Source organism: Photobacterium aquae (assembly GCF_001029445.1).
GTDB classification, from domain to species: Bacteria; Pseudomonadota; Gammaproteobacteria; order Enterobacterales; family Vibrionaceae; genus Photobacterium; species Photobacterium aquae.
Window position 1 is genome coordinate 1 of record NZ_LDOT01000021.1, and the last position, 57,671, is coordinate 57,671.

At 49.4% G+C, this 57,671-nt stretch carries 46 protein-coding genes (1 of these 46 running past the window's edge); 29 read left to right on the forward strand and 17 right to left on the reverse strand.

Annotated elements, in window-relative coordinates; all coding sequences use genetic code 11:
* Positions 1–255: 255 nt before the first annotated feature.
* Positions 256–996, reverse strand: a complete 741-nt coding sequence (locus tag ABT56_RS14110) for a TetR/AcrR family transcriptional regulator (protein ID WP_047879536.1) — start codon at positions 994–996, stop codon at positions 256–258.
* Positions 997–1,172: 176 nt separating this feature from the next.
* Between ABT56_RS14110 and ABT56_RS14115 the strand changes: the two genes are divergently transcribed.
* The 6 genes from ABT56_RS14115 to ABT56_RS14140 all read left to right on the forward strand — a co-directional run bounded on the left by ABT56_RS14115 (position 1,173) and on the right by ABT56_RS14140 (position 8,691).
* Complete coding sequence (locus ABT56_RS14115; RefSeq protein ID WP_047879605.1) at positions 1,173–2,240, forward strand: efflux RND transporter periplasmic adaptor subunit; 1,068 nt, start codon at positions 1,173–1,175, stop codon at positions 2,238–2,240.
* 2 nt (positions 2,241–2,242) lie between these two features.
* Positions 2,243–3,322, forward strand: a complete 1,080-nt coding sequence (locus tag ABT56_RS14120; RefSeq protein WP_047879537.1) for an efflux RND transporter periplasmic adaptor subunit — start codon at positions 2,243–2,245, stop codon at positions 3,320–3,322.
* 10 nt (positions 3,323–3,332) lie between these two features.
* Positions 3,333–3,596, forward strand: a complete 264-nt coding sequence (locus ABT56_RS14125) for a hypothetical protein (RefSeq protein ID WP_047879538.1) — start codon at positions 3,333–3,335, stop codon at positions 3,594–3,596.
* A complete protein-coding gene (locus ABT56_RS14130; RefSeq protein WP_047879539.1) occupies positions 3,593–6,658 on the forward strand; it encodes an efflux RND transporter permease subunit in 3,066 nt (1,021 codons plus the stop codon). The genes ABT56_RS14125 and ABT56_RS14130 overlap by 4 nt, the downstream gene beginning before the upstream one ends.
* 182 nt (positions 6,659–6,840) lie before the next feature.
* On the forward strand, positions 6,841–7,614 hold the full coding sequence (locus ABT56_RS14135) for a YwqG family protein (RefSeq protein WP_047879540.1): 774 nt from the start codon (positions 6,841–6,843) through the stop codon (positions 7,612–7,614).
* A gap of 288 nt (positions 7,615–7,902) precedes the next feature.
* Positions 7,903–8,691 carry a Mobile element protein gene (locus tag ABT56_RS14140; RefSeq protein ID WP_240478318.1) on the forward strand — a complete coding sequence of 263 codons (789 nt, stop codon included), beginning with the start codon at positions 7,903–7,905 and terminating at the stop codon, positions 8,689–8,691.
* Between the two features lie 313 nt (positions 8,692–9,004).
* Here ABT56_RS14140 and ABT56_RS14145 read toward each other — a convergent pair whose 3' ends face one another.
* Complete coding sequence (locus ABT56_RS14145) at positions 9,005–9,550, reverse strand: TetR/AcrR family transcriptional regulator (protein ID WP_047879542.1); 546 nt, start codon at positions 9,548–9,550, stop codon at positions 9,005–9,007.
* Between the two features lie 213 nt (positions 9,551–9,763).
* On the opposite strand from ABT56_RS14145, the gene ABT56_RS14150 reads away from it, so the two are divergent.
* Together ABT56_RS14150 and ABT56_RS14155 are read left to right on the forward strand one after the other, a co-directional pair.
* Complete coding sequence (locus ABT56_RS14150) at positions 9,764–10,381, forward strand: hypothetical protein (protein WP_047879543.1); 618 nt, start codon at positions 9,764–9,766, stop codon at positions 10,379–10,381.
* 53 nt (positions 10,382–10,434) lie between these two features.
* Positions 10,435–11,133 (forward strand): DUF4336 domain-containing protein, encoded by a 699-nt coding sequence (locus tag ABT56_RS14155; RefSeq protein WP_047879606.1) that lies wholly within the window; start codon positions 10,435–10,437, stop codon positions 11,131–11,133.
* Positions 11,134–11,230: 97 nt separating this feature from the next.
* Here the strand turns inward: ABT56_RS14155 and ABT56_RS14160 are convergent, their stop codons facing one another.
* The 3 genes from ABT56_RS14160 to ABT56_RS14170 are packed head-to-tail and all read right to left on the reverse strand — an operon-like array spanning position 11,231 to position 13,196.
* Positions 11,231–11,953 carry a ChrR family anti-sigma-E factor gene (locus tag ABT56_RS14160; protein WP_053062499.1) on the reverse strand — a complete coding sequence of 241 codons (723 nt, stop codon included), beginning with the start codon at positions 11,951–11,953 and terminating at the stop codon, positions 11,231–11,233.
* Positions 11,946–12,551: a sigma-70 family RNA polymerase sigma factor gene (locus ABT56_RS14165; RefSeq protein WP_240478319.1), complete on the reverse strand. Its 606-nt coding sequence runs from the start codon at positions 12,549–12,551 to the stop codon at positions 11,946–11,948. The genes ABT56_RS14160 and ABT56_RS14165 overlap by 8 nt, the downstream gene beginning before the upstream one ends.
* 42 nt (positions 12,552–12,593) lie before the next feature.
* Positions 12,594–13,196 (reverse strand): hypothetical protein, encoded by a 603-nt coding sequence (locus ABT56_RS14170; RefSeq protein WP_047879545.1) that lies wholly within the window; start codon positions 13,194–13,196, stop codon positions 12,594–12,596.
* Positions 13,197–13,377: 181 nt separating this feature from the next.
* Between ABT56_RS14170 and ABT56_RS14175 the strand changes: the two genes are divergently transcribed.
* On the forward strand, positions 13,378–14,700 hold the full coding sequence (locus ABT56_RS14175) for a DUF4397 domain-containing protein (protein WP_047879546.1): 1,323 nt from the start codon (positions 13,378–13,380) through the stop codon (positions 14,698–14,700).
* A 70-nt stretch (positions 14,701–14,770) separates the two neighbouring features.
* Here ABT56_RS14175 and ABT56_RS14180 read toward each other — a convergent pair whose 3' ends face one another.
* On the reverse strand, positions 14,771–15,385 hold the full coding sequence (locus ABT56_RS14180; protein WP_047879547.1) for a TetR/AcrR family transcriptional regulator: 615 nt from the start codon (positions 15,383–15,385) through the stop codon (positions 14,771–14,773).
* Between the two features lie 118 nt (positions 15,386–15,503).
* On the opposite strand from ABT56_RS14180, the gene ABT56_RS14185 reads away from it, so the two are divergent.
* On the forward strand, positions 15,504–16,685 hold the full coding sequence (locus ABT56_RS14185) for an MBL fold metallo-hydrolase (protein WP_047879608.1): 1,182 nt from the start codon (positions 15,504–15,506) through the stop codon (positions 16,683–16,685).
* A 100-nt stretch (positions 16,686–16,785) separates the two neighbouring features.
* Here the strand turns inward: ABT56_RS14185 and ABT56_RS14190 are convergent, their stop codons facing one another.
* Together ABT56_RS14190 and ABT56_RS14195 are read right to left on the reverse strand one after the other, a co-directional pair.
* Positions 16,786–17,169: a DUF2541 family protein gene (locus ABT56_RS14190; protein WP_047879548.1), complete on the reverse strand. Its 384-nt coding sequence runs from the start codon at positions 17,167–17,169 to the stop codon at positions 16,786–16,788.
* Between the two features lie 203 nt (positions 17,170–17,372).
* Positions 17,373–18,737, reverse strand: a complete 1,365-nt coding sequence (locus ABT56_RS14195; RefSeq protein ID WP_047879549.1) for a hemolysin family protein — start codon at positions 18,735–18,737, stop codon at positions 17,373–17,375.
* Positions 18,738–19,036: 299 nt separating this feature from the next.
* Between ABT56_RS14195 and ABT56_RS14200 the strand changes: the two genes are divergently transcribed.
* Positions 19,037–21,757: a hypothetical protein gene (locus tag ABT56_RS14200; protein WP_047879550.1), complete on the forward strand. Its 2,721-nt coding sequence runs from the start codon at positions 19,037–19,039 to the stop codon at positions 21,755–21,757.
* A 106-nt stretch (positions 21,758–21,863) separates the two neighbouring features.
* The gene (locus ABT56_RS23290) at positions 21,864–22,346 is read left to right on the forward strand and encodes a GNAT family N-acetyltransferase (RefSeq protein ID WP_053062500.1); all 483 of its coding nucleotides are present in this window, start codon (positions 21,864–21,866) and stop codon (positions 22,344–22,346) included.
* A gap of 39 nt (positions 22,347–22,385) precedes the next feature.
* On the opposite strand, the gene ABT56_RS14210 is transcribed toward ABT56_RS23290, so the two are convergent.
* Positions 22,386–22,925: an NADPH-dependent FMN reductase gene (locus ABT56_RS14210; RefSeq protein ID WP_047879551.1), complete on the reverse strand. Its 540-nt coding sequence runs from the start codon at positions 22,923–22,925 to the stop codon at positions 22,386–22,388.
* A 136-nt stretch (positions 22,926–23,061) separates the two neighbouring features.
* On the opposite strand from ABT56_RS14210, the gene ABT56_RS14215 reads away from it, so the two are divergent.
* The gene (locus ABT56_RS14215) at positions 23,062–23,952 is read left to right on the forward strand and encodes a LysR family transcriptional regulator (RefSeq protein WP_047879552.1); all 891 of its coding nucleotides are present in this window, start codon (positions 23,062–23,064) and stop codon (positions 23,950–23,952) included.
* Between the two features lie 15 nt (positions 23,953–23,967).
* On the opposite strand, the gene ABT56_RS14220 is transcribed toward ABT56_RS14215, so the two are convergent.
* Positions 23,968–24,345, reverse strand: a complete 378-nt coding sequence (locus ABT56_RS14220; protein ID WP_047879553.1) for a hypothetical protein — start codon at positions 24,343–24,345, stop codon at positions 23,968–23,970.
* 268 nt (positions 24,346–24,613) lie between these two features.
* On the opposite strand from ABT56_RS14220, the gene ABT56_RS14225 reads away from it, so the two are divergent.
* A complete protein-coding gene (locus ABT56_RS14225) occupies positions 24,614–25,996 on the forward strand; it encodes an endonuclease/exonuclease/phosphatase family protein (protein ID WP_047879554.1) in 1,383 nt (460 codons plus the stop codon).
* Positions 25,997–26,079: 83 nt separating this feature from the next.
* Here the strand turns inward: ABT56_RS14225 and ABT56_RS23965 are convergent, their stop codons facing one another.
* Positions 26,080–26,454, reverse strand: a complete 375-nt coding sequence (locus ABT56_RS23965; protein WP_157037856.1) for a hypothetical protein — start codon at positions 26,452–26,454, stop codon at positions 26,080–26,082.
* A gap of 348 nt (positions 26,455–26,802) precedes the next feature.
* Here ABT56_RS23965 and ABT56_RS23970 point away from each other — a divergent pair, with 348 nt between their 5' ends.
* Together ABT56_RS23970 and ABT56_RS23295 are read left to right on the forward strand one after the other, a co-directional pair.
* Positions 26,803–27,069: a hypothetical protein gene (locus ABT56_RS23970; RefSeq protein WP_157037857.1), complete on the forward strand. Its 267-nt coding sequence runs from the start codon at positions 26,803–26,805 to the stop codon at positions 27,067–27,069.
* Positions 27,070–27,431: 362 nt separating this feature from the next.
* Positions 27,432–27,761 (forward strand): NirD/YgiW/YdeI family stress tolerance protein, encoded by a 330-nt coding sequence (locus tag ABT56_RS23295; protein ID WP_169753925.1) that lies wholly within the window; start codon positions 27,432–27,434, stop codon positions 27,759–27,761.
* 80 nt (positions 27,762–27,841) lie between these two features.
* On the opposite strand, the gene ABT56_RS14245 is transcribed toward ABT56_RS23295, so the two are convergent.
* Positions 27,842–28,327, reverse strand: a complete 486-nt coding sequence (locus ABT56_RS14245) for a VOC family protein (protein WP_047879557.1) — start codon at positions 28,325–28,327, stop codon at positions 27,842–27,844.
* Positions 28,328–28,502: 175 nt separating this feature from the next.
* Positions 28,503–30,875: a phosphoenolpyruvate synthase gene (gene ppsA / locus ABT56_RS14250; protein WP_047879558.1), complete on the reverse strand. Its 2,373-nt coding sequence runs from the start codon at positions 30,873–30,875 to the stop codon at positions 28,503–28,505.
* Positions 30,876–31,055: 180 nt separating this feature from the next.
* Between ppsA and ppsR the strand changes: the two genes are divergently transcribed.
* Both ppsR and ABT56_RS14260 read left to right on the forward strand, forming a co-directional pair.
* On the forward strand, positions 31,056–31,892 hold the full coding sequence (gene ppsR / locus ABT56_RS14255; protein ID WP_047879559.1) for a posphoenolpyruvate synthetase regulatory kinase/phosphorylase PpsR: 837 nt from the start codon (positions 31,056–31,058) through the stop codon (positions 31,890–31,892).
* A 487-nt stretch (positions 31,893–32,379) separates the two neighbouring features.
* A complete protein-coding gene (locus tag ABT56_RS14260; RefSeq protein WP_047879560.1) occupies positions 32,380–38,118 on the forward strand; it encodes an ATP-binding protein in 5,739 nt (1,912 codons plus the stop codon).
* A gap of 401 nt (positions 38,119–38,519) precedes the next feature.
* On the opposite strand, the gene ABT56_RS14265 is transcribed toward ABT56_RS14260, so the two are convergent.
* A complete protein-coding gene (locus ABT56_RS14265) occupies positions 38,520–39,443 on the reverse strand; it encodes a helix-turn-helix domain-containing protein (RefSeq protein ID WP_047879561.1) in 924 nt (307 codons plus the stop codon).
* A gap of 166 nt (positions 39,444–39,609) precedes the next feature.
* Between ABT56_RS14265 and ABT56_RS14270 the strand changes: the two genes are divergently transcribed.
* The 4 genes from ABT56_RS14270 to ABT56_RS14285 all read left to right on the forward strand — a co-directional run bounded on the left by ABT56_RS14270 (position 39,610) and on the right by ABT56_RS14285 (position 43,141).
* Complete coding sequence (locus ABT56_RS14270) at positions 39,610–40,821, forward strand: sugar efflux transporter (protein WP_047879611.1); 1,212 nt, start codon at positions 39,610–39,612, stop codon at positions 40,819–40,821.
* Between the two features lie 176 nt (positions 40,822–40,997).
* Entirely contained in the window at positions 40,998–41,891 is an 894-nt protein-coding gene (locus tag ABT56_RS14275; protein WP_047879562.1) for a sugar phosphate isomerase/epimerase family protein, read from the forward strand.
* A 205-nt stretch (positions 41,892–42,096) separates the two neighbouring features.
* Entirely contained in the window at positions 42,097–42,510 is a 414-nt protein-coding gene (locus tag ABT56_RS14280; protein WP_047879563.1) for a hypothetical protein, read from the forward strand.
* 211 nt (positions 42,511–42,721) lie between these two features.
* Positions 42,722–43,141: a PACE efflux transporter gene (locus ABT56_RS14285; protein ID WP_047879564.1), complete on the forward strand. Its 420-nt coding sequence runs from the start codon at positions 42,722–42,724 to the stop codon at positions 43,139–43,141.
* 78 nt (positions 43,142–43,219) lie between these two features.
* On the opposite strand, the gene ABT56_RS14290 is transcribed toward ABT56_RS14285, so the two are convergent.
* Positions 43,220–46,003: a nitrate reductase gene (locus tag ABT56_RS14290; RefSeq protein WP_047879565.1), complete on the reverse strand. Its 2,784-nt coding sequence runs from the start codon at positions 46,001–46,003 to the stop codon at positions 43,220–43,222.
* Between the two features lie 401 nt (positions 46,004–46,404).
* Here ABT56_RS14290 and cobA point away from each other — a divergent pair, with 401 nt between their 5' ends.
* From cobA to ABT56_RS14315, 5 genes are read left to right on the forward strand one after another with little or no spacing between them, the layout of a single operon-like run.
* Positions 46,405–47,313 (forward strand): uroporphyrinogen-III C-methyltransferase, encoded by a 909-nt coding sequence (cobA, locus tag ABT56_RS14295; RefSeq protein WP_240478320.1) that lies wholly within the window; start codon positions 46,405–46,407, stop codon positions 47,311–47,313.
* A 13-nt stretch (positions 47,314–47,326) separates the two neighbouring features.
* Complete coding sequence (nirB, locus tag ABT56_RS14300; RefSeq protein ID WP_047879566.1) at positions 47,327–49,921, forward strand: nitrite reductase large subunit NirB; 2,595 nt, start codon at positions 47,327–47,329, stop codon at positions 49,919–49,921.
* Entirely contained in the window at positions 49,921–50,283 is a 363-nt protein-coding gene (nirD, locus tag ABT56_RS14305; protein ID WP_047879567.1) for a nitrite reductase small subunit NirD, read from the forward strand. The genes nirB and nirD overlap by 1 nt, the downstream gene beginning before the upstream one ends.
* 10 nt (positions 50,284–50,293) lie before the next feature.
* Entirely contained in the window at positions 50,294–51,769 is a 1,476-nt protein-coding gene (locus tag ABT56_RS14310) for a NarK family nitrate/nitrite MFS transporter (protein ID WP_047879568.1), read from the forward strand.
* Positions 51,770–51,784: 15 nt separating this feature from the next.
* Complete coding sequence (locus tag ABT56_RS14315) at positions 51,785–53,542, forward strand: bifunctional protein-serine/threonine kinase/phosphatase (protein ID WP_047879569.1); 1,758 nt, start codon at positions 51,785–51,787, stop codon at positions 53,540–53,542.
* Positions 53,543–53,545: 3 nt separating this feature from the next.
* On the opposite strand, the gene ABT56_RS14320 is transcribed toward ABT56_RS14315, so the two are convergent.
* Complete coding sequence (locus ABT56_RS14320; protein ID WP_047879570.1) at positions 53,546–54,391, reverse strand: enoyl-CoA hydratase/isomerase family protein; 846 nt, start codon at positions 54,389–54,391, stop codon at positions 53,546–53,548.
* Positions 54,392–54,603: 212 nt separating this feature from the next.
* Here ABT56_RS14320 and ABT56_RS14325 point away from each other — a divergent pair, with 212 nt between their 5' ends.
* Positions 54,604–55,938, forward strand: coding sequence for a hypothetical protein (locus ABT56_RS14325; RefSeq protein WP_157037859.1), 1,335 nt, complete (start codon positions 54,604–54,606; stop codon positions 55,936–55,938).
* On the opposite strand, the gene ABT56_RS14330 is transcribed toward ABT56_RS14325, so the two are convergent.
* The gene (locus tag ABT56_RS14330) at positions 55,919–56,665 is read right to left on the reverse strand and encodes a helix-turn-helix transcriptional regulator (RefSeq protein WP_047879613.1); all 747 of its coding nucleotides are present in this window, start codon (positions 56,663–56,665) and stop codon (positions 55,919–55,921) included. The genes ABT56_RS14325 and ABT56_RS14330 overlap by 20 nt on opposite strands.
* Before the next feature lie 216 nt (positions 56,666–56,881).
* Here ABT56_RS14330 and ABT56_RS14335 point away from each other — a divergent pair, with 216 nt between their 5' ends.
* Positions 56,882–57,671, forward strand: partial view of a phospholipase effector Tle1 domain-containing protein gene (locus tag ABT56_RS14335; RefSeq protein ID WP_053062503.1) — the 5' portion only. Its footprint extends 728 nt past the window's final position; 790 of the gene's 1,518 nt are visible here — the first part of the coding sequence; it begins with the start codon at positions 56,882–56,884; its stop codon lies off the right edge, out of view.

Here is a 57,671-nt window from a genome sequence, read left to right on the forward strand (position 1 = left end):
ACAGGCGAACAGGCGAACAGCAGAATATAAGGATTAAATGAAAGGAAAGGTCTCTCCAATGAACTGGTTAGTGGCGCGAAAAGAGACCTTCTGTACCAAAGGACGCTAGGTGCACGTGGCGGGTACCAACATCCCGATGGAATGCAATATCAGTATAGGGAAAGGCTCTAGAGTAAAACATCTAATTACCAGCATAAACTTGCCGATGCTATTCGATATAGGATCGGCGAGTGTGCTAATTAGGGATTTTTTAGATTAGGTGTCCTGCGGATAATCGCTACCGTTGCTGCAGCACCATTCACAGTCCAATGGCAGCAGTAATTCTTCTAGGCAAGCAGGATGCTGCATCAAATCCGGAGAAATATCCAATTGGCTGGCCATTTGGCGGTTGAACATTTCCCAGTGTTGCAGCAGGGCCTTGTCGATAGTCTCGCATGTGTCCCATGTATCGAGGACAAATGGCCGCAGGCTAGCCGCAGAATGGCCGAACATCATTAGTTGCCATTTCATTTCTTTGATCTGGATAGGTTGGCTTGGGTGGTCAGCATTGAAGGCGTCGAGCAGGGTTTGTACCAGTCGCTCTATGTCGCCACTGTTATCTATAAAGTAGTCAAACAGCGCGTCTTCCTGACGAACCGCATCAGCAATGAGCTGAATCGACTGGGGGTGGATAATCATATGCGCCAACATTCGGATGTTAAAGCGGTACAGCCGAATATTCGATGGTAGGCCGGCGGGCATGTCGTCAATCAACGCATACATATAGCGCAGAATATAGCTGTGCAGGCAATCGCTGATACTGTGCCAAATATTTTCCTTGCTGCCGAAATGGTGGCGGATCAGGCTATGGGAGACACCGGCCTGCTCGCTGATATTGCGCAGTGATACCCGCTCGTACCCTAGCTCGCAAAACATTTCAGCGGCCACGCTCATTATTTGAAGTTTGGTTTCTTCGGCGGCCTGCGCACTGCGCCGCCCTTGCTTACGTTCAGTCATCGTTCTATCTGTTTCATAACCCACGCCTTTTTACCAGATCTTAGCTTAATCGTCATCTGTCTGCGTGGCGAAATTATTTTATTGTCCACCTGTAAAATATAGTTGATCTTCAATTTGATCAACATATACTGCACGCCTGTGTAGTAAAAACAGAGAGACACCGTCTAGTGAGACATATACCAGCCACACTCAGCCCAGTTGCCAGGATCGCTGCGGCGATTCTGATCGGGTCTATCCTGACCGGTTGCAACCAGGCCAATTCCGAGCCTGCCCGTGAAATCGTCAAGCCGGTCAAGCTTTATCAGGTCCCCGTGGCGATGGAAGGGGCGAGTACCAGTTTCCCTGCCCGAGCCGAGGCTGCCCAGCGTGCCCAGCTCTCTTTTCAGGTACCGGGTGAAATCGCTCGTTTGACGGTGCGCGTCGGTGAGCAAGTTAGGCAGGGGCAGGTCTTGGCCCAGCTTGACGATCGTGACTATCGTCTGGCGTTCGATGCCAAGCTGGCCGAGTACGAGCTGGCAGACAGCCAGTTTGTGCGGGCCAAACAGCTCTATGCCAAGAAGCTGATCAGTACCGATCAGTATGACCAGCGCGAGACGGCCTACAAGGCGGCGTTGGCTAATCTGGATCAGGCCAAAACGGACTTGGAGCATACTTTGCTGCGGGCCCCGTTCGATGGGGTGGTTTCGCTCAAACACGTTAATCAACACCAGTTTGTGGGTGCTAACCAGCCTGTCCTTAATATCCAGAATACCCAGCAGCTTGATTTGAGCTTCAGCTTGCCGGTGTCGTTTGTCGAGCAATCTGATTTGGCATCACTGGCTGAGAGCCCGGTGTGGATCGAAATGGATAACCATGCGGCGAAGCCGATAGTCGCCACCCTTAAGGAGCTGTCGACCCAGCCTGAACCTGATACCAATACCTATACCGCCAAGGTCAGCATTACGCGTCCTTCCGATTTGAACATCCTGACCGGGATGGCCGGGCAAGTGCATTTCGCCAAACCTGATGCCCATCGGGCAATGGTGCTGCCGGAGGGGGCATGGATTGAGCGAGATGGCCTCAAAGGCCGGGTGTGGCAGTTTAATCCTGCGACGCATGTGGTTAACGCCCTAGAGCTGACGCTTGATTCGCATGGCGCCGTGGTTGCAGGTTTGCCACAGGGTTCCATGGTGGTGATTGCCGGTGCCAAGGAATTACTGCCGGGGCAGCAAGTACGTGCCTGGGAACGCGAGGGAGGGATTTGAGGATGAAGAAGTCCCTATCTTTGCTGTCTTTGCTAATGGCGGTGATTGGCCTTCAAGGATGCCAGAGCGAAGAGGCTGTTGTTGACGCCAAGCCGCTGGGGGTATCGGTCATTGAGGTTGCCGAGCCTGTCAGCAGCCAGTTCCGCAGCTTCAACGGGCAGGTCGAGCCGGCCGAGAATACCCCGTTGGCCTTTCGTGTCGAAGGCGAGATCAGCCGGGTACTCGTGAAAACCGGCCAGCAGGTGCGCAAGGGCCAGTTGCTGGCTTCGCTGGATGCCGACAAGTTCGAGCAGCAGCTACGTGATGCCAAGGTGCAATTTGATCTGGCGCTGAAGCAGCTAGAGCGTGGCCGTGAACTTTATTCACGCAACATGATTTCCAGCGCCGAGCTCGACGAGCTGACGGCGAACCGGTCATTGACGCAGGTCCGCTATGAGTCGGCCAAGGCTCGCTTGGGGTATACCCGGTTGGTGGCCCCGTTCAGCGGTGTTGTTTCATCGGTTCCCAAAGAGTCGTTTGAGGCCGTGTCGCCGGGCGAAGCGGTGGTGAGCCTGTATCAGGACGATCGTGTGTATATCAATATTCCGGTTTCGGACACGGTGATTGCGATGGTCAACCCGGCGGCGGTTGCAAGGAATTACCAGCCGATGGCGCGTTTTGGCAACAGCGAGAACCGCTATCCCGTGACCTATTTGGAGCATACCAGCGAGCTGGAGCCGCAAAGCCAGACATACCGGATGTGGTTTGATATGCCGCAGGTGACTCCGACGATTCTGCCGGGGACCAGTGTGGTGCTGGATGTCGATATGGCCGCCGCGGGGCTGAGCACTCTGCAGGGCTACCAGCTGCCAATGACCGCACTTCAGGCTGGTCGTGACCCAGGACAATTTTTTGCATGGACCGTCAAAAATGGCAAGGCCCACAAGGTTCCTGTCGGTATCGAGGTGATCAATAACCGCGGGGTTATTGTCAACAGCGGGATTGGCGAGGGTGATCAGGTGATTAATTCCAGCTTGCGCAAATTGCGCGAAGGTATGGGGATCGCCGTGTTGTCCGAAGACGGCATAGTGGCGGATCAGTAAGGATTGCGCGGTGAATAAGCGACAGGATAGCACCACCCGCATCAGGCAGGTTGTGCTGGGGCTTATCAGGATAGTACTGCTGATTGCCTTCTGGCTCGCGGTGAGTGAGCTTAGCCAGTTTCTGGTTTGGAAATGGCTTGGCAACAAGATGCAGCAGATACAAATAACTCGGGTTGAACAATTTATGCGCAACGAAGACTGCGCGCCGGCGCTTGATGCGTTGGTTGCAGGCAAGTATCTCGGAGAACAAGTAGTGACGGAGACCGTAGGGTGAATATTGCTGAATATTCCATCAAGAACAAGGTGATCAGCTGGCTGTTTCTGATCATTCTCGCCATCGGCGGCGTGAGTTCGTTTTTTGAGCTGGGCCGTTTGGAAGATCCGGCTTTCACCATCAAGGATGCGATGATTATCGCGACCTATCCGGGAGCCACATCGACCGAAGTAGAAGAGGAGCTGACCTATCCGCTGGAGAAGGCTGTCAGGCAGTTGCCCTATATCGACAAGGTGACCTCGACCTCTTCGGCGGGGATGTCGCAGATCACCGTTAGTATGGAAATGACCTACGGGCCGGATGAATTGCCGCAGATTTGGGATGAAATGCGACGTAAGATCAACGATCTTCGTCCTATGCTGCCCAAAGGAGTCGCCTCGCTACAGGTGATCGATGACTTCGGCGATGTCTATGGCGTCATGATCATGATGACCGGTAAAGGCTATTCGTACGTTGAGCTCAAGCGCTATGCCGATTACCTGACCCGCGAACTGGAGCTGGTCGAAGGGGTTGGCAAGGTCAGCATCACCGGCAACCAGCAGGAGCAGATTTTTGTTGAGATCTCCCTCGAGCGTATGGCCGCGCTGAACCTTGATATGAATACCATTACGGGCCTGATGAACCAGCAAAACAGCGTGCTGTCATCCGGTGAGATCATGGTTAACGGCGAGAGCCTTCTGATCCGCCCGAACGGTACCATGAGCAGTGTCGAGGAGCTGGAAAATCTGGTTATTCACGGTCGTGATACCGGTAACCTTATCCGTCTTAAAGATGTTGCAACGGTTACTCGGGGTGTGCAGGAAAAACCGGGCAATCTGGTTACCTATAATGGTGAGCCGGCGATTAACCTTGGCATTTCCTTTGCCGCCGGTGTCAACGTGGTAGAGGTCGGCCATCAGCTGGATGCGCGTCTGGCCCAGCTGGAGGAGATCAAGCCTGCCGGTATTTCCCTTAACTATTTCTATAACCAAGCTCAGGAAGTAGACAAGTCGGTTAAAGATTTCGTGATCAGCCTTGGCGAAGCCGTTGTGATCGTGATTGTCGTGCTGCTGTTTGCCATGGGCCTGCGCAGCGGGATCATTATCGGCTTGGTATTGCTGCTGACGGTGTTCGGCACCTTCATCATGATGAAGCTGAACAATATCGAGCTGCACCGTATTTCTCTTGGCGCCTTGATTATTGCCCTCGGGATGCTGGTGGATAATGCGATTGTGGTTGTAGAAGGGATCTTGGTCGGGATAAAGAAAGGCCGCACCAAGCTTCAGGCGGCTGTAGATATCGTCAAGCAGACCCAGTGGCCGTTATTAGGGGCTACCGTGATTGCCATTACCGCGTTCGCCCCGATTGGTCTGTCGAGCGATGCCAGCGGCGAGTTCATGGGATCCTTGTTCTGGGTTCTGTGCTATTCGTTGTTCCTTAGCTGGATAACGGCTTTGACCTTGACGCCATTCCTCGCAGATTTGCTGCTCAAGGAAGAAGACGGCAGCGAGCTGGACGATGAGGCGGATCCGTACAAGGGCGTTTTGTTCATGGTCTTTGGCAGTGTGCTCAAGTTTGCCCTGCGTTTTCGTTGGCTGACGGTTGCCAGCATGGTTGCGATGCTGGTGATGGCGGTGGTGGCTTTTGGCCACGTCAAGCAGTCGTTCTTCCCGCCATCGAATACGCCGATGTTCTACGTTGATATGTGGATGCCGGAAGGGACGGATATTCGCGAGACGGCCCGTCAGACGGATCAGGTTGAGGCGTTTATTCGCAAGCAGGAGGACGTGGAGTTTGTGACCGCATCGGTCGGGCAGGGAATGCAGCGTTTTGCCTTGACTTACCAACCGGAGAAAAGCTACGAAGCCTATGCCCAGCTTCAGGTACGAACGTCGGACCGTGACAATATGTTTGTCCTGCTGAACAAGCTCAATGATCAGCTTCCGTCTCATTTCGAGAAGCCGACCTTCCAGTTCAAGCTGATGGAGTTTGGCCCGTCACCGGCATCGAAGATCGAGGCGCGGATTGTTGGTCCGGATCCGCAGGTATTGCGTGATTTGGCCCTGCAGGTTGAAGATGTGCTGCTTCAGGATCCCGGGGCGAGAAACGTCCGTCATGACTGGCGTGAGCGGACCAAGGAGCTGGTGCCCCAGTTCAATGAGTCTAAGGCTCGTCGTCTTGGCATCTCGAAAGAGGATCTGTCCAATACCCTGCAAATGGCGTACGGCGGTAATACTATCGGTTTGCTACGAGATGGTACGCACATGCTGCCGGTGATTGCCCGTCTGCCGGAAGCCGAACGCATTGATTTTAAATCATTGCAGAACCTGAAGATCTGGAGCCCGGTTCAACAGGGATATGTACCGCTTGAGCAGGTTGTCGACAGCGTGGATCTGGCTTGGTCAGAACCGCTGATCCAGCGGCGGGATCGTAAGCGCACCTTGACCGTACTGGCCGATCATGATGTTTTGGGTGATGAGACGGCAGCAAGCCTGTTTGCCCGTATTCGCCCTAAAGTCGAGGCATTGCCTCTGCCACAAGGTTATTCGATCAGCTGGGGTGGCGAGTATGAATCATCGAAAGACGCCCAGGAAGGGATGATGAGTTCGATGCCGATGGGCTACTTGTTCATGTTCATTATCACCATCTTCCTGTTTAACTCGGTGAAAAAGCCATTGGTGATTTGGGCAACGGTACCGTTGTCGATTATCGGTGTCTCTTTTGGCCTGCTGGCGACCAACATCCCGTTCAGTTTCACGGCGTTGCTTGGCCTGCTGAGCTTGAGCGGTATGATTTTGAAAAACGGTATTGTTTTGCTTGATCAAATTAACATCGAGTTGGAATCGGGCAAGGCTCCGTATCAGGCCATCGTAGATAGCGCGATCAGCCGTGTTCGTCCGGTGAGTATGGCTGCGCTGACAACGATTCTGGGGATGATCCCCTTGGTGTTTGACGCCTTCTTCAACTCGTTGGCGATCACCATCATGGCCGGTTTGGGTTTTGCCACCGTGTTGACCTTGATAGTAGTGCCTGTGCTATTTGCGTTGTTTTACAATGTAAATCCTCCCAAGGCGGCCGCTTAGTCAGAGCGTTGTCCCTATTGGAGAGCATAGGCGGTTAGCCAGATAAGCAAGCCCCCGTTCATTGAGCGGGGGCTTTTTGTTTGGGAAATGTGTCCGTGGAAGGCTTTGATATGCAACAAAATATATTCAATAAGGGTATGATATTAAAAGTATATCGAATAAATCGTAGTTGAGAGGTGTAAATGGAAGACATAACCGAGATTATCAAACAGCTTGAATCCCATAAATTGCCGATTGTTAAGATTACCCCGTTGGCGCGCAACGTGGTTGATATTCGGAACAGCAAGTTTGGCGGAAAACCTTATTGGCCGAAAAACAAGGAATATCCTACCAGCCATCATGGACAGCCATTGTATTTACTTGCCCAGATTAATTTTTCAGAAACGCCTCAATTGGCGAATTTCCCGACCAAAGGGATCATGCAGTTTTATATTCAAGACGATGATCTTTACGGCATGGATTTTGATAAGTCGATAGAGGAAATTATTGCTGCACCAAGTGGTTACCGCGTGATTTACCACGAGGATGTGACCGATGATCTGTCGGCGCTTGAGGATAACCTGCCTGAAGTGAACGAGGAGTGTTGCCTGCCTTTAACCAGGGAGTATGCCATCACGTTCAAGCTAGATGAAGAAATGCCATCACCAACGGATTGCCGTTTCGACAGCATTGCCGGTGATATCTACGACTTTGATGAGCAGACGTCTGACTACATTTACGATAATTTCTCTGCCGAAGGGTGCAAGCTAGGCGGCTATGCAAACTTTACCCAAGATGATCCCCGTCGGGACATCGAAGGGGACACATGGCTTCTTCTGTTCCAGCTTGACTCAGTTTGGGAAGAGGACATAGAGATCATGTGGGGGGATTTGGGCGTTGCCAATTTCTTTATTCGTGAGCAGGATCTTGCCCGTCGTGACTTCTCGAAAGTTTGGTACAACTGGGATTGCAGTTAAAAATAATCAAGACACCCATACTTTTGTACTTTCTTGCCTTGTGTTCTAGGCTTCCAGCTAGATAGATGGATCAGGGAGCCGCCAATCATGCCGAAGGCAAGGAAGACGCAAGTGAGCTTAAGTGATACCCGGTATTACCATTGTGTGTCACGTTGTGTGCGAAGGACATTTCTATGTGGGAAAGATCCACTGACAGGTAAGTGCTATGAGCACCGGCGCGTTTGGGTCGAGCGACGGTTGTTGTTTCTTGCTAAGGTGTTTGCGATAGATATCTGCGCATATGCTGTGATGAGCAATCACACCCATGTAGTACTTCATGTGGATGCTGAGCAGGCCAAGAGTTGGTCACAGGAAGAGGTGATCAACCGTTGGCATCAGGTGTGTAAAGGGAACTTTCTTTCTAATACTTGGTTGGATGAAAGTCTTCGGCGTCAGATGGATAAGGCGCAATTACAGGCCGTTGAACGCCTCGCTAATGACTGGCGCAAACGACTATTTGATATCAGTTGGTTTATGCGCCTGCTCAATGAGCCAATAGCCCGCCAAGCCAATGAAGAAGACGATTGCACAGGACGTTTCTGGGAAGGCCGATTCAAATCCCAACCTTTGTTGGATGAAGCAGCGTTAGCAGCCTGCATGGCCTACGTTGATCTCAATCCTGTTCGTGCAGGGATTGCGAGGACGCCGGAAACTTCTAGCCACACCAGTATTAAAAAGCGAGCAAAAGCCGCGAAGTCGAACTCCCAGCCAAAAGCATTATTGCCCTTTGTCGGCAACCCTCGTTCTAATATGCCTAAAGGTTTGCCCTTTGCATTTACTGATTATTTATTGCTGGTTGATGAAACGGGACGAGCGATTTGTGATGGTAACAAAGGGGGTATTTCAGAAAATGCACGCAATATTGTTGCTCGACTGGGCTTAACCGAAGAAAACTGGTTGGAGTTAACGAGCCAGTTGGAACGAAACTTTTCGGGTGCGATAGGCAAGGAGCACTTGCTTCGCGAGTACCACCTCCATATTGGCCAGCAGCGAACATCAGGGCTAAGTGCTAGCCGAAGATTGCTAAACGCAGCCTGACCATTTGCCGTTATTTAGTTTCTATGGCTAGCCATCTGGCTAGGTTTTGTCGTGCAATAAATTCACTGAAATCCGCAAATAGCCGAATTATTCTGGAGACATTTGCTGATGGGGCTAATGAAAAGGACGTTGTCGGGGAACGTGTGCAGTTCTGTGGAGTATAACTTGTCGATTTGAGCGTTTTTAATCATGGGTGTCATGATTAAAATATGGGTGTCATGATAAAGGTAAATAGTGGCGTAGGGCTGGCAGCTAGAATCCTACAACCACCTAATACCTAATACTCTGTTTGGGTATGAGCCAAGCTAGTGCGTCATGCTTGTGTGGGGGACAGGTTGCCGATCCAAGAGGCTATTTCTTCTAAGTCGGTTTGCTTGCCGTTTAGCAGTCGGATCATCAGGCCTCCAAAGAGCAGGGCATAGGCTTGGTTTGCATTGGCCTCGCCGACAATTTTGCTTAGTTCATCCAATATCTTACGATCCGCCATTCTCAGTAGCATGTCATTTGCAACGTCGTGGCTTTCTCGGTTTTTGACGTAATCGAGCAGGATTACCATTTCACCTTTGAAGCGGGCATCCAGAGCCGCGATGAGGTTGAAAAGAGCCTGTTCCCGATTTTGCGGAATAGGGCTGCCTTCGGGAATGCCATATAGGTTATGGGGCTGCAAAACCAGTTCGGTACATGCGCTAAATAGATCTTCTTTGCTGGGGAAGTAGTGATATAGCGCACTTTTGGATACGCCCAGTGCTTCTGCAATTCCCCGCATACCCAGCCCGTTGAAACCATGTTCTGTAAAAATATCAACGGCTTTTGCCGCTAATTCTTGGCGATAGGCATCCCGATCAACAATCTTCGGCATCGTAACCTCCTTTAAAGTCCATCTGGACTATATTGAACTATTCTTTCGAAGTCTACTGTTGCGAGATGGGTAAATTTCTTTTTAGTCCGATTGGACTAAAAAATTGACAAGACCAAATCTGATCGCTTACTGTTTTTATAGACCGAGTGGACTTTTATATGTGGCAGTCATATCTCGGATAAATAAATAAGGTGAGGCTAGAAGGGTAAAACCATGTCAAAAGAACAAGTTATCGTTAAAGGTGCAGCCATAAACTGGCACTGCAAAGGTAAATTCAATTTTACTTCGGGGTTTGGTGCCACCAGAAGTGAGAGGATGCTGGCGAACTATGGTGCGATCATTGCGCCTGTCGGATTGTATTTTGCCGTTTGGCAGGATTTAGGCTGGAGCGTGTTGCAGATCATCGTCGCAAGCTTGCTGGCCCTAGATATGGTTGGTGGCGTTATCACCAATTCTCTGGGATCAATGAAGCGATTTCTTCATACCGATCAGCCGTTGGCACTCAATGGATTCAGTAAATGGGTAGGCAGCAAATTCTTGTTTCCTGCGATGCACTTCCAACTTTTTGTTGTGCCGCTATGTTTCGATACCGGCTGGAGCTTTGCCTTTTTCTGGTATGGCATGATGATGGTGTCATTGGTATGTGTCCATGTTTTGCCAATGTATTTGCAGCGTCCGGTCGCCATGCTGGTGGTTATGCTATCTATCATGCTAGCTCAATGCGTTTCGGTACCCGTTGGTTTGGAATGGCTGGGTCCTATTTTTATTATCAAGCTGGTGTTGGCACATGGCGTCAGAGAAGAGCCCTATCGTCCAGATTTGGATAGCTGATGGAAAGGTAATGGGGCAAACAGATGAAGATAGGCTTCAAGGAGGATGGGCGAATGCAAATGATAAGTGAAAACTTGGTGACTTATGACGGGGAGTCAGTCTCTTTTATGGGCTTGCCGTTTTCCACCCGGATGACGGTTGCCAAGTTAGAGGATGGAACGTTATGGGTTCACAGTCCAATACGGTTGACCGAAACCCTCAAGGCGCAAGTCGATGCGGTGGGGGAAGTTCGATACCTTATCGCTCCCAATCATTTGCATCATTTGTTTTTGCAAGAATGGCAGCAGGCTTATCCCAACGCGATCAGTTACGGCACGAAGGAAGTGATCAATAAAAGAGAGGGTCTTCATTTTGGCGGGGAGCTTGTATCTGGAGGGGATTACCCATGGAAGGGGGAGCTTGAATCCCTACTTTTTACCGGCTCGCCGCTAATGGAAGAGTGTGTGTTTTTCCACCACCCGTCACGAACTTTGATTGTCACCGATTTAATAGAAAATTTCCCGCCGAGTGACTTTACCCGGCTTCAGCGTTTTGCCGCAAAACTTACCGGGATTTTGGCTCCTAACGGCAAGATGCCGATTGATTGGCGGATGAGTTTTCTCTTCCACAGAAAAGAAGCCAGAGCCCATGCTCAGCGGATTATGGCGTGGCAGCCACAGAGGATCATTATGGCCCACGGTGAATGCGTCGATACTGGGGCAATGGTATTTTTAACCCGGTCGTTTGGTTGGTTAAATATGGCGGATGAATAACGGGTTAACGGTTGTTATCGTCATGCGTTGATGTTGAAAGGAAGCTCCCCCCTGTAATCAGGAGGGAGCTTTTTAGTGCAGTATTGAAAATAGTTAACTAACCGCGGAAAAACAATTGGCTGAACGGATTGAGCAGTGTCGCCAGACCGGAGGTGAAATGCAGCGGTGCATCGAGAAGTGTCAGGCACAGGCAATCTTCACCCTGTTCGGTTTTGGGTACGTGGCGGTGTTCGGCGGTTTGGACGATGAAATCCCCCGCCCGGTAAGTACCGTGCTCGTCATGGAACTGGCCGGCCAGCACCAGGGTGATTTCCTGACCTTGGTGGGTGTGCTCGGGCAGTGACGAGTCAGAATCCATGAAGATGAAATTCATTTTACTGCTCCCCCCAACAGCCACTTGTGCTCGTTTGATATTACCCGGTAGCCGAGACCATGGGCCGATCTCCTGTTGATGACGTCTTAATGCCCGAGGCAACGGATAGGTTTTGTCACCGAGCGTAATTGTTTGTGGTTGTGGGCTCTCATGGTTCGGCTCCGGCTCGGTATTCTGCGACATGATTTGCTGCATCATCGCGGCGAGGTCGGGTGACAAAGGAGGGGTTTCGGTTGTTGCTGTACCGGATGCATCCACTATATCAACTGCGGATTCCTCAGCAGCGAGTTGTTGTGAGATTTCATCTTCGTAGGCGGCGACTTTTTGCCGACAGCAGGGACAGAATTCAAGGTGAGTGCTGATCATGATGCTGGCGGCGGGATCTAAATCTCCGGACGTAAACTGCATCAAAACTGTGTCTGTTGGATGAAATTTAATATTAGCCATCAAGAGCCTCCTTCATTTTTTGCAAGGCTAAGCGGAGACGGCTTTTCACCGTACCAAGTGGAACACCCAAGGCATCAGCCACCTCTTGATGAGAGGTGCCCTGCAGACAGACCATGCGGACAATCTCGGCTTGGGCTGGGGGGAGCGCATTGATTTGTTGTTCAAGCTCTTTGCTAACAATAAGGCGGAATTCGTCTGGGAGACTGTCAGGGTCGCGCTCTTCGTCAAGAATCGGCCAGAGGTCGTCCCCCTGAATCCAATCCTGCTGGTGGCGTGTTTTACGCAACAAGTCAAATTTGACATTACGGGCTACCGAGTAAATCCATGTCAGCGCAGCACCTTTGGACTCATCGTAAAGATGTGCCTTGAGCCAGACTTTCAACATCGTTTCCTGAACCACTTCCATTGCCATATTTTCGTCGTAGAGCTGTTTGCGTGAAAAGCTCAATAGCTTAGGAGCTACGAAAGTAAACAGCTTTTCGTAGCTTTTTCGGCAGCGTAAATGGGCGATGTTGGCAAGCAAAAGGGCGACATCGGCCGTGATTGGGTCTTTTATCATCGACTCCTTGCTGATCTCAGCATTTTGACAGTTTAGCATTCTCATCATCACTCTATCTGCAAGCATGGGGTCTAATTGGTGCTAACGCAACAACGAGGTAATCAGATCACTGCGGCGGATGATTTTTTTCAGGTAACGGATGCAAACTTGCGGTGAAGAGTGCTTGAGCAATCGTTGTTTGGTGGTCAAAGATAAAGGGAGTAGCTCAAGCCAGCGCCAGCAAACCCATCGGGCACTGGTCAAAGAAGTTGCGGTAACCTGCATCCGGGAACCGGACTCAGCAAGCCATTGGCTCAGGCGGGTGGTGAGGATATCGTCATTGTCCAGTTGGATGTCGTCATGCCAGATGGGGTAGATCTCACCTTGGAGGTATGTCGTGCTGTGGTGAGGTTCCAGCGCGAGGGCCCCCCATTGATGAATCGCAATATCAAGTTTGATTTCGGCTTCACTGAGCCAGTCCACTTCGGTAATGGTGGCCAACATAATAATGTCGCCGTGTGCGTTGGCTGGCTTGCCAAAACCGTCAACCATAACAATCCAGAGACTGCCTGCTCGAAGGCCATCGGCAATGGTCTGGGTAAAAAGATACCCGGAACCGCGCAGTTGCCCTTGGCCCATCGGCATGAGATGGTCAGTGGTCTGAATATAGGGAAGTGTTAATTGGTTGGGCGAAACGGAATGCACGTAGGAAGCTCCTTTGAGTTCTATAGATAGTCGCTTTTGTTGTACGCAATAAAGCGCTAAACGGATGAGCGGAATCTCAGGCGTCTAGGAGGGTTGTCTCAATAGCGAGAATCCAACGGGTGATCGTGGTGAGGGATGCTGGCGTAATTAGGCCACGGACTACCTACAAAGGACGCTTCCGATGAGAACGAGATACCTCCCTTTATTATTCGTATCAGTGTTTGGTTTGAGTGGCTGTTTCAACGATGACGACGATACGGCAACAAGTAAGATTCGGGTCACCCATGCCAGCAGCGATGCCCCGCTGGTCGCGGTTGAATTAAACGGCGACACGGTCGAGGGGCTTGAAATGGTTGACTACCAGCAAGGTAGCAGTTTATTGCGTGTCGATGCCGGTACCTACGATGTTGGTGTTGTCGCACAGCTCGCGGGTGACGAGACAACAAATGTTATTGAAGCCAATTTAGATTTTGCCCCTGACATGCAATACGACATTGTTGCCCTTGGTCAAACTGCCGATATTTCGGCCGTGGTCTTAAGCCGGGAAGACATGTCACCACAAGGCAATGAGGTTCGAATTGATGTGCTTCATGCCCACCCTGACGTCCCTCCAGTGGACATCTATATCGGGTTGGATTCAACCATCGATAATATTCAACCGGCCGTACCGGGATTGGCCTTTGCCGAGGATAGCGATCTGCTGCCGGTCACCCTTGCCGCCGGGACGTACCGCCTTCGTATTACCTTGGCGGGAAGCAAGGATGTCGTCTACGACAGTGGTGAACTGCCTTTGGCTGGTGGTAGCGATTTGATGATTAGCGCGGTACCCAATGTAAACGGTGGTGCGGTTTCCCCTGTAAACTTGCTGGTTGCCGACGGTGAGGCGGTGGCAGTCGTTCGCAATACCGGCGAGCAGGCAACGGTGCGTGTGGTACATGCGGTGAACGAAGCTCCAAACGTGGATGTCGTTGCGGGCGGGGCGGCTGTCGGTGGTTATGAAAACATCGCATTTAAGGAGTATCGCTCAGGCGATGTTGCTCCGGGCAGCTATGATTTGGCGGTTACCCCCGCAGGGGATCCGGGGACAGAGCTGATCAGCGCGCCGGGCACCGAAATTGCTGCGGCCACTCAAACTAGTATCTATGCCGTTGGCACGGTTAGTACGATTGAGCCGTTGATTATCGAAGAAGATCTGCGCTCGGTGGCGACGTACGCCAAAGTACGAGTTGTTCATGCCAGTACCTTGGCCGGTACGGTCGATATTCACGCCTCTGCTGATGGTACATTTAGCGAAGAGACGATTGTGGTATTCGGGGCGATATTCAAAGATACTGCGGTATTGAATGTACCCGGAGGTAGCTATACCTTGGCGGTGACTGCGGCAGGGGATTTGAATCCATTGATTGAACAGGCCGTAACGATAAAAGACGGTGGGGTATATTCTGTGACAGCCGTGGATGATCTGAGTCTGGCAGTCAATGTGGATACCGAACCAGCCCAATAGTTTTCAGCTTATTGATGAAAGGCCGGAAGTGAATTTACTTTCGGCCTTTTCACATCTGCTCAAGAACAGCCTAGTTTATTTTTACTTCATAGGCTGCGATAAATTGGTCGACAGCCGTTTGGATTGCCGCCTGACAGGTGGCGCTATCCGCAGGTGGGATGTGGGCCATGAGCTGTGGCCAGAAGACGATGGATTTGAGGGCCGCGATGAACTGTTCGGAGGCGATATCGGGGTGTTCAACATTCAGCTTTCCGGCCTCGACCCCGTCATTGATCCAGCGGGTCAGTCCGCGACAGCCGTCGAGCGGCTGAAATTTTTCGACCATCAAGTCAGCCAAAGGTTTGGAGCGGATACACTCGCTCATGACTACGCGGGCAACGGCAACAAAGCACGGGCTGCACAGTAGGTCGACTTCTTTTCGGGCGAGGCTAGTCAGCTGATCCCTTACCGAGACGTTCTGCTCAAACGCAATACTGCTGATCACCTTAACGTTGGATACCAACCGTTCGACAATTACTTCGAACAGGCTTTCCTTGGTTGGATAGTATTTATACAAGGTGCGTTTGGAGACTTCGGCCTTTTTGGATATTGCCTCCATACTGGCTTGATCCAGCCCTTTTTCCGTAAAAATATCAATAGCTGCGCAAATGATATTTTCTTGTTTTATTTCAGCAACTTTAGCCAATTTCCATTCCTTAATTAATCGAATTCCCAGAATGAATGTAAACAGCTGTGTTTACTTTTCTCTCGTTGAGGTTATGATTAAAGTATACAACATCGTTTACTTTTGTGGCGAGCAAGAAATGAAAACGACACTGAAAGCATCTTTGGTTGCGGTGATAGGGGTATTGGGTTTGTCTGTATTTCAAAGTGAAGCGGTCGATGGCCGCCATGTCCAAAGCGAAGCGATCCGCGAGCAGCGTATTGCGCAATCTCCTCAATTTGCGAACGGCAAGGTGATTAGCCATATGCCAAAAGTGGAAAGCCAAGAAGGGATGCTTTCATTAATGTGGAAGTTTTTCATGGATCGTGACCAGTACAAGCCACAACATCGGTTGCAGTTCCAAGCGGTTGATACCCATCTGCTGGCTACGCCGAGCCAATCACTGCGTGTAACTTGGCTGGGGCACTCGTCGCTGTTCGTTGAGGCCGATGGGGTCAGAATGCTGATTGACCCGGTTTTTGATTATGCTTCCCCGTCGTTGTTTTCACGCTTTTTCTCGCGCAATGTGGATGCACCTGTGAGCCGACAGGATCTGCCTTTGCCGGATGTTATTTTGATTTCACATGACCATTATGATCACCTGGAGGAGGAGACTGCCCGCTATTATGCCGACAAGAATGTGGATTTCTTTGTCCCGTTGGGGATCGGTCGTCATCTTGAAAAATGGGGTATTTCTCCTGACAACATTCGGGAATTCGACTGGTGGGAGAGCCATTCTGTGGGATCGGTACGCTTGACGGCGGCACCTGCGAACCATAACTCTGGGCGCGGTTTGTTTGATAGTAATACCACCTTGTGGTCATCGTGGGCGATCCAGGCGAATGCAGGCAGTGTTTTTTACAGTGGCGATTCTGCTTACGGCAGTCATTTCAAACAAATCGGCGAGCGTCTTGGCCCGTTTGATATGACGTTTATCGAAGTTGCCGCCAACGTGAAGAATGGCAAGGGGTATCCGGTTGAGGGATGGGGGCATATGCAGGCAGCACATACGTTGCAGGCCCACCTCGATGTGAGGGGGGATAAGCTGTTCCCGGTTCATTGGTCTACCTATGAGTTGTTTTTGCACCGCTGGGATGAGCCGGTCAATGATTTGATCGAGGAAGCCGAGCTGCATGATGTGGCTTTGGTGACCCCTTTGATCGGTCAGTCGCTAGATTTGTCGATGCCGGTCAATACGGCGTATTGGTGGCGTGCGCAGGAGTCGTGGTACGACTTTTCGAAATTGGCTTTGCGGCAAGAGGCACAAGCGATCACCGAGTAAGGGCTACTCAGGACATGTTTGGCTGTTGTTAGGCTGAACAGAAGGAAAAGATGGGGATATAAAGTTGCCCAGTCCGGTGTAACCGGGCTGGGCAATGTTATTACTGGCGGCCGTAAACGCGGACACCGGCGCTAGAGCCTTTCGCCTTGCCGAATACCTCAATATGAGTTACGCAGCGTTTGTAGGCAAATTTACGCCAATCTGTTTTTTTGTCTTCGCCGACTTTACGGTAGAACTTGAATGTTCTGGTCTCTTTGTTTTGGAATGTTACTTTTACGCGTTCCAAGAACAAGTCGCGCTCAGCCTTAACTTTGATTGCATCGACGCGGCGGCAACCAATAACTGGAATTTCTGCGCCGTGGTCGCTTTTGCCCAGTAGGATGGTACGGCCAAGGGTGATGGTGTCGTCGGCGTGAGCCATGCTAGATGCGCCTAGCAAGCCCGTAGCCAGCAATAGGGCGGCAAACAATGATTTTGTTTTCATGTTATAACTACATTAAAAGCTATAGATACAGCAAGCCGCCGCTTCTTAAATAAATAAAGAAAGCGGCGGCTTACCCGTTATTTGGGGTGTTTATACTGATGATTAGTTTATGCTAATCAGGCAGTTTTTAACCGCCGCAGAATATACCAACTTCGAATTTTGGCAAAGACAAATTAATGTAAAAAATGACATAAATCTGCTCGTTATTTTTCCATGTTGTCCTGCTCTGGTTTGGCGCTGTTTTCCACTTCGTTTTCTGTGATCTGCTCGGCACTATCCTCGTCTTCCGTTAGGCGATTTACCAGGATTTTGTCAGCACGGTTGCCTTCGATACGGGTGACGGTGAATTGCCATCCCTCCCATTTTACAGTGTCATCGACTTGGGGTAGGCGGCTTAGACACCACATCAGCATACCGCTCAGGGTATGGTAGCCGTGCTGGTTTTCGTCGGGCAGGGTATTGAGCCCTAGTAGGTCTTTCAGTACCAAGATAGGGATCAGGCCATCCATCGACCAGCTGCCATCTTCTCGTTCCACTGACCAGATATCTTCCGGTGCCCGGTTTTTGAACTCGCCGGCCAGCGCTTCGAGGATGTCGTTCTGGGTTACGATGCCCTGTACATCCCCGTATTCGTCCACGACAAACACCATAGGATCGCCGGTATGGCGGAAATGCTCGAGCAGTTGGGTCCCGGTCCAGTTTTCCGGTACGAATACCGCTGGCTGGATATTATGGGTCAGCGGGCTGGCAGGTTTCGCAATTTGGTACTGCAACAATTGCTTGGCGGAGATCACGCCGAGCGGGTTGTCGAGGCCGCCCTCGACAACCGGGAAGCGATCGTGCTCGGAAGCCAGCAGCAGATTGATATTGCTGTCCAATGACTTGTTGATGTCCAGTTGCTCGATTTCACTGCGCGGTGTCATCAGCGAGGTGACTCGGCGATCGTCAAAGTGGAAGACGTTGCGCACCATGTCGTGCTCTTGCTTTTCGATGGCGCCACACTCCGAACCTTCGCTCAATACCGCCCGGATATCTTCCTCGGTGAGGGTGTCGCTTCCGTCTTGGCAATTCTTGCCCAGCAGGCGCAGTGTGAGATCCGTCGAGCTAGACAAGAGCCAGACAAACGGCCGGGACAGGCGAGCCAGCAGGGATAGCGGGCGGGCCATGAAACGGGCAATTCCTTCCGGGTTGAACTGGGCAAGGCGTTTGGGTACCAGCTCTCCGATAACAATGGAGACATAGGTAATGCCGATAACCACGATGGCGGTAGAGGCCACCGAACTGGTCTTGGCTGGAATGTTCAGGGTTTGCATGTACTCGGCCAGTGGAGCGGCCAGCGCTGCTTCACCAAAGATACCGTTTAGGATACCAATAGCGGTAATGCCGATCTGTACGGTTGACAGAAAGCGGGTTGGCTCTTCACCGAGTTTGATGGCGCGGGCAGCGCCTTTGTCGCCATTATCGGCGAGCTTTTGCAAGCGGCTTTTGCGGGCAGTTACCAGTGCGATTTCCGACATGGCAAATACCCCGTTAAGTAGGATCAGTGCGACAAGTATCAGCACGTCCATGAGACTCTCCTTGGGTCTACAGGCTGAAATTAACCTGCTTCGAGTATCCCGTTATTAGTAGAGGCAAGTATTGATGTTGATTACATCTTCTGCAGCTTCTAATGAAAGCTATTTCTCATCTTAATAAAGCATGTTTATCGACAGGTGCTGAGCCATACGAGGTTTACATGTGGCGCAATACGCCTAAAGGATGATTGGACTGGCTTTTACTGGCTGGGTGTATATACTGCCAGTCGATCTTATCTCTATGATTTGATTGTATTATATCCGCATTGTTCTCATGCCGAGTAAGGTTTTCTATGTCTTCATCTGACACCCCCGTTTCAATTTTTGTTGATCCCCTAAGTCCTGACAGTATTGCGCAGGCATTGGCTGAGTACCGCCAGTGTCTAAGTGACGGCAGCGCATTTCGTCGCCGCATGGGACTACAGTTCAATATTCAGTTTTTGCACCTGTCTGGGCGGCCACTTAAAGCAGAGGATGCAGGGGATAACAGGGGAATGTTGCAACGGGCGTTGAGCGCCTGCCGTAGTGATGAACGCGAAACCAATATTGGCGAACCTATCTTGTTCGCCGCTGCGCTCTCCTTCCCGGAATTGTTGCCCGAACTTGAACGCACCGCACAAGCGATGGTGAATTTTGCCCGGAGCCGCAATGATTCGGGGGATATGTGGCTTGATGATTACAATGTCTTTGGCATCGAGGCGCTGTATATGCTGGCCCTGGTTGAGCCAGCTTATACCTTTTATCTCAGTGGTTTTATCGTTCCTTATTGGGATGGTGAAACGCTCAGACAGCCCCTGTTCCTATTTGGCAAGCTGGTGGAACGGTACGGCTGGAGCCGCGATGTGATCAAAGCCTACGTGTGGTCTGATGGCATGCACCTGCGGCGCTATTTCTTCATGGATGGCGAAGGAACCCAGCTGCAATGCGATTTGCTTGCCCACTTCACCGCTCACCCGCAAGATTATCAATGGTTTAAAAGCCAGTTGGTTGAGCGTCTGGGACAGCGGCCGTTATTGGCGTCACCGGGAGGTGAGGCTGAGCATCCGGTATTGAGTTTCTATTACAGCCTGGCTGATTGGGATGTTGATGCCGAAATTTGGCAAGAGGGCGAATGGCAGGATCAGGTCAAGCAGCAGTTGTTGTTGGGCCTGCGGATTGAAGATGAGGCACTGGCACTGCTGGCGGAGGTCAAGCAGGCTTATCCCGGTGTAGCTCTCAGCAGAATGGCTCCGGCATGGCAGCTTGAGGACAGGTATCAGGATTGGCCGCTGCCCGATGCTGCCGATCCGTGTTGTGACGATGAAGAATGGGGAATTGACCAGTGGGACGAGGATGATTGGGAAGAGTGCTACTACCCGTTGCACCCGAGTAGGGATAAGCTCCGCGTCACCGTCTTCGAAGATCTGGATGACGAACTGGAAGAGGCTGGCACACAATGGCTGACGCATTTACCGGCTCACTTAGGGGGCTGTGCCTATGCGGCTTGGCGCTTGCATTCGAGCAAGACTGCTTCATCCGAGCATGGAGCCATCCTTGATTGGCTGGAGGCGACGTTGCCGGAACTGCTGTTGCAGCAGATGCTGTATTACGGGGACTTTTCCGATAGCGAGGAGCAACGCGTGCAGCATTGGTTGACCGATGCATCGAGCGATGACGATGAACAGGCATTGTTCGCACTGCTTCGTGACAATCTCTACCATGACGGTGGCACCCGTGGCGAATGGATCAGCGCCAGCCAGCCGGCCTACCAGCTCTGGTTGTTCAATGACGGGGGCCAGCGGGCATTCCTGAGCCTATATTGGCTGTTGCAGTACAGGCAGAAGACGGGTCAGGAAAGGCCGTTGTTTGTTCTGGCGGAGCGTCACTGGCAGCTAGTGGTCGCCTTGGCGCCATTGCGTGTGATTAACCGTATTTTCTATTGCTGGTCTGATTATGCCCACTATGCAGCGATTAACGATGTCGAGGGCGAATCACAATTAGCCCGAGAGTTGATTGGGTTAGGGATCCCCGAGGCGATGATCGAGGCGACGTTGATCGTGACCGATCAGCAGGTAGCAGGATACCGTCCGGCGGACGCGCGTTTCTGGCAGCGTTACTGTGCCCGGGTCGAGGCATTTGCCCAGGCAGGATGTGCAGAAACCGGTATGGATCCGGTTGATAGCCACCAGAGCGTACCACCGCAGGCATTGTTTGCACAGGCATCGTTTGCAGCCCTGCAAAAGGCCTACCCTCAGCAATTGTTGGCTCTGTTTGCCCATATCAAGGCGGTAGCACCGCAGGCCAATTTGCCCATTGATGACTATTTCAGTGCGGCGCTGCAGGCGAGTCTCGAAAAACGGCTGGCTGCGGGCATTGCCGTCAAAGTAAAAGATCAGTTACTTGATTATCTGGCCACCGGCGAGGGGCTGGAGGCGTTGTCTCCCCAAGCATTGGGATTACCGCAGCTTCAGGGCTGGGAACCTCACTACGGTAGTACAGCCGGGCATGCTGCCCCGGCGGAGTTTGTCTGGTTATTGCCGCCATCTCAGGGGGAGCGACTGGCGAGGTTCTTTGCTCAATTGGGCAAGCGCGGCCTGCACTGGTTAGGATGCTCATACGTGGAGGAGGCGTATGCAAACAGCCGGGTTGCCTCGGGCGAAATCCCGTTGACTGAGCGCTGGAGCCACTCGGAAGTGGGTTATTTGCGCCACAGTAATCCGAGCGTCGGGATGGCCTTGCTTATGGCCAAAGACCATTGGGCGTTGAGTTGGCTTGACAGTATTGGGGTTGGTGAATGTGAGCTGACCCACTATGCCGTCAATCAAGGGCGAGATCAGCACGCTTTTGTCTGCAAATTGGCTGGCGAAGGTCGCCTACCGGATATGCAGGAATGGCTGACGGCCGATGAACGGGTCAGGTTGCTCTATATGCTCAAGCAGGGTGAGTTGGCGTGTTATCAGGCGTCGCTGGAGATAATGAGTCAGGACAGCTCGGCGGAAGTCAGGCAAATGGCCGAATCGCTGCTCGAGCAGTAACCGATAGCTGGTATATAGCATCTATAGAAAGGCAGTACGATAGCGGCTGCCTTTTTTCATGGTGCCCTGCGCGTTAGAATGACCGCCACACCGTAAGGAGAATACAATGACACAGCCGATTATTTTTGCCACCGAGCGTCTTGAGGTCTCACCGCTTGATCGCAAAGACCCGCAAACACACCGTGAAATCATGGCGCTGTTTACTGACTCCGTGGCCCAATACCTTCCGCCTGCTTGCCAGCAGCTAGATAGCGCGGAGCAGGTTGATGCATGGCTCGATACGATGGAAGCAACAGGGAGCGTGCTGGTTGTTCGCCAAAAAGCGACGACTGCAGGCTATTTGTTTGTTTTTCCTGAGCCCGAGGCGACCTATCGTGTCGGCTATGTACTGGGTGAATCATTCTGGGGACAGGGTCTTGCCAGCGAGGCGATGTCTGCGCTGATTGATAAGCTGCTGCTACAAGGCGCGAAACGTTTTATCGCCGGCGTTGAGCCAGCTAACGGGGCATCAGTTAACGTATTGACCAAGCTCGGTTTTGTTTTGGGTTATAGCCAGCAAGACGTCGATTACTACCAGTATAGGGGCTGATGCCAGCCCTTATTGATGGCAATACCATGAATCCCCGTTTTACAGTGTGCGTTCGAAGTCTGCCATGAGTGATTCGAGCTCGGCGTTGGTCGTTGCATCGAACTGGCCGTTTTGGAATTTGTCGTAAAAACTCCCCAAGCTGAATGTGCCTTTAACGTCGCCGCCCCACCAAGGCATGAGTTCTGCCATGGTTTTCAAGTTGGTAGCACCACCGTTGGCACCTGGTGATGTGCTAACCAGCAAAACGGGTTTCTTCTCGTCGCCGAAGAACGAGCCGCCTTGTGGTGCAACGCGAGATAGCCAGTCGATGGCATTCTTCAGAAAAGCGGGCATGGAGCCATTGTGCTCAGGTGAGGCGATGATCAGTGCATCGAACTCATTCAATGTTGCTCGTAGTCTGCGTGCATCTTCAGGGATCCCCTGTGTTTCAACATCAATGCCGTACATTGGCAAGTCAAAGTCATTGAGGTCAATCGTACTCACTTGGGTCTGGTTTGCCTTGGCCGCTAGGGTTTGGATCAAAATGTGGTGGATAGACTGGCTGTTGTTGCTGCCAGTGAACGCAATAATCTTTTTCATGTTGAATCCTGTTGTCTGTCTGGGGGGATGGGATGCCCTGTCGATGTAGTCATAGTAATTGACCTTAAAAAGTGAATAAACACTATAATAGTGGTTATATAGTTCACTATTGGTAAACAATATTTGTGGGGGATGCATGGATAAAATCAGGGCGCTGACTGTCTTCAGGCGGGTGGTGGAGCTTGGCAGTTTTGTGGCAGCGGCGGAGGACTTGAAGCTTTCCAAGGCAGCAATAAGCAAAAATATCAACGAGCTTGAAAGTTATCTCAAGAGCCCGCTGATTAACCGTACGACACGTAATTTGCATATTACCGATAACGGCCAGCTCTACTACCAACAGGTGTGCCGGGTGCTGGATGCGCTTAATGAGGCGGATCTGTCGGTGATAGAGTCCTCTCGGGTGTTGAAAGGCAAATTGAAGATCAGCGCGCCAATGTCATTGGGTATCACTGAAATTAACCCGCTGATTTGCGAATTCATGCGCCAGCATCCTGAGTTGTCAATTGAGATGGTGATGAGCGATGAGCATCTTGATTTGATCGAGCAAGGCGTCGATATCGCCATCCGTGGTGGCGGGGATCTGGGGAATACCAGCTTGCGGTCGCGTAAGTTGTTGGATATTCGTCGCGTGCTGTGTGCCTCGCCGGAGTATTTGGCCAACGCCGGTGCGTTCGAGTCCCTTGAGGATATCTACCACCACCGACTGCTCAGCTACAGCCTGTCATCGACGGCGAAGCGCTGGCATTTCCGACACCAAGATTCTGTCAAGGAGCTGGAATTGCCATCCAGTGTCTATATGGTGAACAGCGGTCTGGCGTTGACCCAAGCGGCCTGTGCGGGGCTCGGGGTTGCTGTGCTGCCGGATTTTTTCATCGAGGAGCAACTCGCATCCGGAGAGCTGGTGGAAATCCTACCTGAGTGGCAGATGGAGATGCACGCCTTGTACATTGTTTACCCTTACCACAAAGAGCAGTCGTATAAGATCAGGGCATTTATCGATTTTGTCGTGCAGCATTTTGATAAATAGACTCAACGTGGTCGCTCACATTGCGCCATAATTCGCCAACAACCCAACAGGAAGAAGCAATCCCCACTGAGGTAATTTGATAAACACCTTGCTGCCAAAGAAATACCATCCAACAACAAAAAAGACCAGTGCGAAGAGAACATATAAAAGCCCAACAAGCTGAGCCGGAAGATACAGCAGCTCTACACTATACAAACCGGTATATGAGAGCAGTAGTGAGCTGGTTAACAAGGTTGCAGAGACCAAATGCCAACACGCTAAAAGCGTTGCTTTGGGAACTACTTTGAGATCTGATTGTAGGAAGGGTTTCACGGGGTCAATTTGACCGGCAAATATATGTATCAGCGTTGTAAAAATCCCCAGAAATCCTGAGCTCAATATCCATATATTCATTATATTCTCCCGTTTTCATGACAATCGAGTGTTTCAAAGCGCGCTAAGGCAGTTCAGTCTCAGAAAGAGGTTGAGTACATAGTGAATGTTGTATGTTAGGTGAAAGGGGTATACACCCGTGGTGTTGAAAATGACGTGTCTGCTGCATTTATCACATAAAGTCTGATTATCGTTGTAATTACGCAATCGTTTGTGTGATAGGGGTCGCTTACAAAAGGTATTGATAAACTTAGTATTTGCGCCAATCCAATTATCAGAAATGAATACCATGAAAATCACTAAAACCTCTCTTGCTCTTCTCGTTGGCGCAGCATTACTTACCGGATGTAATGACGATACTGAATATGTCGATGTTCAAGCGAAAGAGGTAAAAATTGCCACGTACAACCTCTCTTTTGATCGCAAGACCTTTGACGCTCTCGTGGCTGAAATGCAAGTGACACCAGCGCAACAGACGAAGCTGGTGGCGGCTTATCTTGACGGCTCTATTAGCGCCGAAGAAAAATCAACCGCTGAAAAAGTCATTCAAATTCGTAACGTCGCAGCAATTATTCAGAAAAACCGCCCTGATGTACTGATGATGGCGGAATACAACAACGACGGTACGGGTGAAAACAAAGCTGCTCTAGAAGGCTTCCAGAAGAACTACCTGTCCGTAGCGCAAAGCCTTGATGGTGCAGGCGGTCCGGCAAACCTTGAACCTATCGTCTACCCGTACGCAGAGTCTTACGCGACCAACACCGGCCTTTTGAGTGAATTTGATCTCGATAATAACGGTGTGGCTGGCCAAATGCCGGGTGATGCGTGGGGCTTTGGTGTGTACCACGGCCAATATGCATTCGCGCTGATGTCTAAGTACAAAATTGACACGGCCAATACGCGCACATTCCAAGAATTCAAATGGAAGGACATGGACGGTGTCCAAATGCCAACGATCACTATCTGCGACAAGCCGAGCAAAATCCCTGCGGGCATGAATTGCGGTGATGACTGGTACACGGCAGAAGAATGGCAGCAGGTCCGTCTATCGTCTAAAAACCACGTCGATGCGCCGATCATTATCCCTACCGAGAAGGGCAATGAAGTGGTGCATTTGCTGATGTCTCACCCTACACCGCCAGTGTTTGATACCGGTAAGAATAAGCAGCAAAACGCAGCAGAAGTAGAATTCTGGCACCATTACATTCAGGGTAAAGACTATTTCTACGATGATGCAGGCAAGCAAGGAGGCCTGCCTGCAAATGCGAAATTCGTGATGATGGGGGACCAAAACCTTGACCCTCTATCAGGTGACGGGATTAGTTCAGTGATGCAGGCTCTGCATGATGATCCTCGCGTGAACCAGGAAGTGATGAATGGCGCGCTGTTCCCAACCAGTTATGGTGCAACGGAACATGCAGTGGCTCAGAATTCGGATCACCCAGTTCCAAACCGCATGACGTCGACATTTGGTCTGGCGGTTGATTACGCATTGCCATCAGCAAACCTGAATGTGGTTGATTCCGGCGTATACTGGGCAGCTTCTTACGAGGAAGGCCATCGATTGTTTATTGATAAGCGAATCGATGATGTTGATGGAAACAAAGTGCCGGGTGAAGGTAAAGATGTATCTTCAGACCACCGCATGATCTGGATTAAGGCACAGTTCTAATCTATTACTCGAAATGACAGAGCCTCGGTATTACCGAGGCTTTTTAATACCTAGAATAAATGTTGGTAATTATTATTCTTTTCTTAGCAACTTATACCGATCTTTTTGTTTTTGACATAACCCATCGCTCCAAATGTGATGAAAACACCACCGATTAATAGCGAAGGCCAATCTATCGCATCATATTCAAAGTATCTGTAAATGCCAGTGCCTAACATGATTGAGCCTAAAGCGACGGTCATAAGTGTACCCGTTTGTATTTTAGTTCCACTTTCATCTAGCCCATATAGTTTCTTAGATTTGTCCATTAAAAGATTATAGTCACTGACGTCTTTGGCGCACTCATGTGAACATGCAATTCTTCGCCCTGTATCTATAGCACACTCTTTACAAATAGCTTTATGACAATTTTTGCATGTTCCATTTGCTGGATTGTTTTCGTGATGATAACAGTTCATGTTTATCCTTGATATCTTGTGAAATATATTGTGCATAATGCGGACTAAATATTTAACGTGTTACCCCATAGCGCATATAAAATAATAGATAAGCCTGAATAACTGAGAAGGTTTGCCTGCCACACAAATTTATTTAGGCTAAATGTTGGTTTAAATCCAATCTCATGCCAATAGGATTTGTAAAAAATACGTTCACAATAAACGGTTAGAAAATAGGTAGTGGATAGCCAGAATAGTGATAAAAGAAGTGATTGTATATTATTGTCTGGCATCGAGTAAGTATAGATTCCGGATGAGGCGATATAATTTAAATAATAACCATCAGCATATATTGACAGCAATATAAAAATGGAAGCAAGCAGAATTGGAAAACCAATCCCAACAATGATTGTAGAAACAACATTGGCTGAAAAAACAAGTTTAAATGCTTTTTTGAAATCCAAGGATGATATTTTTGATAAAAATAGCGTTTCAGAAAACAATATCCACACCTGTCCGGTCATGAATACGCTAAAGCTAATAAATAATAGAATGGGAGAACCGCCATTGGCATATGCAAATGACGGTAAAAGGAGCAGGAATAACAAAATTACTTTATATATATTTATCATGTAAATAGAGTATCCGTATTCTATCCGTTTCTTCGTTACCGCTATGATGATTAGCTGCACATTATGTATAGCCACTAATATGCAGGATTTGCTTGGCTTAGCAAAGCCAGTGTTGATGGGCACGCCGTTGACTGCGAGATAGCACTATATATGATGATAGATCTGTGGAATATGTTAATAAGGATTGCGATCGCAGAAGATAGAGTCCTGGTGGTTGATGCTTGCCTTATGTTAAATAGGTATGATTCCGCAATGAAATTTACGCGCAAAGTTTGTTTTTTGTGCTGGTGATGCGTAATCACTAACGAATTCTTCACATTCTTGTACTTATGATATCCGCATGTTTTACGAACGGGTATGTATGAGATGAAATCGTTAATTATTGCTTCTTTGATGTTTTTTTCATCACCAGATGAGTTAGTGACTGCAGATAATAATAACTTTGTATATACAGTCTCAGCCTCTAAAAAGGTTGAAGTTGGGCATGAAGTCAGATTGACGGGTTATATTAAGAAGTCGATGGGAGACAGTACGTATCTATTCCATGATGAAACTGGAAATATTTATATAAAAGTTGATGAAGGTTATATTTCTCGTTTACAAGTAGAATTATATGAGCAAATTACTATTCGCGGGAAAGTGGACTCGAATTGGGGTTCGAAAATCATTGATGTTGAAAAGATAAGGAAAACATAAAATTAATATCGCAACACCTTGTTCTTTAGAATACAAAAAGAAAGACTGGTCTATGCCAGTCTTTCTCTTTGTATTTTGGGTTACTCGTAGTCAGACGCATACGTTTCTTCGTAAGTGTGTGAGTAGAGTTCGAACAGGTTGCCGAACGGGTCTTCCAGGTAAACCATTTTGGCCGGCTTGTTATCATCTTCTGGGTGATAGCGCATGATGTCCATTCTGACTTTGCCGCCGAACTTCTCGACTTTTTCAATTACGCCCGCGAAATCATCGGTTTGCAGGCAGAAGTGGAAAATGCCCAAGCGGGAGAAATCGACCTCGTGGCGCTCTTGTCTCTCTTTCATTTCAAACAGTTCAACGCCAATGCCGTCTGTGGTGACTAAGTGGGCAATGTTGAAGCCTTTGAAGCCCTCGCCGAACACCGCGATACACATTCTGCCGATGGCGGTTTCGCGCTCTTCAATCACCTTGGTATTGCCCATAACAACGCGAAGGCCCAAGGCATTGGTGTAGAACTCAACGGCTTTGTCCATGTCGCCAACCATGATACCCACATGATTCATTTTCATAATCTGCTCCGAAATCTAAAAGGATGAATGCGTTATTTGTTTCGATGAGGAGAGTATATGGAGGTATTGATATTATTTGAAATTATCAATAATTATATAAATAATAATTATTGGTTATCAAAAGACACCCTATCACCGATTGGTGATAGGGTGGTTGAGATGGGAAGAGCCGGTATTATGGCTGGTTCATATTGCCCAGCTTCAGCCATGTATCAATAACCGTATCGGGGTTGAGTGATACCGAGCTGATCCCCTGTGCCATTAACCAGCGGGCCAGATCATCGTGGTCGGATGGACCCTGCCCGCAAATGCCAATGTATTTTCCTGCGTGGGTTGCTGCGTCGATCGCCATTTTGAACATCGCCTTCACGGCTGGGTTGCGCTCGTCAAACAGGTGCGCGATATCGCCCGAGTCACGATCCAGCCCCAGCACAAGTTGGGTCATGTCGTTAGAGCCAATCGAGAAGCCATCGAAATATTTCAAAAACTCACTGGCGAGGATGGCGTTGGACGGCACTTCGCACATCATGATGACTTTCAGCCCCTGTTCGCCCCGGCGCAGGCCGCATTTGGCGAGCAGGTCGATAACCGATGCCGCCTCGCTTGGCGTGCGGACGAACGGGATCATGATTTCGACATTCTTCAGGCCCATTTCATTACGCACGCGTTTGAGCGCCTGTGTTTCAAGCTCAAAACAGTCTTCGAAAACCGGCGAGATATAACGGGATGCCCCACGGAAGCCCAGCATCGGGTTTTCCTCATGGGGTTCATAGCCCTTGCCACCGATCAGGTTGCTGTATTCGTTCGATTTGAAATCAGACATGCGAACGATAACGCGCTTGGGCCAGAAGGCAGCGGCAATGGTCGCGATCCCTTCGGTGAGTTTGCTGACGTAAAAATCAATCGGGTCTTTGTAGCCGCGAATGGCATGGGCGATCTCGGCTTTTAGGTTTTCGTCTTGCTCGTCGGCATTGAGCAATGCCTTGGGGTGGATGCCGATCATCTTGTTGATGATAAATTCGAGGCGTGCCAAGCCAACGCCTTCGTTGGGAAGCTGGGCGAAGTCGAAAGCGCGATCGGGGTTGCCGACATTCATCATGACCTTGGTAGGCAGATGCGGCAGCTCGTCTACCGAGGAGCGCTTGATATCAAATTCCAGTTCGCCACGGTACACGTAGCCGGTTTCGCCTTCAGAGCAAGACACGGTGACGTTTTCACTGTCTGCCAAACGCTTGGTGGCATCACCACAGCCGACGATAGCCGGTATGCCGAGTTCACGGGCAATAATGGCAGCGTGGCATGTCCGGCCGCCCCGGTTGGTAACAATGGCGGCAGCCTTTTTCATCACCGGTTCCCAATCGGGATCGGTCATGTCGGTAACCAGTACGTCGCCGGGTTGAACCAGCGACATTTGATCCAAGCTGTCCACCAACCGCACCGGCCCTTTGCCTATACGCTGACCGATAGCGCGGCCTTCGATCAAGACGTCGGCCTTGTTGCTTAGCTCATAGCGTTCGATAACGTTGCTTTTGTTTTGGGAGCATACGGTTTCTGGGCGGGCCTGGACGATATAAAGCTGGCCGTCAATGCCATCTTTGGCCCATTCAATGTCCATCGGGCGCTGGTAGTGCGCTTCAATGATCATCGCCTGTTTGGCCAGCTCTTTGATTTCGTCGTCTGTGAGTGAAAAGGTATTGCGTTCGTCTGCTGAGGTGTTGATGGTTTCAACTTGTTTGCCGATTTCTTGGCTGTCGGCGTAGATCATCTTGATCTGTTTTGAGCCGAAGACCTTTTTCACGATAGGGTGGTGGCCCGCCGATAGCATCGGCTTGTGGACGTAGAATTCATCGGGATTCACCGCCCCTTGCACGACCATTTCGCCCAGCCCCCACGATGAGGTGATAAAGACCACCTGATCGAACCCCGACTCGGTATCGAGCGTGAACATGACCCCCGAAGCGGCCTTGTCTGAACGCACCATGCGTTGGATCCCGGCTGATAGCGAGATCCCTCGGTGGTTGAAGCCTTGGTGAACACGGTACGAGATAGCGCGGTCGTTAAACAGCGAAACGTAAACGTGCTTGGTGGCCTCCAAGACGGCATCGATCCCTTTGACGTTCAGGTATGTTTCCTGCTGGCCGGCAAAAGAGGCATCCGGGAGATCTTCGGCGGTGGCTGAAGAGCGAACGGCGACGGATATCTCGGGATGGTTGTCGGTTAGCTCTTGGTAGCTTTCGCGGATATCCTGCTCGATATCGGCCGGGAATGGCGCCTCCAATACCCATTGACGGATGGTGGCACCGGTCTTGCGAAGTGCGTCCAGATCGTCAATATCCAGTTCATCGAGCAGTTGGTGGATACGCTCGTCCAGCCCGTCGTGGTCGAGGAACCGGTTGAATGCATGCGAAGTCGTCGCAAACCCGTTGGGTACGGATATCCCCACGTTAGCCAAGTTGGAAACCATTTCGCCGAGTGATGCATTTTTACCGCCGACCTTATCGACATCATCCATGGATAGACCGTTGAACCAGAGGATGTTCTTTTGCATGTTTTTCTCCAGAAACATTACAGCTGTTGTAGGGAAGATCAAAAGCAATCGATTACATTTCAGCGTGGAAAAATGATCCGGATTTCCAAAGCTGTGGGGAATGTAACTGAATGCCGAGGTGATTTATTTATATGATGTGGCTCGCATACTACTCAATAAGCGATGAAAAAATAAACAAAAATGAAAATAAATAGCCAAAGACGTGACGTATTCTATGTTTCTGACGGAACGGCCATCACCTGTGAAACGTTAGGGCATGTTGTTCTGAGCCAGTTTTCCTTCATCCCCGATGAAAAAACGTTTCCGTTTGTTGATAGCACAGAGCGGGCGGCAGAGGTGTTCAAGGAAATTGAGGCTTCTTACCAGCATAGTGGTATTAAGCCATTGGTTTTCTTTTCTATTGTGTTGCCAGAGGTACGTGAGATGGTCTGCCGCGCGCCTGCGCACAACTATGACGTGCTGGGCAATATTGTGCAGAAGGTACAAGATGATATTCAGATGGCACCGCAACCCCAATTGCAGCGCTCTCGCAGCGTAGGCAAAGACTCCGAATCCTATTTCGATCGTATAGCCGCCGTTGAGTACACCCTTGCCCATGATGACGGTATTACGCTCAAAGGCTTGGATGAGGCCGATATCATTCTGCTGGGTGTGTCGCGCAGCGGCAAGACACCAACCAGCCTCTATATGGCAATGCAGTTTGGCCTGCGGGTGGTCAATTATCCCCTTATTGCCGAAGATCTGGCCGCAATCCGGTTGCTGCCGGAGTTTGAGATCCACCGCCATAAATTGTTTGGGTTGACTATTGCCCCTGAGCGCCTGAGTGAGATTCGAGAAAACCGCCTGTCGGGAAGTGATTATGCCAGTGCGAAGCAGTGCCAATTAGAGGTCGACACGGTAGAGGCACTCTTCAGGCGAGAAGCGATCCCCTATATCACCACCTCGTCACTGTCGGTGGAGGAAATCACCTCTCGGATCTTGGAAAGAACTGGGCTGAAGCGCAGCCTGTTTTGCTGATGGTATTACCCAAGTTAGCTCAGGGGCGGTGATTTCGAAATGCTTATGGGGTAGGGGAGGATAATGACTAACTCAGTTTTGCCCCAAAATGAGTTACGAACGCTAGGTTATCAGCTTTCCAATGCACAATTTAAGTTACTTTTAGTTATTCTAAAAGCGTGAAAATAGAGCCAGACAAAATCGCTATCTAAACGACCTGCAACTTTGTAATTGATTGAATTTAAGAGTTTTTTGCCTTTTTACAAATAATGTTAACTTTGTCTTGTTTTTCCAATGCATTAGCATGTAATAGTCTCTGTAAGCTAAATCTTGGATAGTAGTTAATTTAGCTGGTGTCTAGAAATTTTTTTCGGAACAGAACTAATGACTTTTCCGTCTATTCCCCAGAAGTCAACGACGCCTGGAGTTAGCAACACGCACTGCTCTCCGCAGGAGTCGTGTTAAGCACCGTAGTGACAATGAGAAGCGCAAAGGAATACCAACTCAGATGAACTCTCCAATCAAGAGCACTCAGTTAACCCGTCTTGGGTATGAATATCAGGACCTAGTATGTATAAGGCTATTGGTTAATTGGTATCACGATAGGGACAAATATCAGTGGGTAAAAGTAGAAAGTAGCTCATTACCTGACGCAAAGGTATCCAGTTTAGATGATGTTATTGCCCTTCGAGCAGACGGAAAATACGAACTAACCCAAGTTAAGTTTACAATTGATGCGAACAGAGAAGATCTTACCCTTAGTTTTGATTGGCTAACGTATCGTAAAGGGAATGGCACTTCTCTAATTCAAAAGTGGTCGAAAGACTTAACTGAAGCGATTAAGAAGAGTCAACTAGGAAAAGCCGAACTAATAACAAACAGAAAGCCGGACACTGAAGTTTCTGCATGCTTGAAAAATGGAATGATCGATCTTCACAGTATTCCGAATGAGCACCTTAAGACTATTGAATCCCAGCTAGGTGGAAAGGCCGAGGCTGAGGAGTTCTTCAACAATTTCAAATTTATACATAGTCAACCAACGATTGATAATCTGGAGAATCAGCTTCATGACTCTTTAGTTCCAGACCACGCTAACGAAGAAGGTTGGCACAGATTTTTATCCAAAGTAAAGAGATGGGCTACTAGAAAAGGAGAGCCTTCGGCCGATGGATGCATTAGGTTTGAGGACCTACACAGCTTATTGAGCCTAGGAGTCAGCCGTGATCTCTCCCAGTACTTTGATATACCTGAAAAATACCTCCCCCCAACAATGAATTTTCATAGCGATGTTACTAATAAGCTAGAGACAGGGGGAGCTTGGGTTGTATCGGGCGCTCCTGGTATGGGAAAAAGTACCTACCTCTCCTACTTGTATGAAAATCTACGGACTAAGAATGTAGCTGTAGCGCGACATCATTATTCACTGGGCCTTCAAAGTCTGGACGATCGGATTTCTTTTTCTACCGCCGCATCATCAATTATTAAGCAAATAAAAAACTCCCCTATGACTTCGTGGGTTGGGTTGGATGAATCACCAGAGAATATAGATAAGTGGCTAGTTCGAGTAGGCGAGGAGGCAAACAAAAGAGGGGAAACCTTTATACTAATTGTGGATGGATTGGACCATGTATGGAGAGAGAGGTCTGATATATCTCAATTAGAACATTTAATAAATAGAGTTCTACCAGCTCCAGAAGGCGTAACAATTGTCTTTGGAACCCAGCCGGTCAGTAGCTCTAAGTTGCCTAACAGGTTGCTAAGTAATTGCCCCGTCGAAGGTGATAGGTGGTTAGATATCCCTTATATGGATTTGTCTGCAATTGGATCATGGCTTGAAGGCTTGCGTGATTCCGGCGTCGCCAATATTGGAGGAAGCACATCTTTAAGCTCTATTCCTGAAATAGCTCTAGCATTACAAAAAGTTTCAAGCGGATACCCTTTGCATGTAATTTATTCGTTGCGCACATTGTTAGCTAAAGAAAAGAATGTGTCCGTTTATGATATCGAGAAGCTGGATAAGTGTCCGGATGGTGATATTAATACATACTACTGGAATATTTGGGCAAACCTCTCGGAATTAGCTAAGGAAATTCTATACTTAATGGCTATGACGGAATTCCCATGGCCAGATAAAAATAGCTTCGCAAAATGCTTTGAAGGGACACAAACATTTTTAGGAGCGTATAAAGAGATTGAGCATTTAGTAGAACACCGCCGGAGTGGTGTGTTTCCATTTCACGGGAGCCTATTAGTAAATATCCAAAAGCGGGAAGAATTTGAAGGCGCTAAAAGAAGGTTATATCCGGTTGTAAGTAAATGGCTTAGCAACGATGCGCCATCGTTTTGGAGGTGGGCATGGGATTGGATTGTACAATCGGAAATGAAAAACACTGATCCGTTGCTTCAAGGTGTTACTAAAGAGTGGGTTATAAATTCGTTATGCGATGGATATCCTTTGGGCCATATTGAACATATTATCTCTAGTGCTGAAAAAGTGGCTTTTTCTAATAAAAATTATACTCGTCTAGTTGATTTACGTCTTATAAAAACTAGGTTTATCAATGGTCCTGAACATCAGATTCAGAGTTTTTCAGAATTTTCTCGCTCGGCTATGAAGTATTCTGATGATGAATACGGGTTACTTTGGAAATCGGACAATATAAGAACATTGGATATAGAGGATATCGTCGCTGTTGCATCACTATGTAGGAGAAAATATCCAGAAGTTGTAGAGAACTGCTATCAAGAGCTATACAAAAGGGCAGTATTTTACGCGAATATATATGAAGGAACTGAAAATAAATTTAGCTTAACAGTTGATTCGCTAATTCAAGTTTTGTGTGATTGTGATGAACCAGATGTAGGTAGAATTATTGACCTAATTGACAGGATTACTCCTAAAGATGGTTTGTATGAAAAACTATTTTCATCCTTATTAAGAAGTGATAATCCAGAATATATTCTTGATATTGACTACTTTAACCTTCCTGAAGAAAGTAAACCGAAATTTTTAGAATGTTCTATAACCGCCTCTTGTATTTCAGGTATTGACCTATCTAGCAGAGATTATCGAGATGAAGTATTAGCTTCTTCGTTTGGTGTGTCTTATTATTTTTTGAAAAATCAGTTGCTAGTACATGAGAATTTTGTTGGTCCGATCTATTTTAGACATAAAGGAGTGTCAGAGAGTGAGTTGCTTGATTTCTTCTTTCATACATTGAATGATCATTTGGCTTTTGATGTATTAACTTTAGATAAAGAAATTTTAAAACTCCAAGTTGATGATAATTATGACTTTTCGATTTGGTTTGGCTTTTATATTGCAGCTGTGAATACAGCGAAGTTAATTCGCAACGGTGAAAAGTTAAACCCTTTAGATATCTACAAGTATATAGAAAGTTCAGGTTGCAAAAAACATATTGGGTACGATTATGAACTTCATTCTAAAACATTATCTGTAATACATGCCATTCCTAATGCATGCATCAAAATTTCTTTATTGCTGAAAGAAAAAAATCTTTTTGAAAATCTTGATAAGAAATATCTTGATGAGGTTCAAGACTATTCGTGGTGGAGTCCAGTCGTTTTCTTTAAAAAATCAGTAAAACAGTCTTTCGTTCCTGTCGAACATGATAGCGCCAATAATTACTGGTGTGATTCTTTAAATGACCTTAACAATAGGGAAGGTAATACAGCTGAACTAGGTGATGAGTGTATTGATATTGTATCGATTTCATCTTCACTTGGTTTAAAGGATGCCGTGAAAACTGGTTTAGAGCAGGCTTGTAAGTACATGCTTGGCTACGGGTATAGAAAAGATATTACATTTCATGAAGTGTTTGAATCAATTCAGGCATGTTCTGACGCTAATGTTGGGGATGTTGCTGATTATTTGAAGAGGGTTTCATGTTTTACAGTAGACATGTTCTCATTCACGGAGAGGGAAATAAGGCATATACCATTCTGGTATATGCAACTGTTGAGCAAGCATTTGCCTAGCAGAATATACGATGAGTTTTCCTTTCACCTTGATGAGCAGAATTGGTATGTACTTGAAGATATTTTAATTGCTTATATAAAAAACGGTGACATCAATTTGCCTGGTGTACTAGATTTGATTGGCTGCTTTTATTCTTATGGTTTGGTTGAGGCTATTAAAGAACGATCAAATGAAGATTCTTCTCTTGCCCCGGTACTCCAGGAAATTGTTAAATATTATGGTGCAGAGCCACCTAAGCCAAGTGATAGAGATTCTAGTAGCCATATAGATAAAGAAGAAATAAAAATTCCTTTTGGTTCTTATGTGCCAGAGTATTTAGGTGATTTAATAGAGAGAATAAGAAAAGAGTATAGATACTCAGATTCTAGTTATCTTTCACAATGGATAGAACATTGGGTTGATCTTGGAGAAGGCTTGCGAGTCATCGCTGAATATGAAAACTTCTTCAAGGACGATGAAGACCTCCCTTATTTATATGGGCTTAAGGAAAGTATCGATGCTATTTATCAAGCGAGCAAGAAGCTTCAAGGTAAAAGGAGGGCGTATGTTTGGGCACTTAGAAGCATTAGAGCTAATAATTATTGGAGTAGATATTCTGGCTCAAAATCTGAAGAAATGATTTGCTATTATGCCCAAGAGTATAAAGACCGATGGGAGGAACTGTTAGCTGATTCAATTCATGGTGAGCACCTTCAATTGCGCGGCGATGAGTGGTCAATTGTACCAACTAGTAAGCTAGTAATGTTTTTAATAGCTGTTGGTCAGAATGATTTAGCGGCGGATGTCACTGACGTAATTGTCCGTGGTTTGGAAAGGGATATAGAGCACTTGCCAATTCGAGAGTCGTATTGGTTGGACGAGATAAAATCTAAAGAAGTATGGGCCTTTAGCTTTCTCTTAAAATTCTATCAATGGCCGGATAAAGCGGTAAAGAAAAAGACAGCTCTGAAGATAGCTCATATAATTGATAATGATAATAAGGGACTGTACAGAAAAGAGTTTATTGAATGTACTAAGTCACTCCCGAATGAAATATCTGTCGTTGAATATTTATCAATACTTCAGCTTGTTGAAAAAAATCCTTTCGATGCAGAAGAACTCATAGAAGCGATCCCATATCATTCCTTGGCATTGAAATATCTATTTGAAGATTTGGGGTTTAGCTACGATGAGAGAAGTCTAGTTAACTCATATTTGAAGAACTCCACGAATGTTGGAATTAGTGAAAGGTTAAAAAAATCATTAAATGGATTGCCTGGCTATATTTCATTATCTATTAGTACTTTGGGAAACAATGTTGGAGTTGACCTTCTTGGTCATATGTCCTCAGAGCTTGAATATGTTAATAGTAGGGAGAATTATTTTTACTTTGATCCATACAGTTTCTCTGGCGGCATGTTTTGGTCGCGAGATCATCTGATGTGTAGTTTGTCTTCAGCTACAGAGTCGGCGGTGATGTCGGCTTATGTACGAACTATTTTGTATGCAGTTGCTAACTTCTCAATTGATGAAGAGAAAGTATTACACTTAGTTAAGCAGACCCTTCCTTTAACTGATTTGCTTCATGGTGTACAACCCGTATCAAGACCAACTTTGTGGCCAGTTAAGTCGGAGATTCTGCAGAACGAAAGAACTCCGTCTGTGAGAAAACTTCAAACAATTTTAGACAAGCTAGCATGTAGTGATGATGTACTGTTAGGCGGTTCAGGACCTATTGTGCATCAGGTTGAAGGTATCAATGTAGATCTAGAGGTATTTGCGATTAGCACTGCTGAAGGCTGTGAACTAAATGCTTCAGATAAATTTGCCGCAATCGAAGATAATCAAGATCCAATATTTACAGGTGTTTACCCTTTATCAATATGTTTGCATGAAAAAATTGCTAGCAGGTTTGAACTTGATAAAGCCGTAAGAGGACTATATGTACCGCATTTATCTCTTGGAATGGACACGCCATATATTGAAGCCAATGCTGATGGCATCAGTTTTAAGGAAAGGGGCTTGGAAATAGCGAAATGGAGCTTCTGGTATCAAGACTGGTTCCCAGTTCGTTATTATGGCTTGGGTCCTTCTTTAGGTGTAGCGACTATAGCCAGCCCTAATCTAAAGTTAATTCTTGAGCGTACGGATGAACACTTTTCTCTGGTTGGACGATTTAGCGTGGTTAATAAAAGTGGATTTTCTGCGGATAATGCGAACACAGAGCATTTTTATTTTGAGTCCGAGCTAAAACTTGGTCAATTATAAGTATTTGATACTAATAATGTTTCACCAGCAGTATCTGAACATATGAAAACTTACATTGCAGGTAATCGGCTACCCAGAGGGAAAATGTTTCGAAATATTCACATTAAGTAGTAGGTAGTTGAATTAAGTATATTAGGTGGCTGAATTTGCTAATACCTACGCTAATCCGTAAAAAGCTAACTTAGCAAAATTACTGACTCATTTATGTCCACTTTCATCCCTAAAGCCGACATTCAAAAGTCGGCTTATTTCTATCATTGCTATTCGCCTGATATGACCATCACCATCAACCCTTTCTAGCTTCCCCCTTGGAAAGGGGCTTATTTCTCTGTTCCCTATTCTTTGCGTTGTGGCTAACCCGTATGAATGCGCTGTGCTGTAGGTGTTTAGGGCTGCGACAGTTAACGCGGGCACAGGCGGCTGGTGTCTGCCGATGTCGGGCGGAACAAGCGGCGAAATGTACTGGGGGTCATCCCTTTGCTTTGCCTGAACTGGCGGTTGAAGTTGGAGAGGTTGCTAAAGCCGGACTGTTCGGCGATAAGCGCAATGGGCAGTTCAGTGTTGATGATTCGCTCGCAGGCCTTGCCGATGCGGTAGCGTTTGAGGTGGTCGGCAAAACTTTCGTTGAAGTGGCGTTCGAACAGGCGGTAGACCGAGCTTTCGCTCATGTGGAGTATGTCGCATAGCTCTGCAATACGAATTGGCCGCTGGTAATGGTGCTCGATGTAGTTTTGCAGCCGATGCAGGCGTTGAAGCTGCCCGCTGGAGTCATCGGGAAGGCGGAAAGCATAGGTGGTAGAGGCCAGTGTTTCGGCATGGCGGTCTTCGGCCAGCAAAAGCAGAATATCGATGATGGCACCGAATTGGCGGGCGGGGGAGAGCTCGCGGGTCTGGCGCAGTTTCTCGACGACCTTTTCCGCGCAGGCTTGGCTGAAGCGCAGTCCGCTGGAGGATTGTTTTAGCATCGGCTCGAGGATTGCCAAGGCGGGCTCTGCCTTGATCATCGTTTCGATCCAACGGGGATCAAACCACAAGATATGGTTGCCGACGTCGCAGTGACGATCGGGCAGGGAGTGGCCGGATACCATGTGGGGCAGGCCGGGGCCATAGAGTACCAAGGTGTTGTGGGTCTGCTCGTAGCACCGATCGCCGCTGATCGCGGTGCTGCGGGTGACGTGCTGCGGATCGTGGCACAGTACCAGTTCAAATTCGTGGTGATAGTGCCACCCGCAACCGAATAAATGATCCTTGCCAAGGCAGCTGTAATGTTCGATCCGCCAAGTGAAGTTATTATCTTGCCCTATTTTTTCGATATAGGGTTTCATGGTTTGTGCCCGTCCTTGTTGGCGTGTCGCTGGCTATAGTAAACGGCGGTCAGCAACGGATTTCATGATGACGGAATAGTATTATTCATCGGCAGAACAATACAACATATCCATGTTGGCGGCGGTAGACTTTCGTGAAACCAGTCGCAACATGAGTGAGTGTGCTATGCCGTTGAATCGACCTATCTTCTTTTTTATTGCCGGGATTTTCTTTTCTGGTTTGGGCGGGGCTTTTCTGTTCCCGCTGACAACCCTGTACTTGGTTGAGGCACTCGGTGCCACGCCTTTTAGACTCAGCCTGTACCTCGTTTGTAGCGTGCTCAGCGCGATTGTGGTGTCGCAGTGGCTGGCCCGGTATTCGGATCAGGGGATGAGTCGCAAACGGCTGATCACCATTGCGGCGCTGTGCTATGTTGCCACGGCGCTGATTTTTGCCTTTAACCGCGAATACTGGGTGGCGCTGGCTGTTGTGGTTTCGGTGACCAGCGTCAGCAGCGTTGCGTTCCCACAGGTGTTTGCGCTGGGAAGAGAGTATGCCGATCAGCATTTGGCAGGGAAGGGAACGCTGTTCCTCAACACAATGCGTGCCACTATCGCCCTGGCCTGGGTGTGTGGCCCGCCGTTGGCGTTCCTGTCCCAGTCTACTTACGGGTTCACCATGACCTTTCTGGTCACTGCGGTGTGCGGTACCGTAAGTATGCTGATTTTCTTAAATCTGCCTGATATGAAGGACGAATGCGCGGCTGAAGGAGCACATGCAGATACAGAGTCAATAGAGGCGAGCGTCCCGTGGTATCGTCAGTCCAAGGTGATGGTTTTTATGGCGGCGGTAGTGTTGATGTTCTTTGCCAGCAACCTCTATATTCTCAGCATGCCACTTTACCTGACCAAGGAGCTGGGCCGTGACAGCGGCTTGGCTGGCCAGATGATGGGGTTGGCTGCCTTGATTGAGATCCCGATTATGCTCGGGGTAGGCATTGTAGTTGCGCGTTTGGGGGCTCACCGTTTGCTCAATATCGGGGTGATGTTCGGTTGTCTGTTCTATATCGGAATGACACAGGTCACCAGTGAAGGGGCACTCCTAGCCCTGCAAGTATTCAACGGCCTATTCATCGGCACGACGGCCACGCTGGGCATGGTGGTGATGCAAGACATGATGCGTGATCAGGTGGGTACGGCCACGACGTTATTTTCCAACGGGCTGCAAATCAGCATGTTGCTGGCAAGTGTGACTATTGGTGTGCTGGCTGGATATTTTAGCTACTACAGTGCATTCTGGGTGAGTTTGTCGGCGGCGGGATGCGCTTTGTTGCTTCGGTTGATGCAAGATCAGTTATATACAATGCGGCGCAAAGTGACTGTCTCGGTACAGCCGTAATACGGCGTTGAAGCGTTATGTGATTGCTGTGCTTTAGCCTTGTTATATGCCATCCGGTCAAATCTGATTTTCAAAAATGCAAAAATAAGATGAGGCATGGGTCACTCAAATTCTAGGTAACAGGCGTTAGTCTCTGAGTAATTTGCGTTATTTTGCGTAGAAATTAGGAGGAGACAATGAGTAATTTAATAGCATGCGCCCCATGTTGCTGGGGGGTAGATAGCTCAGACAATCCCCATAATCCCAATTGGATGAGTGTGGTATCGGAAGCGTGGCTGGCCGGTTATGTCGGCATCGAGCTGGGGCCCAACGGCTTTTTGCCTCAGGATGCTGATACGGTCAATACCGCACTTTACTTCAAGGGGTTGGAAGTGTGTGCCGCGACATTGATTGAGCCATTATCCGACCCTGTTTATTACGAGAGTATCCTTAACAAATCCAAGCAGTTGTGTGCCATGCTCGAAAAAATCGGTTGTACCCAACTGGTTGTGATCGATGTGGTCAATGATGTCCGTAACCAGTCGGCTGGGGTATCTGCCTCGGCCCCTCGGCTGGATGATGCCCACTGGGCACAGATGATCAGTACGATCCGTGATATTGCGAGTATTGCCAAGAATTACGGTATCCGAGTTGTGGTCAAACCCCAGACCGCGAGCTATATCGAGTTCCGCGACGAGATTGAAAGGGTCTTGGCCGATCTGACCCCGGCCGATGCGGGTTTGTGCCTTGATACCGGCCAGTTGTATTACGCTGGGATGGATCCCGCCGATACCCTGCTTGATTTTGCCGATCGGCTGGAGTATTTGAATTTCAGCGACCTCAACGAGGGACGATTCAATCAGGCATTGGCCGATCAGATTGGTTTTCGGCAGGCGCGTATCAATGGTGTGATGTGCCCGTTGGGTGAGGGGGTCATTGATTACAGGGCGATTGCTGACGTGCTGGCGAAAATAAATTACCGTGGGTGGATTACCATCGAGCAGGATCGCGATCCAGGCCAGAGCGCGACAGCCTTCATGGATATCAAGAAAAGCCGCCAGTTGCTGATGGATACCGGTATTTTTGTATAGCCATGTCGGCGGTGGCGGATTGGCTTGGGCTGGTACGCCATTGCGTCTGGTTTCTGCTGTTCGAAAGCTCTGTACGTCACTGTGTGCCGTTACATTCTGATATGCCTGTGAGTGCTCAAAATTTAGATATCGAGGCTCAATGTGCTGCTAATTGAATATCCATCCAGTAAAGTGGTCGGAACTATCACAAAATAAGGACGTAAGCATGAATGGAGCAGGCGGTACAACGGGTGGCGTTGGGCAGTTCTTTATCGGTTTGATTATGATGTGCGGCGGGTTTTATCTGTTGTTTAATGCCATTTCGGTATCTTCGAGCTTTGGATTAGGATCGAGGTTATACAGTTTCTCCGTGTTGGGTTCTGGTGTGGGGATAACAGGCGGAATGATCATGATCCCGTTTATGTTCGGTATCGGCTTGTTGTTCTTCAATGGTAGGAACATTATTGCGTGGTTGTTGACGGTGGGATCGGTTTCCGCCCTGATTATCGGTGTTATATCGTCCATTCGCTTTAGTTTCAGAACCATGACGGCGTTCGAGCTAATCATGATTTTGATTTTGGCTATCGGGGGGCTGGGGCTCTTTTTCCGTTCGCTCAAAACTATTGACGAGCGGCACTGATGTTGCCCTGACAAGGTGTAACCGCATTATTATTTATAAAATACAGCCGCTTACCAGCGGCTGTATTTTTTTGTTTTTACTGAAACGTATATCTCGAGTCGTGAACAGCCTGCTTTACTATCATTTTTAGTGATGATTATTGGCTTTTAAGTATCATAATAAACGTTAAATTGGCGTTGTTCCCGTTTTTGAATTGCAAGAGGTTGCTACTATGAGAACAACGTCAGATCGAATCCGCCATGCTATTTTCTTTGAGCTGATCGGCCTTGTTATTATTGTTTTTGGCCTGAGCCAACTTGGTTTCCAACTTGGTCATGTCGGTGCGGTTGGGGTGCTGTTTTCGGTGATCGCCACGGTGTGGAATTTTGTCTACTGCAAGTGGTTTGACGCCATGATGCCTCGCCTGTTCAAAACAACGGTGAAAACGGTTTTGCACCGGGTTCTGCAAAGCATCGGCTTTGAGGCTGGCTTGCTGGTGATTACGATTCCGGTGCTGGCCTGGGTGCTCAACGTTAGCCTGTGGCAGGCACTGTTGCTGGATTTGGGGTTGGTGGTTTTCTATCTGTTCTATTCGTACATCTATAACTGGTGTTATGACTGGGTATTTCCGGTTGCAAGGCCAGCTAAGTGAGTCGGGCTGATCTCCGCCGATGAAATACGGCCTCTGTTTTACAAAAAGCCAGTGCAGCCTATGCACTGGCTTTTTGTTTTATTCTTGGGGGATAAATGTATCTTCCAGAAGTTGTTGTAACTCGGGAAGGCAGCTGCCGCACCCTGTGCCAGCTAGGGTACAGCGGCTGATCCCTGTCACTGAGTGAAGTTTGTGGGTGCGGATAGCGCGGGTGATGGTGTGATGGCCGACGTTTTTGCAACTGCACACGGTTCGCCCTGCCTGTATGTCAGGTGATGATCGACCGGTAAAAAGGGATTGTACCAAGGGATCATTTAGCGAACGGGTGAGCAAGGTATAAATGTAGTCTTTTTCAAGGTTCGGCTCGGCAGGGGACACCACAAAGGCTGCCTGAATGCGCAGGGCCTCAAGGTAGACTACGCGGTACTCAGTGTGGTTTTCAATCATGATGGTTTGTGTGGGGCTGTGTTGGTTTTGTGGCGAGAGTTCATCGTGATGCTCGGTTGTTTTATAGTGGGCTGTTTCATGGAAGGCGAGAAGCTGCTGAAGTTTCTGTGATAGCCAACATGGTGCTTGCCCCGAGCTGATTCGGTACAGGTAGCCATGTGTGATGCGTTGTACCGTCCAGCTGTTGATAGCATAGCGTGCAAATCGCTCTTTAGTGATGATGCTCCGGGTTGTCAGTAGGGCCTCGCTTTTGCGTACAAGCGGGCGAATATTGATAGGGGTACATTTGAATTCGGGCTGCCCCGAGAGTGGATCGCGGTGTGCCCCGATGAGGCTGTTGATATTGCCGAGGCTGGTAGTGCTGTCACTCCAGTGAAACGGGGCAAAGGCTTGTCCCTGCGGGGTGTCATGGCTGATTCTCACGCGTAATCGCACTTGGCCATACCGACTTGATACTTGCGCCAACTGGCCATTATCCAAGCCATATCTGGCGGTATCGAGCGGATGCAGGGTGATAAATGGCTCGCTAATGTGTTCGGATAGCCTTGGTGATAATCCGGTTCGGGTTAGGGTATGCCAGTGATCGCGGAGCCGTCCGGTGTTGAGAATGAGGGAGAATTGTCTGTTCGGTGTAGAGGCAGGCTGGTGGTGGGTGGTGGGGATAAATCGCGCTTTGCCTGACGCAGTTGCGAACCTCCCGTCTTTTAATAGCCGAGATGTTGGCTGATCGCATTGGTATACGGGCCACTGTTGGGGGAGTAATTGCTGGTATTGCGAGTGGTTCAGATTGACCAGTCCAGCAAGGTTCAGCGGGCGAGGTGTGGCAGGGGGGCGGTCAGGAGAAGATGGGAGCCTGCCGTTATGATGTCCTGCTTCACGGCCAAGAGTTGTCATTGTGGCATATTCGCTAAAGATTTCGCCTTCGTGGCGGTAGTTGAAGGCTTCTGCATATCCCATTCTTTTGGCGACTTCACAGATCATCCACCAGTCTGGTTTTGCTTCCCCCGGGGAGGGCAATATTCGCCGTTGGCGAGAGATCCGCCGCTCTGAATTGGTCACCGTGCCGGATTTTTCGCTCCATCCCTGCGCGGGCAGTGCGACATTAGCGTGGCGTAAGGTATCGGTTTTCGCCATGCAGTCAGACACGACGACAAAAGGACAGTTTTCGAGGATTTTATTGATTTTTCGACTCACTGGGAGGGTAACAGCTGGGTTGGTGGCCATGATCCAAATGGCTTTGATGGTGCCTTTTTCTATCGCATCAAACATATCGATGGCTTTGAGCCCCGGAGTATCGGCTAACTTGTTTGTATGCCAGAATTGACTGATCAGCTGGTGGTGGTGCGGATTGTCAAAGGTCATGTGTGCGGCCAGCATGGTCGCTAATCCTCCGACCTCTCTGCCCCCCATGGCATTGGGTTGGCCGGTGACGGAAAACGGACCGCTGCCGGGTTGGCCAATACGGCCGGTGGCCAGATGGCAGTTGATGATGCTGTTGACTTTGTCTGTACCGGATGACGATTGATTGATGCCTTGGGAGTAAACGGTCACGGTACGCGGGTGGCGGGCAAACAGGCGGTAAAATGCTTCAATGTCCGAGATAGCGAGCCCTGTTGCGGCGGCTATCGTATAGAGGTTAGCAAAATCGGATGCAGTGGCGAGAGCTTGGCAAAAACCTTCGGTATGCTCGGTGATGTAACGGTCGTTGAGATGCTGGTGTTTGTTGAGGTACGCCAGCAGGCCGTTGAATAGGGCGATATCGCTACCCGGTTTGAGTGGCAGGTGCAGATCCGCAATATCACAGCTGGCTGTCTTTCTCGGATCAATCACCACCACCTTGGTATTGCGTGTTGCTTGTGCGGCGCGTAGCCGCTGGAAGAGTACTGGATGACACCACGCCAAGTTTGATCCCGTCAGAACCACCAGATCCGCCAGCTCAATATCTTCATAGCACCCCGGAACCAGATCTGCACCGAAGGCCCGTTGATGGCCAGCCACGCTTGATGACATGCACAAGCGAGAATTTGTGTCGATATTGCCGGTGCCGATAAACCCTTTCATTAGCTTGTTGGCAACATAGTAATCTTCAATGAGCAGCTGGCCAGAGACATAAAATGCCACCGCCTGTTTGCCGTGCCGCCGAATGACTTCGGAAAATTGATTGGCGACATGGTCAAGCGCCTGATCCCAAGATGCGGGTTCACCCTCTATAGAGGGACGTAACAAACGCCCCTGTGCCCCGACGGTTTCACCGAGCGCCAGCCCTTTTGAGCAGAGCTTGCCGTAGTTGGCGGGGTGTGATTGATCGCCACGAATATCCAATGCGCCCTTTGCGTTGGGTTTGGCCTCTACCCCACAACCCACCCCGCAATAGGGGCAGGTTGTCTTGATCCATCCGTTTGTCTTTTTATCCATGACATTCTCCTCATCCAATGCTTAGCACAGCAATAACCGCGCCAATAGTGGTGGGGAGAGTAGGCGGTGCGTCTTTCTATCGATAAATGTATTGATGGCGGTAGGTTCTGGTTTCTAGCGGGCGGCCTATTCCTAAGAATCGCATCGTTCTGACTCGGGGCTAGATTGGTGCAAATGCCCCTTCGTTGCACGTCATGGGTGCAGATGGTGAGGCTAACCGGGGGGCTGGGGAGAGGTTATAAGCGTACGGATTAATTTAAAAGTGATTGCTTAACAATTGGTTACCTGATTATGAATGTGCAGCTGTTGGGGATGGCACTGTCTTTGCTGTGGCTCAGTGTAGTAACTAATGACTAACCGGTCAGTAAGTGGGTTAACACGGACAGTAGCAAGGGGAAGCCATGACGCACAATGGAACGCTAGTTGATGAAGCGCGAATACATCAGGAAATTGAAGAGCAGGAGCTTCTTGGGTGTGGTGTTGCCTTTGATGAAGCGCTGGTGGCTTATGAGGTTAGTGCAGACGTGCGTACGCTGGCGATGAAGCGAGGTTGCGTTGATTTGGTGGGGGCCGGCCCCGGTGATCCTATGTTGTTAACGCTTAAGGCGCTGCAGTCTATCGAGCTGGCCGAGGTGATTGTCTATGACAAGCTGGTTAGCGAGGCTATCCGAGAGCGATTTCCGGCGCAGGCAGAATTAGTTTACGTGGGCAAAGCCAAAGGGCAGCACAGTTTGAGTCAGGATGAGATTAATCGCTTGCTGGTCAAATTGGCGCTCCAAGGCAAGAGGGTATGTCGGCTAAAAGGCGGGGATGCGTTCATTTTTGGCCGGGGGAGCGAGGAAATACTGGTTCTGAAAAAGTTTGGGATCCCCGTCTCGCTGGTTCCCGGGATCACTGCGGCCACGGGATGTGGTGCCTATGCCGGTATCCCCATGACCCATCGTGGCGTGTCACAAGGATGCACGTTTGTGACGGCCCATACCGAAAAAGATTCGCCTATTAATTGGCAGGCTCTGGTGCAGTTATCCCATACGTTGGTGTTCTATATGGGGGTGAGCAAGGCCGATGAGATTGCCCAGCAGTTGCTTGCTGCGGGGGCAAAGGCAGAGATGCCGGTGGCGGTGATTGAAAATGGTTGTTGCCCGGAGCAGCGCACCTTCACCGGGACATTGGTCAATTTAGCGAGCTTGGTGAGCGGTAATCAGGTTGAGGCTCCCGCTCTTATTGTGATTGGTGAGGTTGTGGCGTTATCAGAGCAGCTGCAATGGGTGGTGTCAATGGCCGAAACACAAGAGTACCTGCCAGCGTAACGAGGAAGGGAGCATGAAAAAACAGCGAATCGTTGTGGTCGGCAATGGCATGGTGGGCCACAAGTTTATCGAAGACATGCTGGCCCAAGAGGGGGCTAGTGAGTTTGAAATTATAACGTTCAGCGAAGAGCCGAGACTCGCGTATGACCGGGTTCAGCTCAGCCATTACTTCAGCGGTAAAACAGCCGGTGAGTTAGCGCTAACAGACGAGCAGCGCTACCAGCAGCAGGGGATCCGTTATGTGTTGGGGGAGGCGGTGACTGACATCGACCATCGGCATAAAAGGGTGATTACAGCCTCAGGGTTACAAGAGGGCTATGACACGCTGGTTCTGGCCACGGGCTCTTTTCCCTTTGTTCCGCCTATCCCCGGTAACGACCAGCAATATTGCCATGTGTACCGCACTATCGAGGATCTTGAAGCGATTGAGGCATCCGGGAGCGAAAGTGACGTCGGGGTTGTGGTCGGTGGGGGGCTGTTGGGATTGGAAGCGGCGAATGCACTTAAATCGATGGGGTTGGCGACGCATGTGGTGGAGTTTGCCCCCCAGTTGATGGCGGTACAACTCGATAGCGGCGGCGGGGAGTTGCTCCGGCAGAAAATAGAAGCGTTGGGGGTCCATGTACATACCGGCAAGGCGACCACAGAGATTGTGGCTGGTGAGCATTGTCGTTATCGGATGAATTTTTCTGATGGGGCGTTTCTTGAGACCGACATGATTATTTTTTCTGCCGGGATCAGGCCGCAAGATTCGCTGGCTCGTCAAAGCGGCATTGAGGTCGGCCCTCGTGGCGGCATCGTGATTGATGATTTTTGCCAAACCAGTATCCCTGATATCTATGCCATTGGTGAGTGCGCCTTATGGCAGGAGAGGATTTTTGGTTTGGTTGCCCCCGGTTATCAGATGGCGAAAGTCGTGGCCAGTAATCTTGCGCTTGCCAAAACGTCTCAAGCCCCGGTTGAGCCTGAATCGCTCCGGAGGTTTAGCGGAGCCGACATGAGTACCAAGCTCAAGCTGCTTGGGGTGGATGTTGCCAGTATCGGTGATGTGAACGGTGGCGATGATAATGCGCAGTCCTATACCTACAGCGATGGTATTGAGCAAGTCTACAAACGGCTGATCCTCTCACCGGATGGCGACAAGGTGGTGGGGGCGGTACTGGTCGGTGATGTCGAAAGTTACAGTACATTATTACAGACCAAGCTCAACGATTTGCCTTTACCTGACAACCCTGCCGTTTTGATTTTACCCCAGTTAGCCAGTGATGATACAGAGAGTCGCAATGATGCGGGTACGGGTATTGATGCGCTGCCTGATACCGCGCCAATTTGTTCGTGCTATGACGTTACCAAGGGCGATATTCGGCAAGCGGTAGCGGCAGGATGTTCGGATATGGCGGCATTGAAATCGGCCACCAAGGCGTCGACCGGCTGTGGCGGTTGTGCGGCGCTGGCAAAGCAGGTGATGGATGCCGAGCTTGTCGCTTTGGGGGCGGAGGTGAACGATCACTTGTGCGAGCACTTTGCTTTTTCCCGCCGAGAGCTGGCCGATATTGTGCGAATAAAGCGGATCAAGACATTCGATGATTTGATTTCCAGCCATGGCAACGGTCTGGGCTGCGATGTGTGCAAGCCTGCGGTTGGTTCGATACTGGCATCGTTTTGGAACGATTATGTGCTGGAAGACCGGCACATGGAACTGCAGGACACCAATGATATTTATCTTGGCAATATGCAAAAAGACGGGACGTATTCGGTTGTCCCTCGTATTCCCGGTGGAGAGATCACCCCGGATAAGTTGATTGTGTTGGGTGAGGTGGCCAAGCAGTTTGATCTGTACACCAAGATCACCGGTGGCCAGCGGGTGGATTTGTTCGGGGCCCAGTTGCACCAGCTGCCGCAGATTTGGCAGCGGCTGGTGGCGGCGGGCTTTGAAACCGGCCATGCCTATGGCAAGTCGGTGCGCACGGTGAAGTCGTGCGTTGGCAGTACGTGGTGCCGCTATGGTGTAAAAGACAGCGTTGGGTTCGCGATTGATTTGGAAAATCGCTACAAGGGGCTGCGTGCGCCACATAAGTTGAAATTTGCCGTATCGGGCTGTACTCGGGAATGTGCGGAAGCCCAGTCGAAAGACATCGGGGTAATAGCCACCGAGAACGGTTGGAATCTGTACGTGTGTGGCAATGGGGGGATGCGTCCGCGCCATGCCGATTTGTTTGCCTCGGATCTGGATGGTCCGACCCTGATTACCTATGTGGATCGGTTGTTGATGTTTTATATCCGTACTGCCGATCGTTTGCAGCGTACCTCGGTGTGGCTGGAAAACTTGGAGGGAGGGCTGGGATACCTCAAACAGGTCGTGATTGATGACACGTTAGGGATTGCCGCCGAGCTGGAAGCGGATATGGCCGAGACATTAGGCCGCTATCAATGTGAATGGAAAACAACCTTGGAATCGCCGGAGAAACTCAGACGTTTCAGACATTTTCTGAACAGCGATCAAGGGGATGACAAATTAGCCTATGTTATAGAGCGCGGCCAGCGACGTCCGTTGTCTGCGTCTGAACGGCATATTGATATTGTAGATGTTACCGGGGAGGGGCGGTGATGAGAGCTTTATATCCGGATCCAAACCAGTGGCAGACGGTGTGCCAGAAAGAAGATCTGATTGGCCATACCGGGATCTGCGTATTAGTCGCACAGCAGCAGGTCGCGGTGTTTTTCTGTGCCCGAACAGACACGCTCTATGCCGTGGGCAATTATGACCCTATTGGCGGTGCCAATGTGATATCGCGGGGGATTATAGGCTCTATCGGTGACGAGAGGGTGGTTGCATCACCTCTGTATAAACAGCATTTCAACCTGCAAACAGGTCAATGTTTGGAGCAGCCGGATGTGTGCCTGCAAACGTACCCTGTACGGTGTCATCAGGGTGAAATTCAGATTGCATTTGATGTAGAAGCGAAATAAGGAAAAGCGGATGTCAGGACAAGAAAAATTCAATCTTCTCTCGTTTAGCGGCAAGATGAAAATTCTTCATCTTAGCTGGATGGCGTTTTTTATTACTTTCATGGTGTGGTTTAACTTCGCGCCGTTACTGCAAGCGGTGAAGGAGTCATTGGGATTAACCTCGGCCGAAATCAAGACTCTGCTTATTCTCAATGTCGCCTTTACGATTCCGGCGAGGATTATTATCGGGATGCTGACCGATAAATATGGGCCGCGCTTGGTGTATTCCGCTCTGTTGCTGCTCTGTTCCATTCCCTGTTTTGCCTTTGCACTGGCGGATAATTTTGTCCAGGCGGCCATTGCCCGTTTTGCTCTGGGGTTAATCGGGGCGGGTTTTGTGGTCGGTATTCGTCTTGTCTCCGAGTGGTTTCCCCATAATGAACTGGGTACGGCGGAAGGTATTTATGGTGGCTGGGGCAATTTCGGCTCTGCGGCTGCGGCTTTTTCATTGCCGACGGTTGCCGTTTTGTTTGGCGGGGAAAATGGCTGGCGCTATGCCATGGCTCTCACTGGGATCATTAGCATGGCCTTTTCGTGGGTGTTTTACCGTAATGTTACCGATACCCCGAAAGGATCGACTTATTTTAAACCGCAGAATCTCGGGGCGATGGAAGTCACCTCAAAAGGCGATTTTTTCTTATTGCTATTGATGAAGATCCCCATGTACGGCGCAATGGCCTTACTGGTATGGAAGCTATCTGGGGCGGGGATCGGGTTGTTTCAGGATTCGGTAGTATTTGGCTTTTATACGCTGCTGTTCGGGCTTTATCTTTATGAGGCCTCTCAGGTTTGGAAGATAAACAAAGGTGTTTTCTCTCGCCCGGTTCCGAAAATTCATCGTTATCAGTTTAAGCAGGTCGCGGTGTTGAATGTCTTGTATTTTGCAACGTTTGGCTCGGAGCTTGCTGTCGTATCCATGTTGCCGCTCTTTTTTTCAGAGACATTTGAATTGACTCCTGTAGTCGCCGGGATGGTGGCGTCCGCCTATGCCTTTATGAACTTGATGTCGCGCCCCGGCGGAGGGTGGCTATCGGATAAATTTGGCCGTAAATCCACACTGTTAATATTAACGGCTGGACTGGCGGTCGGTTACTTCTTGATGGGGCAGGTCAATAGCCAGTGGCCGGTATGGCTCGCTGTTGCGGCAGCCATGGTCTGTTCGTTCTTCGTCCAGTCGGGGGAAGGGGCGGTATTTGCCACCGTACCTTTGATTAAGCGCCGTATGACCGGGCAAATTGCCGGAATGACAGGGGCTTATGGCAATGTTGGGGCTGTGTGTTACCTCACTATCTTGTCGATGGTCGATTACAGTACCTTCTTTTACGTGATTGCCGGTACGGCGGTTATCGGCTTTGTCACATTGTTGGTGATGGAGGAGCCCAAGGGCCAGATCGCCGAGGTCAATGATGATGGCAGCATCACTATGATCGACGTGGCGAAGAATTAACGAGATAGGCGGCCTATGGCGATGATGGATGAGGTATTGGCAAACAGCTGCTATTTGCTGAAATTACGGGTCGGTGGCTATTCCAGCGCCGGGCACCGACCCGCCAATCAGGATGCCTTTGCGGTTAAGCAGCCTCGCAATCAGAGTGACTGCGCCCATAAAGGTGTTGTGGCCTGTATTGCCGATGGTGTGAGCTGTAGCAAGTACGGGCAGCAGGCCAGCCATACAGCGGTGACTCAGTTCATTGATGAATATTATGCGACGCCACCAACGTGGGGAGTCAGGCAGTCGGTCAGTAAGGTGCTAAGCGCGCTGAATCAGTGGTTTTACCATCATGATCGCCAAGGTGAGGTGGCACATAATGGGATGGTAACTACCTTCTGTGCCGTGGTGATTAAGTCTAATACGGCCCATATCATGCACGTGGGTGACAGCCGGGTGTCGCTTTATCGCAAGGGAAAGCTGGTATCACTTACTCAGGATCATCGTCGCCGCCAGTTGGGATCGCAGTATTTTTTGACCCGAGCATTAGGGATGGATAGCCATGTCGAGGTGGACTACCAGCAGTTACGGATAGAAATAGGGGACCGGTTGATCCTGACTACCGACGGGGTTCATGAGTGGGTCAATACAACCGCGCTGGCAGAGCAATTGCTATTACCGTCATCGACGTTGGAGCAGCAGGCGCGCAGTCTTGTTGAGCTCGCTTTGGCTCGGGGAAGTCAGGACAATGCCACCTGCCTTGTCGTTGAGGTGGACGCCCTGCCTGAAATGGGGCTGGATGAAATGGTTGGTGAGTTGGTTCGCCGGATTATTCCGCCGGTATTGGAGGTCGGTAACCGGCTTGATCAATATGAAATTGTCCGAGTTCTTTATAGCGGGCCTCGGAGCCATGTGTATCTGGCGGAGAGTGCATTTGACGAGCGACAGTATGTGCTGAAAGTACCGTCGCTGAATTTTGCGGAAGATTACCATTACCTACAGGGGTTTGTGCGCGAGGGGTGGGTGGGGGAACAGCTGACTCACCCTAGGCTGATGAAAATCCATCCGTTTTCTCATTCCTCGTCGTTTCTGTACCATGTGTGCGATTGGGTTGACGGGATCACGCTTAGGCAGTGGATGAACGACAACCCATGCCCTGAGTTAGAACAGGTCAGGCGCATTGGCGGGGAGATCATCAAGGCGGTGAGGGTGCTGCAGCGTCATGGCATTGTGCACCGAGATCTCAAACCTGAAAATCTCATGCTGGATAGACAGGGCCATATCGTGATTATTGATTTCGGTACTGCGCAGGCCAAGAGTTTTATGGATGCGCCACAGATAATTGATGAGCCTGTCCCGGTAGGTGATATCAAATATATGGCGCCGGAGCATTTGGATGGCGATGAGGTGGATACGGGATCGGACATGTTTTCAATTGCGGTGATCCTCTATGAAATGCTATCTGGCCGTTACCCTTATATGATGAAATCGCCGTCTGTTCGGTATCGTCGCAATAGCCTTCGTAACGCAATAACTTATCAGCCACTCTCGCAGTATCGGGCCGATTTGCCGATCTGGCTGGATTTGGTATTGCATAAAGCCTGCCATCAGAACCGCGAGCAACGTTTTCAGGCTCTGTCGGAGTTTTCTCTCGCTCTCTATTACCCTTCCGAGTCATTGTTAAAGCAAGCTAAGCAGTTACCGTTAAAACAAAAATCGCCCATTGTGTTTTGGAAACTGCTTAGTTTTGCGCTGCTTATTGTTGTTATTCTCCAAGCCCTAAATGGTTAAAGGCTAGATAGCCCACGACCACAAGGGGCGCAGTGCCCACAGCGAGAAAAATAGCGTTGATGGGACATATTTCTTTTTGCGCCATAAAAACTGACATTGGCCTTTGAGAAAACCGGCGCTCAAAAAGGCATCGGCTAGATCTTCGGATTCTTTGGCATTGGTGGCTTTGAGATCGGCAAGTTGGCTATCTGCGAGGAACTGGCGTGTTTCGCCCTTGGCGACCCACTCATGGGCAATGCGTTCAGCTTCGCTGAGCAAGTGGGCTGCCGGTACGACTTGTTGAACCAACCCGATATCCAGCGCTTCCTTGGCGTTGGGTTTCCAGCCTTCCGGCCCCATCATCCGGTAGGTGTTGTTTTCGCCAATCAACCGGGGGAAATGGTAGCTGGAGCAGCCTTCGGGGGTGACACTCAACGCTGAAAACGGAGTTGAGAAGGTGGCATTTTCAGAGGCGATGATAAAATTGGCAAGGGTGGAGGATGTCACGCTCGCCCCGATCGCCGGGCCGTTAACCGCAATAAGGAGCGGTTTGGTAAAGTTGAGGAATATTTCGAATAGGGTTCGGTTGTTGTTGACGATTAATTGCCGTAGTTTTCGTGGCGGCATCAATTTAATCGTGCCGCTTAAATTGACCCCTGCGCAATAGTATTTACCCGAACCGGTAAAAAGCAGGACCTTCACAGAGTCATTGTGGTTGGCCTTTTCGAAAGCTTCGCGAATGGCCTCCATCATTCCCATCGTCCAGCCGTTCAATTTATCGGGGCGGTTCATGGTAACAGTCAGTACGCCCTCTTTAATCGTTGTTGTCAGGTAGCTGGCTGCAATACTTGTTAGGCTCAGATCATTCATAGACTATTCCTGTCAAACAATTCCGTTCAAATAACAACCTACTACACGTTGTCAGATTTAACGAGATCGTCGCTGAACATTTGTGACTTTGTTGAAGTTGATCAATAAACAGCTTGCTTCTGGCCCGTTATCCCCCAAACGGGTGATGATATTTCCTTTCCCCCTTTCTAAGTTGGCAGTAAGCATCGAGATAATGACGAGGGGAGGCGGAGATGAGACGGAATAAAAGTTCACTTGCGTTGGCAATGGCCGGTGCTCTGTTATTGGCGGGGTGCGGCGGGGATGATAGTCATCAAAGTGATCCGACGGGGGCCGAAACCGTGGTGGGGTACCGCGTAAAGGCGATTGATGGTTACTTGCAAGATGCAAAGGTGTGGTTGGATATCACCCCTGACTGGGTGCACGATCCCGCCCATGAGCCCAGTGCCATGACAATATCGGGCGGGGTTGCGGTGCTGGATGTGACAGGTATCGCTGATTATGGCCAATATCCGCTGATGGTCGAGGCGGTGGCCGGAAAAACGGTGGATAGTGATACACCCGAGCAGCCAATAGAACGCAGTTTTATCTTGTCTGCCCCGGCCCGGCAGAGTGATATCACGCCGCTAACCACCTTGGTACGGCTTACCTTGGTTCAGGCAGCGGCCAGCAATCTGGCGATGACCGAAGAAGAGGCCCGTGACTATGTTGCCCGACTGGTTGGCCTGTCGGGTGAGCAGGTTTACGGTGACTATGTGGCAAGGGCGCGAGAGCAGGGAAGTGAGCCGGAGGCATCGCCTGTGGTTTATGCTGCGCGCAACATAGTCGCTTCCCAGCTGCTCAGTCTGTCGGGCGATGAACTGCTGACGGCAGCGAGTGAAGATAAGAGCGTGTCGTCTTTTGACGACAAGATTGCGGTCGTTGGTGGCAAGATCAAGCACAAAGTGTCGGCCATGCAGTTGTCTGAGCCGGTTTTTAGCGGTAGCGAAGATATTTCGGTTGATAGCGACAACGATACCTATCCGGACATTTATGATGCCTTTCCCGAAGACGGCAGCAGATGGCTCGAAGAGGATGTGGACGGTAACGGAAATTCACCCGATGAAATAGCCGCTTGTCGAGAAGGTGATTCGATATTCGACAGCAGCGGTGCTTTGCTCTCTCCCCCTGTTTCCTATGGCGACTTTCTAGTGGCAGCTGAACATTGCCGGAAGATAAATGGCGAGCAGGTTTGGGACTTTACCGACGAGATGGTACGCGGCACCCAGTGGGGTGTGTATTTTGCCGTGTTTGATGCAACCGAGTACTGGATTTTCCGTGATGATGAACCGCAGCGTGCGGAAACGGCCGAGGGCGACTTGATGGGCCTCTGGTCGGTTAAGGAAGGGCGGCTTTATGTCAATGACGGCGAGGGGGACAGCGTGCTGATGGTCATCACCCATAGCAACGGCAAGCAGTTTGCCTTTAAGGATTGGTGGCGCAGCGAAGAGTATGGCTTTGCGGATACCGGTAGCGTTGAGCTGGATAAAGGGGCGATAGAGTCCGGTATTATGTGGCGTGAAGAATAGGGTAACCGCTATAGCGGCTGATCAGTTGGTTTTGGTGGCGGCAGCCGGTTTTGCGCAGCAGTTGTTTGATTTGGCTGCGGACTGTTTCCTTAGAGACATCGCGCTGCTGGGCAATTTCGCTGCCACTGAAACCACCGACAAGGAGCTGTAAGACATCGCTTTCAGCCGGTGTCAGCGGTTGGTTTTCTGCGGAATGCTGCTCGCCTTCCCACTGCTGCCAGGCGTGTTGCAGGGTTATTTGAGCAACCCATGCATTGGACCAGTGGGCGAGCAGTTGCCAAAAACGGTCAAGCTGGGTGAGGTGTCCGACGGTGAGAGCGCGAAAACTGTGGCAGCTAAGCAGCATTGTATGGTTGTTGCTAAGGGGGCACAGTCCGCTGTAGGTATGGCGAAGCTGAATCGTAGGCAGTAAGACATCGTGGAATATTTCGTCAGTGATTTGTTTTAACGGGACGATTTCCTGTAGGTAGAGCAGGTTGCCTTTGAGGTTTCGATGTAGGTACGTTGCTAGGTAGATGTCATGGTGCTGGTATTGTTGATAAGTCTCAATCTGTTGCGGAGTGAATCCTTTGACAACTTCAAGCAGCAGTGTTTGAGCTGGATCCAGAATCGAGAAGACAACATGTTCAATGCCGATATTGGCCAGAGTATTGTTCAGTAGATCTTCAATCTGTTGTGGCGCCGGACGGTACAAGGTTGGGTCTTTGGCATCAATTGCTAGTGTCATAGGCATTTCCTCTCCGTTTATCTTAACCCTATAGCGAAACAGGAAATGGCGTGGGAAAGCGGTCATTTTTGTGTGAGACATCACGGATAAGTATTGTTCTGCAGCCAGAAGTGCGAGCAAGCAGGGCAATTGGATTAAAACGAGTATCTTTCTTTTTCTTATGTGCAAATAAAGAGGTATTGCATCCGTCAGAACCATAATAGACAGGAGTCAATGATGGTTAAGTTATATATTTTCAATTTTGATGGTACGTGCAACTCCCCCGAAGATGCCGTGCAGACAGTTTGTCCCCAAGGGCAAATTGAAGACGACAGCATTACCAATATCCTGAAATTCCATTTATTGTGCGGTGGTTCTTTGGCCGAGCAAGGTAAAGGGTGGAATGACAGTCAAAAGTGTTATTACTATGCCGGTATCGGTACTTACGGCACGAGGCTTCAACAGGCGATTAATGCGGTATTTTCTCCTGAGGGGAGTGATGTCAGGCATATATTGAATCGTGCAATAAGTGAATGGCACAAGTCCGGGTTTGATCAACACCGAGATATTCTGTTGGTGACGGGTTTTAGCCGTGGTGCAGCCTTGGCAAGACGTTTTGCCAAATTGATCAGTGATCAGGTTTCCCAGCCGTGTATCTACGAAGCAGTGTTTGACACGGTGGCCTCTATTAATCGGCCTAACTTGCGAAAATCAGATCGCCCCTGTTCGGAAGTGGTATTCGAAAACCATACCTTGCCCGTTAATGTCGTAAAGGCGCTGCATCTGGTGTCGCTTGATGAGAAGCGGCGGGCATTCCAGCCGACGTTGATGAACGCGGAAGGCAAGGTGACCGAAGTGTGGTTCCCCGGTGCGCATGCCGATGTTGGTGGCGGTTATTATCAAGACGGGTTGTCTGATCTTGCGTTACGTTATGCCCTGAACTGGATTGATGATTTGGAAATAGGGTGTGCGCTGGGCAATATCCAAGACATTGATTACGGCGCATTGCTGCCTCACGGGGTTGACT

What these genes read in the sequence shown, in the direction of transcription:
- ABT56_RS14110 (WP_047879536.1), bottom strand. Translation starts at nt 996, where the DNA reads ATGACTGAACGTAAGCAAGGGCGGCGCAGTGCGCAGGCCGCCGAAGAA.
- ABT56_RS14120 (WP_047879537.1), top strand. Translation starts at nt 2,243, where the DNA reads ATGAAGAAGTCCCTATCTTTGCTGTCTTTGCTAATGGCGGTGATTGGC.
- ABT56_RS14135 (WP_047879540.1), top strand. Translation starts at nt 6,841, where the DNA reads ATGGAAGACATAACCGAGATTATCAAACAGCTTGAATCCCATAAATTG.
- ABT56_RS14140 (WP_240478318.1), top strand. Translation starts at nt 7,903, where the DNA reads ATGAGCAATCACACCCATGTAGTACTTCATGTGGATGCTGAGCAGGCC.
- ABT56_RS14145 (WP_047879542.1), bottom strand. Translation starts at nt 9,550, where the DNA reads ATGCCGAAGATTGTTGATCGGGATGCCTATCGCCAAGAATTAGCGGCA.
- ABT56_RS14150 (WP_047879543.1), top strand. Translation starts at nt 9,764, where the DNA reads ATGTCAAAAGAACAAGTTATCGTTAAAGGTGCAGCCATAAACTGGCAC.
- ABT56_RS14155 (WP_047879606.1), top strand. Translation starts at nt 10,435, where the DNA reads ATGCAAATGATAAGTGAAAACTTGGTGACTTATGACGGGGAGTCAGTC.
- ABT56_RS14160 (WP_053062499.1), bottom strand. Translation starts at nt 11,953, where the DNA reads ATGGCTAATATTAAATTTCATCCAACAGACACAGTTTTGATGCAGTTT.
- ABT56_RS14165 (WP_240478319.1), bottom strand. Translation starts at nt 12,551, where the DNA reads ATGCTAAACTGTCAAAATGCTGAGATCAGCAAGGAGTCGATGATAAAA.
- ABT56_RS14175 (WP_047879546.1), top strand. Translation starts at nt 13,378, where the DNA reads ATGAGAACGAGATACCTCCCTTTATTATTCGTATCAGTGTTTGGTTTG.
- ABT56_RS14185 (WP_047879608.1), top strand. Translation starts at nt 15,504, where the DNA reads ATGAAAACGACACTGAAAGCATCTTTGGTTGCGGTGATAGGGGTATTG.
- ABT56_RS14190 (WP_047879548.1), bottom strand. Translation starts at nt 17,169, where the DNA reads ATGAAAACAAAATCATTGTTTGCCGCCCTATTGCTGGCTACGGGCTTG.
- ABT56_RS14195 (WP_047879549.1), bottom strand. Translation starts at nt 18,737, where the DNA reads ATGGACGTGCTGATACTTGTCGCACTGATCCTACTTAACGGGGTATTT.
- ABT56_RS14200 (WP_047879550.1), top strand. Translation starts at nt 19,037, where the DNA reads ATGTCTTCATCTGACACCCCCGTTTCAATTTTTGTTGATCCCCTAAGT.
- ABT56_RS23290 (WP_053062500.1), top strand. Translation starts at nt 21,864, where the DNA reads ATGACACAGCCGATTATTTTTGCCACCGAGCGTCTTGAGGTCTCACCG.
- ABT56_RS14210 (WP_047879551.1), bottom strand. Translation starts at nt 22,925, where the DNA reads ATGAAAAAGATTATTGCGTTCACTGGCAGCAACAACAGCCAGTCTATC.
- ABT56_RS14215 (WP_047879552.1), top strand. Translation starts at nt 23,062, where the DNA reads ATGGATAAAATCAGGGCGCTGACTGTCTTCAGGCGGGTGGTGGAGCTT.
- ABT56_RS14220 (WP_047879553.1), bottom strand. Translation starts at nt 24,345, where the DNA reads ATGAATATATGGATATTGAGCTCAGGATTTCTGGGGATTTTTACAACG.
- ABT56_RS14225 (WP_047879554.1), top strand. Translation starts at nt 24,614, where the DNA reads ATGAAAATCACTAAAACCTCTCTTGCTCTTCTCGTTGGCGCAGCATTA.
- ABT56_RS23965 (WP_157037856.1), bottom strand. Translation starts at nt 26,454, where the DNA reads ATGAACTGTTATCATCACGAAAACAATCCAGCAAATGGAACATGCAAA.
- ABT56_RS23970 (WP_157037857.1), top strand. Translation starts at nt 26,803, where the DNA reads ATGGAAGCAAGCAGAATTGGAAAACCAATCCCAACAATGATTGTAGAA.
- ABT56_RS23295 (WP_169753925.1), top strand. Translation starts at nt 27,432, where the DNA reads ATGAAATCGTTAATTATTGCTTCTTTGATGTTTTTTTCATCACCAGAT.
- ABT56_RS14245 (WP_047879557.1), bottom strand. Translation starts at nt 28,327, where the DNA reads ATGAAAATGAATCATGTGGGTATCATGGTTGGCGACATGGACAAAGCC.
- ppsA (WP_047879558.1), bottom strand. Translation starts at nt 30,875, where the DNA reads ATGCAAAAGAACATCCTCTGGTTCAACGGTCTATCCATGGATGATGTC.
- ppsR (WP_047879559.1), top strand. Translation starts at nt 31,056, where the DNA reads ATGAAAATAAATAGCCAAAGACGTGACGTATTCTATGTTTCTGACGGA.
- ABT56_RS14260 (WP_047879560.1), top strand. Translation starts at nt 32,380, where the DNA reads ATGAACTCTCCAATCAAGAGCACTCAGTTAACCCGTCTTGGGTATGAA.
- ABT56_RS14265 (WP_047879561.1), bottom strand. Translation starts at nt 39,443, where the DNA reads ATGAAACCCTATATCGAAAAAATAGGGCAAGATAATAACTTCACTTGG.
- ABT56_RS14270 (WP_047879611.1), top strand. Translation starts at nt 39,610, where the DNA reads ATGCCGTTGAATCGACCTATCTTCTTTTTTATTGCCGGGATTTTCTTT.
- ABT56_RS14275 (WP_047879562.1), top strand. Translation starts at nt 40,998, where the DNA reads ATGAGTAATTTAATAGCATGCGCCCCATGTTGCTGGGGGGTAGATAGC.
- ABT56_RS14280 (WP_047879563.1), top strand. Translation starts at nt 42,097, where the DNA reads ATGAATGGAGCAGGCGGTACAACGGGTGGCGTTGGGCAGTTCTTTATC.
- ABT56_RS14285 (WP_047879564.1), top strand. Translation starts at nt 42,722, where the DNA reads ATGAGAACAACGTCAGATCGAATCCGCCATGCTATTTTCTTTGAGCTG.
- ABT56_RS14290 (WP_047879565.1), bottom strand. Translation starts at nt 46,003, where the DNA reads ATGGATAAAAAGACAAACGGATGGATCAAGACAACCTGCCCCTATTGC.
- cobA (WP_240478320.1), top strand. Translation starts at nt 46,405, where the DNA reads ATGACGCACAATGGAACGCTAGTTGATGAAGCGCGAATACATCAGGAA.
- nirB (WP_047879566.1), top strand. Translation starts at nt 47,327, where the DNA reads ATGAAAAAACAGCGAATCGTTGTGGTCGGCAATGGCATGGTGGGCCAC.
- nirD (WP_047879567.1), top strand. Translation starts at nt 49,921, where the DNA reads ATGAGAGCTTTATATCCGGATCCAAACCAGTGGCAGACGGTGTGCCAG.
- ABT56_RS14310 (WP_047879568.1), top strand. Translation starts at nt 50,294, where the DNA reads ATGTCAGGACAAGAAAAATTCAATCTTCTCTCGTTTAGCGGCAAGATG.
- ABT56_RS14315 (WP_047879569.1), top strand. Translation starts at nt 51,785, where the DNA reads ATGGCGATGATGGATGAGGTATTGGCAAACAGCTGCTATTTGCTGAAA.
- ABT56_RS14320 (WP_047879570.1), bottom strand. Translation starts at nt 54,391, where the DNA reads ATGAATGATCTGAGCCTAACAAGTATTGCAGCCAGCTACCTGACAACA.
- ABT56_RS14325 (WP_157037859.1), top strand. Translation starts at nt 54,604, where the DNA reads ATGAGACGGAATAAAAGTTCACTTGCGTTGGCAATGGCCGGTGCTCTG.
- ABT56_RS14330 (WP_047879613.1), bottom strand. Translation starts at nt 56,665, where the DNA reads ATGACACTAGCAATTGATGCCAAAGACCCAACCTTGTACCGTCCGGCG.